The organism is Kluyvera sp. CHPC 1.251, from assembly GCF_036759945.1.
GTDB classification, from domain to species: Bacteria; Pseudomonadota; Gammaproteobacteria; order Enterobacterales; family Enterobacteriaceae; genus Kluyvera; species Kluyvera sichuanensis.
This window is the reverse complement of record NZ_JAPKIC010000002.1, coordinates 1-57,671: the sequence shown is the minus strand read 5'-3', so window position 1 is coordinate 57,671 and position 57,671 is coordinate 1. Positions and strand designations below refer to the sequence as shown.

53 protein-coding genes (1 of these 53 running past the window's edge) are annotated in these 57,671 nt (G+C 54.6%); 33 read left to right on the top strand and 20 right to left on the bottom strand.

The window, feature by feature from the left end; all coding sequences use genetic code 11:
• The 4 genes from V6940_RS04690 to nagB form a co-directional block, all read right to left on the bottom strand.
• Positions 1-533 carry the 5' portion of an HAD-IIA family hydrolase gene (locus tag V6940_RS04690; protein ID WP_106924677.1) on the bottom strand. It extends 220 nt beyond the left edge of the window, so 533 of the gene's 753 nt are visible here — the first part of the coding sequence; its start codon is at positions 531-533; the stop codon falls past the left edge of the window.
• A gap of 68 nt (positions 534-601) precedes the next feature.
• Positions 602-1,822 (bottom strand): DNA-binding transcriptional regulator NagC, encoded by a 1,221-nt coding sequence (gene nagC, locus V6940_RS04685; protein ID WP_185669360.1) that lies wholly within the window; start codon positions 1,820-1,822, stop codon positions 602-604.
• Between the two features lie 8 nt (positions 1,823-1,830).
• Entirely contained in the window at positions 1,831-2,979 is a 1,149-nt protein-coding gene (gene nagA, locus V6940_RS04680; protein WP_333495029.1) for an N-acetylglucosamine-6-phosphate deacetylase, read from the bottom strand.
• Positions 2,980-3,036: 57 nt separating this feature from the next.
• A complete protein-coding gene (gene nagB, locus V6940_RS04675) occupies positions 3,037-3,837 on the bottom strand; it encodes a glucosamine-6-phosphate deaminase (RefSeq protein WP_185669358.1) in 801 nt (266 codons plus the stop codon).
• A 341-nt stretch (positions 3,838-4,178) separates the two neighbouring features.
• Here nagB and nagE point away from each other — a divergent pair, with 341 nt between their 5' ends.
• The 4 genes from nagE (at position 4,179) to chiQ (ending at position 10,243) form a co-directional block, all read left to right on the top strand.
• On the top strand, positions 4,179-6,128 hold the full coding sequence (gene nagE, locus V6940_RS04670; protein WP_333495028.1) for a PTS N-acetyl glucosamine transporter subunit IIABC: 1,950 nt from the start codon (positions 4,179-4,181) through the stop codon (positions 6,126-6,128).
• Positions 6,129-6,314: 186 nt separating this feature from the next.
• The gene (gene glnS, locus V6940_RS04665) at positions 6,315-7,973 is read left to right on the top strand and encodes a glutamine--tRNA ligase (RefSeq protein WP_185669356.1); all 1,659 of its coding nucleotides are present in this window, start codon (positions 6,315-6,317) and stop codon (positions 7,971-7,973) included.
• 466 nt (positions 7,974-8,439) lie between these two features.
• Positions 8,440-9,858 carry a chitoporin ChiP gene (gene chiP / locus V6940_RS04660; protein ID WP_333495027.1) on the top strand — a complete coding sequence of 473 codons (1,419 nt, stop codon included), beginning with the start codon at positions 8,440-8,442 and terminating at the stop codon, positions 9,856-9,858.
• A gap of 49 nt (positions 9,859-9,907) precedes the next feature.
• Positions 9,908-10,243, top strand: a complete 336-nt coding sequence (chiQ, locus tag V6940_RS04655) for a ChiQ/YbfN family lipoprotein (RefSeq protein WP_220438455.1) — start codon at positions 9,908-9,910, stop codon at positions 10,241-10,243.
• A 116-nt stretch (positions 10,244-10,359) separates the two neighbouring features.
• Here the strand turns inward: chiQ and fur are convergent, their stop codons facing one another.
• The 4 genes from fur to ybfF all read right to left on the bottom strand — a co-directional run bounded on the left by fur (position 10,360) and on the right by ybfF (position 12,972).
• The gene (gene fur, locus V6940_RS04650; protein WP_035892692.1) at positions 10,360-10,812 is read right to left on the bottom strand and encodes a ferric iron uptake transcriptional regulator; all 453 of its coding nucleotides are present in this window, start codon (positions 10,810-10,812) and stop codon (positions 10,360-10,362) included.
• Between the two features lie 291 nt (positions 10,813-11,103).
• Positions 11,104-11,634 carry a flavodoxin FldA gene (gene fldA, locus V6940_RS04645; RefSeq protein WP_333495026.1) on the bottom strand — a complete coding sequence of 177 codons (531 nt, stop codon included), beginning with the start codon at positions 11,632-11,634 and terminating at the stop codon, positions 11,104-11,106.
• A gap of 150 nt (positions 11,635-11,784) precedes the next feature.
• A complete protein-coding gene (ybfE, locus tag V6940_RS04640; protein ID WP_185669352.1) occupies positions 11,785-12,078 on the bottom strand; it encodes a LexA regulated protein in 294 nt (97 codons plus the stop codon).
• Positions 12,079-12,207: 129 nt separating this feature from the next.
• The gene (ybfF, locus tag V6940_RS04635) at positions 12,208-12,972 is read right to left on the bottom strand and encodes an esterase (RefSeq protein ID WP_333495025.1); all 765 of its coding nucleotides are present in this window, start codon (positions 12,970-12,972) and stop codon (positions 12,208-12,210) included.
• A gap of 182 nt (positions 12,973-13,154) precedes the next feature.
• Here ybfF and seqA point away from each other — a divergent pair, with 182 nt between their 5' ends.
• Together seqA and pgm are read left to right on the top strand one after the other, a co-directional pair.
• Positions 13,155-13,727, top strand: a complete 573-nt coding sequence (seqA, locus tag V6940_RS04630) for a replication initiation negative regulator SeqA (RefSeq protein WP_333495024.1) — start codon at positions 13,155-13,157, stop codon at positions 13,725-13,727.
• A gap of 38 nt (positions 13,728-13,765) precedes the next feature.
• A complete protein-coding gene (gene pgm, locus V6940_RS04625) occupies positions 13,766-15,406 on the top strand; it encodes a phosphoglucomutase (alpha-D-glucose-1,6-bisphosphate-dependent) (protein WP_333495023.1) in 1,641 nt (546 codons plus the stop codon).
• Positions 15,407-15,564: 158 nt separating this feature from the next.
• Here the strand turns inward: pgm and potE are convergent, their stop codons facing one another.
• The 9 genes from potE to kdpF all read right to left on the bottom strand — a co-directional run bounded on the left by potE (position 15,565) and on the right by kdpF (position 27,486).
• Entirely contained in the window at positions 15,565-16,881 is a 1,317-nt protein-coding gene (potE, locus tag V6940_RS04620) for a putrescine-ornithine antiporter (RefSeq protein WP_185669348.1), read from the bottom strand.
• A complete protein-coding gene (speF, locus tag V6940_RS04615) occupies positions 16,878-19,073 on the bottom strand; it encodes an ornithine decarboxylase SpeF (protein ID WP_220438452.1) in 2,196 nt (731 codons plus the stop codon). Before speF ends, potE begins: the two co-directional genes overlap by 4 nt.
• A 242-nt stretch (positions 19,074-19,315) precedes the next feature.
• The gene (gene speFL / locus V6940_RS04610; RefSeq protein WP_106875989.1) at positions 19,316-19,420 is read right to left on the bottom strand and encodes a leader peptide SpeFL; all 105 of its coding nucleotides are present in this window, start codon (positions 19,418-19,420) and stop codon (positions 19,316-19,318) included.
• Positions 19,421-19,698: 278 nt separating this feature from the next.
• Positions 19,699-20,376, bottom strand: a complete 678-nt coding sequence (gene kdpE, locus V6940_RS04605) for a two-component system response regulator KdpE (RefSeq protein ID WP_185669346.1) — start codon at positions 20,374-20,376, stop codon at positions 19,699-19,701.
• Positions 20,373-23,060: a two-component system sensor histidine kinase KdpD gene (gene kdpD, locus V6940_RS04600; RefSeq protein WP_333495315.1), complete on the bottom strand. Its 2,688-nt coding sequence runs from the start codon at positions 23,058-23,060 to the stop codon at positions 20,373-20,375. Before kdpD ends, kdpE begins: the two co-directional genes overlap by 4 nt.
• Positions 23,061-23,062: 2 nt before the next feature.
• Positions 23,063-23,638 (bottom strand): potassium-transporting ATPase subunit KdpC, encoded by a 576-nt coding sequence (kdpC, locus tag V6940_RS04595; protein WP_333495022.1) that lies wholly within the window; start codon positions 23,636-23,638, stop codon positions 23,063-23,065.
• Between the two features lie 10 nt (positions 23,639-23,648).
• The gene (gene kdpB, locus V6940_RS04590; RefSeq protein WP_333495021.1) at positions 23,649-25,697 is read right to left on the bottom strand and encodes a potassium-transporting ATPase subunit KdpB; all 2,049 of its coding nucleotides are present in this window, start codon (positions 25,695-25,697) and stop codon (positions 23,649-23,651) included.
• A 20-nt stretch (positions 25,698-25,717) separates the two neighbouring features.
• Positions 25,718-27,397, bottom strand: a complete 1,680-nt coding sequence (gene kdpA / locus V6940_RS04585) for a potassium-transporting ATPase subunit KdpA (RefSeq protein WP_333495020.1) — start codon at positions 27,395-27,397, stop codon at positions 25,718-25,720.
• On the bottom strand, positions 27,397-27,486 hold the full coding sequence (gene kdpF / locus V6940_RS04580; RefSeq protein WP_035892707.1) for a K(+)-transporting ATPase subunit F: 90 nt from the start codon (positions 27,484-27,486) through the stop codon (positions 27,397-27,399). Before kdpF ends, kdpA begins: the two co-directional genes overlap by 1 nt.
• 306 nt (positions 27,487-27,792) lie before the next feature.
• Here kdpF and V6940_RS04575 point away from each other — a divergent pair, with 306 nt between their 5' ends.
• Together V6940_RS04575 and phrB are read left to right on the top strand one after the other, a co-directional pair.
• A complete protein-coding gene (locus tag V6940_RS04575; protein ID WP_035892708.1) occupies positions 27,793-27,999 on the top strand; it encodes a YbfA family protein in 207 nt (68 codons plus the stop codon).
• 228 nt (positions 28,000-28,227) lie between these two features.
• On the top strand, positions 28,228-29,649 hold the full coding sequence (gene phrB, locus V6940_RS04570) for a deoxyribodipyrimidine photo-lyase (RefSeq protein WP_333495019.1): 1,422 nt from the start codon (positions 28,228-28,230) through the stop codon (positions 29,647-29,649).
• 60 nt (positions 29,650-29,709) lie between these two features.
• Here the strand turns inward: phrB and dtpD are convergent, their stop codons facing one another.
• On the bottom strand, positions 29,710-31,191 hold the full coding sequence (gene dtpD / locus V6940_RS04565; protein ID WP_185669341.1) for a dipeptide permease DtpD: 1,482 nt from the start codon (positions 31,189-31,191) through the stop codon (positions 29,710-29,712).
• Positions 31,192-31,472: 281 nt separating this feature from the next.
• Between dtpD and V6940_RS04560 the strand changes: the two genes are divergently transcribed.
• The 6 genes from V6940_RS04560 (at position 31,473) to nei (ending at position 35,888) form a co-directional block, all read left to right on the top strand.
• Positions 31,473-32,216 (top strand): type 2 GTP cyclohydrolase I, encoded by a 744-nt coding sequence (locus V6940_RS04560; RefSeq protein WP_333495018.1) that lies wholly within the window; start codon positions 31,473-31,475, stop codon positions 32,214-32,216.
• Positions 32,217-32,231: 15 nt separating this feature from the next.
• Entirely contained in the window at positions 32,232-32,888 is a 657-nt protein-coding gene (gene pxpB, locus V6940_RS04555) for a 5-oxoprolinase subunit PxpB (protein WP_333495017.1), read from the top strand.
• On the top strand, positions 32,882-33,814 hold the full coding sequence (gene pxpC / locus V6940_RS04550; protein ID WP_333495016.1) for a 5-oxoprolinase subunit PxpC: 933 nt from the start codon (positions 32,882-32,884) through the stop codon (positions 33,812-33,814). The genes pxpB and pxpC overlap by 7 nt, the downstream gene beginning before the upstream one ends.
• Positions 33,804-34,538 carry a 5-oxoprolinase subunit PxpA gene (pxpA, locus tag V6940_RS04545; protein WP_333495015.1) on the top strand — a complete coding sequence of 245 codons (735 nt, stop codon included), beginning with the start codon at positions 33,804-33,806 and terminating at the stop codon, positions 34,536-34,538. Before pxpC ends, pxpA begins: the two co-directional genes overlap by 11 nt.
• A gap of 257 nt (positions 34,539-34,795) precedes the next feature.
• A complete protein-coding gene (locus tag V6940_RS04540; protein ID WP_333495014.1) occupies positions 34,796-34,951 on the top strand; it encodes a Hok/Gef family protein in 156 nt (51 codons plus the stop codon).
• A gap of 145 nt (positions 34,952-35,096) precedes the next feature.
• Positions 35,097-35,888, top strand: coding sequence for an endonuclease VIII (gene nei / locus V6940_RS04535; RefSeq protein WP_333495013.1), 792 nt, complete (start codon positions 35,097-35,099; stop codon positions 35,886-35,888).
• A 122-nt stretch (positions 35,889-36,010) separates the two neighbouring features.
• Here nei and V6940_RS04530 read toward each other — a convergent pair whose 3' ends face one another.
• Both V6940_RS04530 and V6940_RS22750 read right to left on the bottom strand, forming a co-directional pair.
• Positions 36,011-37,294, bottom strand: coding sequence for a citrate synthase (locus V6940_RS04530; RefSeq protein WP_185669336.1), 1,284 nt, complete (start codon positions 37,292-37,294; stop codon positions 36,011-36,013).
• A 204-nt stretch (positions 37,295-37,498) separates the two neighbouring features.
• Complete coding sequence (locus tag V6940_RS22750; RefSeq protein ID WP_438268729.1) at positions 37,499-37,606, bottom strand: hypothetical protein; 108 nt, start codon at positions 37,604-37,606, stop codon at positions 37,499-37,501.
• 324 nt (positions 37,607-37,930) lie between these two features.
• Between V6940_RS22750 and sdhC the strand changes: the two genes are divergently transcribed.
• The 19 genes from sdhC to cpoB all read left to right on the top strand — a co-directional run bounded on the left by sdhC (position 37,931) and on the right by cpoB (position 57,451).
• Positions 37,931-38,335, top strand: coding sequence for a succinate dehydrogenase cytochrome b556 subunit (gene sdhC, locus V6940_RS04525; RefSeq protein ID WP_185669335.1), 405 nt, complete (start codon positions 37,931-37,933; stop codon positions 38,333-38,335).
• Positions 38,329-38,676: a succinate dehydrogenase membrane anchor subunit gene (gene sdhD / locus V6940_RS04520; RefSeq protein WP_333495012.1), complete on the top strand. Its 348-nt coding sequence runs from the start codon at positions 38,329-38,331 to the stop codon at positions 38,674-38,676. The genes sdhC and sdhD overlap by 7 nt, the downstream gene beginning before the upstream one ends.
• The gene (gene sdhA / locus V6940_RS04515) at positions 38,676-40,442 is read left to right on the top strand and encodes a succinate dehydrogenase flavoprotein subunit (protein WP_185669333.1); all 1,767 of its coding nucleotides are present in this window, start codon (positions 38,676-38,678) and stop codon (positions 40,440-40,442) included. Before sdhD ends, sdhA begins: the two co-directional genes overlap by 1 nt.
• Before the next feature lie 15 nt (positions 40,443-40,457).
• Positions 40,458-41,174: a succinate dehydrogenase iron-sulfur subunit SdhB gene (gene sdhB / locus V6940_RS04510; protein WP_035892722.1), complete on the top strand. Its 717-nt coding sequence runs from the start codon at positions 40,458-40,460 to the stop codon at positions 41,172-41,174.
• A 266-nt stretch (positions 41,175-41,440) separates the two neighbouring features.
• Positions 41,441-44,242, top strand: coding sequence for a 2-oxoglutarate dehydrogenase E1 component (gene sucA / locus V6940_RS04505; protein ID WP_333495011.1), 2,802 nt, complete (start codon positions 41,441-41,443; stop codon positions 44,240-44,242).
• A 13-nt stretch (positions 44,243-44,255) separates the two neighbouring features.
• Positions 44,256-45,476 carry a 2-oxoglutarate dehydrogenase complex dihydrolipoyllysine-residue succinyltransferase gene (odhB, locus tag V6940_RS04500; RefSeq protein WP_333495010.1) on the top strand — a complete coding sequence of 407 codons (1,221 nt, stop codon included), beginning with the start codon at positions 44,256-44,258 and terminating at the stop codon, positions 45,474-45,476.
• Positions 45,477-45,569: 93 nt separating this feature from the next.
• Positions 45,570-46,736, top strand: a complete 1,167-nt coding sequence (sucC, locus tag V6940_RS04495; protein ID WP_003022927.1) for an ADP-forming succinate--CoA ligase subunit beta — start codon at positions 45,570-45,572, stop codon at positions 46,734-46,736.
• On the top strand, positions 46,736-47,605 hold the full coding sequence (gene sucD / locus V6940_RS04490; protein WP_166514885.1) for a succinate--CoA ligase subunit alpha: 870 nt from the start codon (positions 46,736-46,738) through the stop codon (positions 47,603-47,605). The genes sucC and sucD overlap by 1 nt, the downstream gene beginning before the upstream one ends.
• Positions 47,606-48,469: 864 nt before the next feature.
• Positions 48,470-50,032 (top strand): cytochrome ubiquinol oxidase subunit I, encoded by a 1,563-nt coding sequence (gene cydA, locus V6940_RS04485; RefSeq protein ID WP_185669367.1) that lies wholly within the window; start codon positions 48,470-48,472, stop codon positions 50,030-50,032.
• A 15-nt stretch (positions 50,033-50,047) separates the two neighbouring features.
• A complete protein-coding gene (gene cydB / locus V6940_RS04480) occupies positions 50,048-51,187 on the top strand; it encodes a cytochrome d ubiquinol oxidase subunit II (RefSeq protein ID WP_185669330.1) in 1,140 nt (379 codons plus the stop codon).
• Between the two features lie 14 nt (positions 51,188-51,201).
• Positions 51,202-51,315: a cytochrome bd-I oxidase subunit CydX gene (gene cydX, locus V6940_RS04475; RefSeq protein ID WP_003858598.1), complete on the top strand. Its 114-nt coding sequence runs from the start codon at positions 51,202-51,204 to the stop codon at positions 51,313-51,315.
• Positions 51,315-51,611, top strand: coding sequence for a cyd operon protein YbgE (gene ybgE / locus V6940_RS04470; RefSeq protein ID WP_035892729.1), 297 nt, complete (start codon positions 51,315-51,317; stop codon positions 51,609-51,611). Before cydX ends, ybgE begins: the two co-directional genes overlap by 1 nt.
• 145 nt (positions 51,612-51,756) lie before the next feature.
• Positions 51,757-52,161, top strand: a complete 405-nt coding sequence (gene ybgC / locus V6940_RS04465; protein WP_333495009.1) for a tol-pal system-associated acyl-CoA thioesterase — start codon at positions 51,757-51,759, stop codon at positions 52,159-52,161.
• A complete protein-coding gene (gene tolQ, locus V6940_RS04460; protein WP_115074598.1) occupies positions 52,158-52,850 on the top strand; it encodes a Tol-Pal system protein TolQ in 693 nt (230 codons plus the stop codon). Before ybgC ends, tolQ begins: the two co-directional genes overlap by 4 nt.
• Positions 52,851-52,853: 3 nt before the next feature.
• On the top strand, positions 52,854-53,282 hold the full coding sequence (tolR, locus tag V6940_RS04455) for a colicin uptake protein TolR (protein WP_234503530.1): 429 nt from the start codon (positions 52,854-52,856) through the stop codon (positions 53,280-53,282).
• A 97-nt stretch (positions 53,283-53,379) separates the two neighbouring features.
• Entirely contained in the window at positions 53,380-54,657 is a 1,278-nt protein-coding gene (gene tolA / locus V6940_RS04450; protein WP_333495008.1) for a cell envelope integrity protein TolA, read from the top strand.
• A 132-nt stretch (positions 54,658-54,789) separates the two neighbouring features.
• Positions 54,790-56,082 carry a Tol-Pal system beta propeller repeat protein TolB gene (gene tolB, locus V6940_RS04445; RefSeq protein ID WP_185669366.1) on the top strand — a complete coding sequence of 431 codons (1,293 nt, stop codon included), beginning with the start codon at positions 54,790-54,792 and terminating at the stop codon, positions 56,080-56,082.
• A 34-nt stretch (positions 56,083-56,116) separates the two neighbouring features.
• Positions 56,117-56,638, top strand: a complete 522-nt coding sequence (gene pal, locus V6940_RS04440; RefSeq protein WP_185669327.1) for a peptidoglycan-associated lipoprotein Pal — start codon at positions 56,117-56,119, stop codon at positions 56,636-56,638.
• A gap of 9 nt (positions 56,639-56,647) precedes the next feature.
• Positions 56,648-57,451: a cell division protein CpoB gene (gene cpoB / locus V6940_RS04435; RefSeq protein WP_333495007.1), complete on the top strand. Its 804-nt coding sequence runs from the start codon at positions 56,648-56,650 to the stop codon at positions 57,449-57,451.
• Positions 57,452-57,671: the final 220 nt, after the last annotated feature.

Here is a 57,671-nt window from a genome sequence, read left to right as displayed (position 1 = left end):
CTTGGCTTGCCAACGACAAACGGCTTACGGCCCGAGATTTTTTCGATGCCGGCGCACAGTGCGCCACAGGCTGGGTAATAGCCGCGGCCGTGCGTGTCCGGGTTGGTCGCGATAAAGCGAGCGCCATTGGCTACGAAGAATGCCGCCTTGTGCATCATTTCCCAGTTGAAGGAGCGCGTTTCACCCACAATAACGAAGTCTGGGTTAACGTCGGTAATGGTGAACCCGGCTTTATAGAGCTCGTGGATCAATGCGCCTTCGCCGACAACGTACGCTTTTTTTCCTTCCTGGCGACGCAGAAAATCGGCAGTTGCCATGGCGGAGGTATAAAACACGCTATCAGGTACGTCGATACCAGCGGTGGCGAAGCGGTTCGCCAAATCCTGACCCGTCTGTGAAGGGTAGTTGGTCAGACAGAGGAACGGCATACCTTTATCCAGCACGCGGGCGACGAATTCTGCCGCGCCCGGCACGGCAACGTTGTCGTGCATCAGCACGCCGTCAATATCACAGATTACATTCTGAATGGTCATGGACTACCTGGCGTTTGTTTTTAAAGAGGCGTAATTATACACGTTATCCCCGGTATTGCCTCTTAGGTCTAACCTTCCAACAAATGTTGCAGCAGGATACCGTTGAGCATCGCGCGCTTAACCAGCGCAAAAGCGCCGATCGCGGAGCGGTGATCGAGGGTTGAGCGCACCACCGGCAGGTTTTTGCGAAAAGCCTTTAGAACCTGAGTGTTGATACAGCCTTCAATCGCGGGCAGCAGCACGCGGTCAGCCTCGATGATCTCACCGGCAATCACCACTTTCTGCGGGTTAAACAGGTTAATGGCGATAGCGATGGTTTTACCGAGATGACGGCCCACGTGTTCAATCACCTCGGTGGCCAGCGCGTCGCCTTTATTGGCGGCTTTGCAGATGGTTTTGATGTGGCAATCGTCCAGTGTCACACGGCTCTGATAGCCCTGTTCCAGCAGATGTCGTACGCGCTGCTCAATGGCGGCATTGGCGGCGACGGTTTCCAGACAGCCAAAGTTACCGCAGTGGCAACGTTCGCCGAGCGGGTCGACCTGAATATGACCAATTTCCCCGACGTTGCCGTTACGGCCGATAAAAATACGCCCGTTAGAGATGATTCCCGCGCCGGTACCGCGGTGTACGCGCACCAGAATGGAGTCTTCACAATCCTGACTTGCACCAAAGTAGTGCTCCGCTAGCGCCAGGCTGCGGATATCGTGGCCGACGAAGCAGGTCACGTTAAAGCGTTTTTCCAGTGCTTCAACCAAACGCCAGTTTTCCACTGGGATGTGCGGCATGTAGCGGATGACGCCGCTCTCCGGATCAACCAGACCAGGCAGAATCACTGAAATGGCGATCAGTTCACGGATTTTACGCTGGCACGATTCAATAAAGGTGCCGATGGTGTTCAGCAGAGCGTGTTCCAGCGTCTCCTGGGTGCGTTCCGGCAGCGGATAATGCTCTTCAGCAACCGCTTTACTGCTCAGATCGTACAGCGTGAGGGTGGTGTCGTGACGGCCCAGACGAACGCCGATGGCGTGGAAATGGCGGGTTTCGGTGACAATCGAGATAGCGCGGCGGCCCCCGGTGGAGGCCTGCTGATCGACTTCTTTGATCAATCCGCGCTCAATGAGCTGACGCGTGATTTTGGTCACGCTGGCGGGAGCAAGCTGGCTCTGCTCGGCAATCTGAATACGTGAGATTGGCCCATGCTGGTCAATCAGGCGGTATACGGCCGCGCTGTTAAGCTGTTTTACGAGGTCAACATTACCAATTTGAGCTTGTCCGCCTGGTGTCATACTTTCTCTTACTCAGTAACGACCTCGTTGCCATTAACGATGGTCTTGATGATTTTATAATCGTGCGTGAATGCGGTCAGGTTGGCGACCTTGCCAGGCGCGATGCTACCAAAATGTTTTTCAACGCCAATCGCGCGGGCAGGGTAGAGCGTTGCCATGCGCAGCACTTCGTCCAGCGCAATATTGGCATGCTCAACCAGGTTGCGAACGCCCTCGATCATCGTAAGCGATGATCCGCTCAGTGTGCCGTTTTCATCAACACAGAGTCCATTGCGGTAGTATATTGTTTTACCAGCAAAAATGAACTGATCAATATTGGCACCCGCCGGAGCGGTGGCATCGGTCACCAGGCACAGCTTATCGCCTTTCAGGCGTTTGGCGTTACGGATATTGATGTAATCCACGTGCAGGCCATCAGCAATAATGCCGCAGTAAATTTCGTTCGCATCCAGGATAGCGCCGGTCAGGCCGGGTTCACGGCCCGACATATAAGGCATGGCGTTAAACAGGTGCGTCGCGAAGGTGATACCCGCACGGAAACCTACGCGTGCTTCTTGCGCCGTGGCGTTTGAGTGGCCCGCAGAAACCACGATGCCGGCATTCGCCAGCGCGGTGATAACTTCCGGAGCGACCATTTCTGGTGCCAGGGTCACTTTGGTGATCACGTCGGCGTTATCGCAGAGGAACTTCACCAGTTCAGCGTCGGGTTTACGCACGAAGCTTGGGTTGTGAGTGCCTTTTTTCACCAGATTCAGCCACGGACCTTCAAGGTGCAGACCCAGCGCCTGGTTAGGATGCTTCGCCAGGTATTCACGCATCACCCGTACGCCCTGTTTCATCAGGTCGTCGCTGGTGGTGATAAGCGTTGGCAGATAGTTGGTGCAGCCCGATTTCTCGTTGGCTTTCTGCATGATCTCCAGCGTTTCAACGGTGACGGCTTCCGCAGTATCGTTAAACTGCACGCCGCCGCAGCCGTTGAGCTGAACGTCGATAAAACCAGGGGCGAGAATGGCGCCATTAACGGAACGCTGTTCGACGTTCGCTGGTACATCGGCCAGTGGGCAAATACGTTCAATAAGGCCATTGGCGACGATAATCGCATGGTCATCCAGAATTTCGTGGCCGGTATAAATTCGGCCATGGGTTAATGCATACATTACGACCCCCGGTGTTCTAAAATTTTGTCCCGCGGCAGGCCACGGGACGGCAAGACATTACAGACCTTTAATATTTTCAGCTTCTAATTCATTGAAATATTTCAGGGTCTTGACCTTCAACTCCATGGTGGAAGGTTCATCGCAGACGATCAGTGATTTCGGATGCAGTTGCAGACAGGTGATGGTCCACATGTGGTTGACGTTGCCTTCAACCGCTTGCTGCAGCGCCAGCGCTTTCGTCGCGCCCTGCACCAGAATCATCACTTCTTCCGCATCCAGCAGCGTGCCGACGCCAACGGTCAGCGCGTATTTTGGTACCAGCGCAACGTCGCCGTCAAAGAAACGGGAGTTAGCAACGCGGGTTTCATGCGTCAACGTTTTGATACGGGTGCGGGAAGACAGTGAAGATGCCGGTTCGTTGAACGCGATGTGACCATCGTTGCCCACGCCACCCATAAACAGGTGAATTTTGCCGTAAGAGCGAATTTTTTCTTCATAACGGCGGCATTCTGCGTCAACATCCGGCGCGTTGCCGTTCAGCAGGTTGATGTTTTCTTCTGGGATATCAATGTGGTCGAAGAAATTGCGGTGCATGAAGCTGTAGTAGCTTTCCGGATGCTCTTTTGGCAGCCCAACGTATTCGTCCATGTTGAAGGTGACGACGTGCTTAAAGCTCACCTGGCCCGCTTTATGCATTTCAACTAAAACTTTATAGGTCGCCAGCGGGGTACCGCCGGTTGGCAGGCCGAGGACAAACGGACGGTCCGCGGTAGGTTTAAAAGCATTGATGCGGTTAACGATGTGGCGGGCAGCCCATTTGCCGACTTGTTCAGCGTTAACGAGAGGAATCAGTCTCATTCTTCACCTCAAAATGTAAAATATAAGAAGTTGGCGGATGGCATCTCCGTGCACTCTTTAAGCGTAACCTGTTTGCATCGTCAGGGAGCAATCCGTTTTGATTTTTTGAATGATAAAATAAGTTTTCATGGTTAGCCAGTGAAAGGGAGTGGTGAGAACAATATTTGGTGACTATAGTCACAAAAAACACGTGTTTAATTTGCGATACGAATTAAACTTCCACACACTCATAAGCCTTAGAGTTGTGATTGCAGTTTACAAGACATCGCAGTGTCATGCTTTTTTGCACAATAAAAAAATGGCTTAAATGAGCCGTATCGGGGTCTCGTAGGGGGAATAAGATGAATATTTTAGGTTTTTTCCAGCGGTTAGGTAGGGCGTTACAGCTCCCTATCGCCGTGTTGCCAGTGGCGGCGCTGTTGCTGCGATTTGGTCAGCCAGATTTACTGAACGTGCCTTTCATCGCGCAAGCGGGTGGGTCCATTTTTGATAACCTGGCGCTGATTTTCGCCATCGGTGTGGCATCCAGCTGGTCTAAAGACAGCGCGGGTGCGGCAGCACTGGCGGGCGCAGTCGGTTATTTCGTTCTCACTAAAGCAATGGTCACCATCAACCCAGCCATTAACATGGGTGTCCTGGCGGGTATCATTACCGGTCTGGTCGGCGGTGCCGTTTATAACCGTTGGGCGGGTATCAAACTGCCTGACTTCCTGAGCTTCTTCGGCGGCAAACGATTTGTGCCAATCGCCACTGGCTTCTTCTGTCTGGTGCTGGCAGCCATCTTTGGCTACGTCTGGCCACCAGTGCAGAACGCCATCCATGCAGGTGGTGAGTGGATCGTAGGCGCTGGCGCGCTGGGCTCCGGTATCTTTGGTTTCATCAACCGTCTGCTGATCCCAACCGGTCTGCATCAGGTGCTGAACACCATCGCCTGGTTCCAGATTGGTGAGTTCACCAACGCGGCCGGTGCGGTCTTCCACGGTGACATCAACCGCTTCTACGCGGGTGACGGCACTGCGGGTATGTTCATGTCCGGCTTCTTCCCAATCATGATGTTTGGTCTGCCGGGTGCGGCGCTGGCGATGTACTTCGCAGCACCGAAAGCGCGTCGTCCAATGGTTGGCGGTATGCTGCTGTCCGTTGCGATCACCGCGTTCCTGACCGGTGTTACCGAGCCGCTGGAATTCCTGTTCATGTTCCTGGCTCCGTTACTGTACCTCCTGCACGCGATTCTGACCGGTGTGAGCCTGTTTATCGCGACGCTGCTGGGTATCCACGCTGGCTTCTCCTTCTCCGCAGGTGCTATCGACTACGTGTTGATGTACAGCCTGCCGGCAGCAAGTAAGAACGTCTGGATGCTGGTGGTAATGGGTCTGGTCTTCTTCGTTATCTACTTCGTCCTGTTCAGTGTGGTTATCCGCATGTTCAACCTGAAAACACCGGGTCGTGAAGATAAAGACGACAACGTGGTGACGGAAGAAGCGAACAGCAACACCGAAGAAGGTCTGAATCAGCTGGCAACTAACTACATTGCAGCGGTTGGCGGTACTGACAACCTGAAAGCGATTGATGCCTGTATTACCCGTCTGCGTCTGACCGTAGGCGACTCCGCGAAGGTAAGCGACGCGATGTGTAAACGTCTGGGCGCTTCCGGTGTGGTGAAACTGAACAAACAAACCATCCAGGTTATCGTGGGTGCGAAAGCCGAATCTATCGGTGACGCGATGAAGAAAGTGGTTGCGCGTGGCCCGGTTGCTGCAGCAGCAGCGGAAAGCGCAGCACCAGCAGCACCAGCGGCGGCAAAACCGCAGGCTGTGGCTAACGCCGCGACCGTAGAAACCCTGGTTTCTCCGATTACCGGTGATGTGGTTGCGCTGGAGCAGGTTCCTGATGAAGCCTTCGCCAGCAAAGCGGTCGGTGACGGCGTGGCGGTAAAACCAACGGATAAAACCGTGGTTTCCCCAGCAGCGGGCACCATCGTGAAAATCTTCAACACCAATCACGCGTTCTGCCTGGAAACTGACAAAGGCGCGGAAATCGTTGTCCACATGGGTATCGATACCGTCGCGCTGGAAGGTAAAGGCTTCAAACGTCTGGTTGAAGAGGGTGCAGAAGTGAAGGCGGGTGAGCCAATCCTGGAAATGGATCTGGACTTCCTGAACGCTAATGCGCGCTCCATGATTAGCCCGGTTGTTTGCAGCAACAGCGATGATTTCGGTGGTCTGGTCATTAAAGCCGAAGGTCATGTCGTTGCCGGTCAAACGCCACTGTATGAGATTAAAGGTAAGTAACTGCTCCTGAGTAAAGTGAGTTAAGTGCCTTAAGCGGCGGGGGAGTTCCTCCGCCGCTTTTTTTTGCCGTAAATTCCCCCATATTCGTTATTCCATCGCTTTTTTTGTGCAACTAATAGTTGTCTAGAAGCGCGGCTTATAAGATCATGTGCCGTTATACGTTGTTTACGCTTTGAGGAATCTACGATGAGTGAGGCTGAAGCCCGCCCGACTAACTTTATTCGTCAGATCATTGATGAAGATCTGGCTACCGGTAAGCACAACACGGTGCATACTCGTTTTCCGCCGGAGCCGAATGGCTATCTGCACATCGGCCACGCGAAATCTATCTGCCTGAACTTCGGCATTGCGCAAGATTATCAGGGCCAGTGCAACCTGCGTTTCGATGACACTAACCCAGTCAAAGAAGACATCGAATACGTTGAGTCCATCAAAAACGACGTCGAATGGTTAGGTTTTCACTGGTCTGGCAACGTTCGCTACTCCTCTGATTACTTCGATCAGCTGCATGCCTATGCGGTAGAACTGATCAACAAAGGTCTGGCTTACGTCGATGAACTGACGCCTGAGCAGATCCGCGAATACCGCGGCTCGCTGACCGCGCCGGGCAAAAACAGCCCGTACCGCGATCGCAGCGTAGAAGAGAACCTGGCGCTGTTCGAAAAAATGCGTACCGGTGGTTTTGCCGAAGGTACTGCCTGCCTGCGCGCGAAAATCGATATGGCGTCACCGTTTATCGTCATGCGCGATCCGGTGCTGTACCGCATCAAATTTGCCGATCACCATCAGACCGGCACCAAGTGGTGCATCTACCCGATGTACGACTTCACCCACTGCATCAGCGATGCGCTGGAAGGCATTACGCACTCCCTGTGTACGCTGGAGTTCCAGGACAACCGTCGTCTGTACGACTGGGTGCTGGATAACATCACGATTCCGGTTCACCCGCGCCAGTACGAATTCTCGCGCCTGAATCTGGAATACACCGTGATGTCTAAGCGTAAGCTGAATCAGCTGGTGATGGAAAAGCACGTAGAAGGCTGGGATGACCCGCGTATGCCAACCATCTCCGGTCTGCGCCGTCGTGGTTACACCGCCGCGTCTATCCGTGAGTTCTGTAAGCGCATCGGCGTGACCAAGCAGGACAACACCATTGAGATGGCTTCCCTGGAATCCTGCATTCGTGAAGATCTCAACGAAAATGCTCCACGCGCGATGGCGGTTATCGACCCGGTTAAACTGGTTATCGAAAACTACCCGCAGGGTGAAAGCGAGCTGGTGACGATGCCTAACCATCCGAGCAAACCGGAAATGGGCAGCCGCGAAGTGCCGTTTAGCGCAGAGATCTGGATCGACCGTGCGGACTTCCGTGAAGAAGCCAACAAGCAGTACAAGCGTCTGGTGATGGGTAAAGAAGTTCGTCTGCGTAACGCCTACGTGGTGAAAGCAGAGCGCGTGGAGAAAGATGCAGAAGGCAATATCACCACTATCTTCTGCACCTACGACGCGGATACCCTGAGCAAAGATCCGGCCGATGGTCGTAAAGTGAAGGGCGTAATTCACTGGGTGAGCGCGGCACATGCGCTGCCGGTTGAAATTCGTCTGTATGACCGTCTCTTCAGCGTGCCGAATCCAGGCGCTGCAGAAGACTTCCTGTCGGTGATGAACCCAGAGTCACTGGTTATCAAGCAGGGTTACGCTGAGCCGTCTCTACAGGCCGCTGAGGCTGGTAAAGCGTTCCAGTTCGAGCGTGAGGGCTACTTCTGCCTCGACAGCCGTTATACCACCGCTGAGAAGCTGGTCTTTAACCGCACTGTCGGTCTGCGTGATACCTGGGTAGGTTAATTCCTTTCCCTGATAAAAACGCCGCGCTTGCGGCGTTTTTTTTCGCCTGCCGCGAGAGGTTCTCTTTCACTGAATGGTAATGTTACTTTCGGATGAAAAAATACGACCTCTTATAGTTTCGCGAAGCGAATTAATGCAATTATTCTACCTCTAAGTATCCCCACGCTTTTAATCCCGCTTGTTACAGATATCTAATGTAAACGGTCTCATTCACATTTTTCTCAGGCCCGACAAGGCTTGGCGCGGAGATGTTGCAGTAACGCACTCTGTTACAAACAGAAACCAAATATGTGCGCTTTGTCATAATCCTGCACTCTCGTTGCGGAAAAGGATTGATAATTCGCGTCGCGAAAAATAGTCTGTAGCTGTAGTGAAACACAATTTCTTAGCAGTACCTTTTTATCAGTTTTATTTTTTTGCCTTCTGCTTTGCAGCGGCATTTTTAAAAGTCAAAGAGGATATAACTATGCGTACGTTTAGTGGCAAACGTAGTACGCTGGCGCTGGCTATCGCCGGTGTGACAGCAATGTCAGGCTTTATGATGACTCCGGAAGCAAAGGCAGAAGGCTTCATCGACGATTCTACAATGACCGGTGGCATCTATTACTGGCAGCGTGAGCGTGACCGTAAAGATGTAAATGACAACGGTAAATATAAAACCAACCTTTCCCACTCCACCTGGAACGCCAACCTCGACTTCCAGTCTGGCTACGCGGCTGACATGTTCGGTATTGATATTGCGGCGTTTACCGCGATTGAAATGGCAGAGAATAACGGTAGTGCTCACCCGAACGAAATTGCTTTCTCCGCTAGCAATAAAGCATACGATGAAGATTGGTCTGGCGATAAAAGCGGTATCAGCCTTTATAAAGCGGCAGCTAAATTTAAATATGGTCCTACCTGGGCACGTGCTGGTTATATCCAACCAACCGGCCAAACGCTGCTGGCTCCGCACTGGAGTTTTATGCCAGGCACCTATCAGGGTGCTGAAGCCGGCGCTAGCTTCGACTACGGTGATGCTGGAGCGCTGAGCTTCTCATACATGTGGACCGATCAGTACAAGGCTCCTTGGCACCTGGAAATGGATAATTTTTACCAGGGCGACCGTAAAAAGAAAGTGGATTATTTACACTCTCTGGGCCTGAAGTATGACTTCAAAAACGATCTGGTGCTTGAAGCTGCCTTTGGCCAAGCTCAGGGATATATGGACCAGTATTTCGCTAAGGCATCCTATAAATTTGATGTCGTGGGTAATCCATTAACCACCAGCTATCAGTTCTATGGTGCGCATGACAAAGTCAGCGACCAAAAAAATCTGACAACGAAAGATGATGTTGCGCTGGCTAACGACCTTTACGATGGAATGGCATGGTTACAGGCATTAACCTTCGGCTACAAAGTCGGTCAGGTTGATTTACGCCTGGAAGGCACTTGGGTGCGTGCAGAAGGTAACCAGGGTTACTTCCTGCAGCGTATGACTCCTACCTATGCATCGTCTAACGGTCGTCTGGATATCTGGTGGGATAACCGTTCTGACTTCAACGCTAACGGCGAAAAAGCGGTATTCTTCGGCGCCATGTACGACTTAAGTAATTGGGACCTGCCGGGTTGGTCCGTCGGGGCATCATATGTCTACGGCTGGGATGCTAAACCAAGCTCCGCTGATATCTACGATCAAAGCCAGCGTCTGAAAGAATCCTCGTACAGCCTTGATGCAGCCTATGTTGTACAGGATGGCCGTGCGAAGGGAACGATGTTCAAACTGCACTTCACCCAGTATGACAATCACTCCAATCTTAATATGGGCGATGCAGGTTACAACAACATGTTCCAGGATGAGCGTGACGTGAAATTCATGGTTATCGCACCGTTCACTATTTTCTGATGCTAACGCGGCAGGGGGAGACCTCTGCCGCTGTTAAGAGGCTCATCGTATGAAAAAACTGATTATTGTTGCGCTGATGGCCGCTGGGTTAACCGCCTGTGCGCAATCACCTGCACCGAAGGAAGATAGTAAGCTGAAGGATGCCTACAGCGCCTGTATTAACACCGCAGAAGGCAACCCGGATAAAATTCAGGCCTGCCAGAGCGTGCTGAACGTGCTGAAGCAAGAGAAAGCGCACGAGCAGTTTGCAAACCAGGAAAGCGTGCGCGTCATTGATTACCAGAAATGTATTAACGCCAGAAAAATGGGCAATGACGAAGCGGTAGCGAAGAACTGCGATAAGATTTGGCAGGAAATTCGCAGTAACAACGCGCCACAGAAATAAGCTTATGCTGACAATGAAAAAACCGCTGCTTGCAGCGGTTTTTTTTATGGTTATCGTAAAGGCAGAGCATAAAAAAACCAGCGCTTAGGCTGGTTTTCGAGGTGCACACAATACGTTTATTTTGCTACCGCGTCATGCGCGTGTTCATCTTCACGGCAGTCGCCTTCAGCGCAGTGACCGTAAAGATAAAGACTGTGGTTCGTTAAGCGGATACCGTGCTTCGACGCGATTTCACGCTGACGAGCTTCAATGGAATCATCACTGAACTCGATCACTTTGCCGCAGTCGAGGCAGATCAGGTGATCGTGGTGATGCTGTTGAGTCAGTTCAAAAACGGATTTACCGCCTTCAAAATTGTGACGGGTCACGATACCGGCGTCATCAAACTGGTTCAGTACGCGGTAAACCGTGGCTAAACCAATCTCTTCACCCATGTCGATCAGGCGTTTGTATAAGTCTTCCGCGCTGACATGGTGGTTATCCGGTTCCTGAAGGACTTCCAGAATCTTTAACCGTGGAAGTGTGACTTTCAGGCCAGCCTTCTTTAATGCGGTGTTATTGTCAGTCATGCGGAATCTGTCCTGTTGCTAAACGATTAACTTCCATCAGCGAAAGTATCACAGAGAATGCACCCGAATTAATGCGTCTCATTATAGAATGACCCTATTGAAATGAAAACAGCAAGAGCCGGGTAAACTAAGCTTTCAAAAACGAGGCTTCACCGACAAACTGGCGATGAGACCGCGCTAAATCAGAAGATATTGTACAGGTATGCGCTCAAAAGTTAAAAAATTGTAGCTATTATTTTAATTGCTTTTACCTATTAATGCGGCGCGATTTATCATCGTGCCGCAGTATAATCAGGCGTTTTTGATATCTTCCAGGTGCAGTTCTTCTGCAACCTGCTTAACCCATTTCTCAACGCGCTCGGCGGTCAGTTCCGGCTGACGGTCTTCATCGATAGCCAGACCCACAAAGTGGTCGTCATCCGCCAGACCTTTAGACGCTTCGAAATGGTAGCCCGCGGTTGGCCAGTGACCTACGATGGCAGCGCCACGTGGTTCAATGATGTCGCGAATGGTGCCCAGTGCGTCACAGAAGTATTCCGCGTAGTCTTCCTGGTCGCCGCAGCCAAACAGCGCAACCAGCTTACCGTTGAAGTCCACTTCTTCCAGCGTAGGGAAGAAATCGTCCCAATCGCACTGCGCTTCACCGTAGTACCAGGTTGGGATACCCAGCAGCAGAATATCGAATGCTTCCAGATCTTCCTTGCTGCTCTTGGCAATGTCGTGAACGTCAGCGACATCTTTACCAAGCTGTTTTTGAATCATTTTTGCGATATTTTCGGTGTTCCCGGTATCGCTACCGAAAAAGATGCCAACGATTGCCATGAGTAAAATAACCTCTTGAAACTTAATGATATGGTGGTGGCTTATTGCCCACAGATAAGGGCAATCATAGCAGAACAGAGAGGTGCGCGGAAACCGCTATCGTGCCGGACTGCACACTCTGCTACATGAAAGCGTATTTTGGGGGATTTTTCAGACTTTCCCCTGTCCGTGCAGTTGGGCCAGCTGGCTCATCAGAATCTCTTCAATGAGTTCACTGCGGCTCATATCACGGGCAGTCGCCAGCTCGTTGAGTGCATCAACGGCTTCGTTATTCAGCTTCAGCTCCACGCGCTTCAGACCGCGCACTTTATCGCGTTTTAACTGATTACGCTTATTAATGCGCAGCTGTTCGTCACGCGAAAGCGGATTGGTTTTTGGTCTTCCCGGCCGACGCTCATTTGCGAACAAATCTAAGGTCGTACGGTCCGTTTGTTCTTTTGCCATGGTTCTGAGTGACTTCGGGGAAACAAGCTACCGGGCGGTGCCCGGTGCAGACAGCGCGCAATCATACATCAGTGGGACCCGCACGCCAACGACCACGGCCATTCTGGCGCGCGGTCGATGCATTTTTAATCACTCAGCGAGATAACGGCGAATGGCTCGCAGCACCGCTTCCGGTTTTTCGGCGTGAACCCAGTGGCCCGCGCCGGCGATAACGTGCGCTTTTGCCTGCGGGAATTGGGCCAGCAGCGCATCGCGATAGGCTTCGGTCACATAGGGCGAATTGCCGCCGGGAATGAACAGGGCAGGGTGCTTCCAGGCAGGAATCGTCTCCCAGCCAACGATATGCGGGTATTGTTCCCACAGCACCGGTACGTTAAAGCGCCAGGCGCCATCGACAAAGGATTTCAGCAGGAACTGAATCACGCCTTCTTCTTTAAGGTACTCGCGCATCACCGTCGCGGCCTGCTGGCGGGTGGCCACGCCGGCGTTGGTTACCGCATTAATAGCAGCAAAAATCTCATCGTGACGGCGGACCTGGTAATCGACCGGGGCAATATCGATCGCCACCAGTCGGTCGATGCGCTCAGGGGCCAGCGCGGTGAGCGCCATCACCGCTTTACCGCCCATGGAATGGCCGATAACCGTCGCTTTTTCAATGCCGTTGGCATCGAGCGTGTCGAGCAGATCCTGAGCCATAGCGGGGTAGGTCATCTCATCGGCGCGCGGTGAAAGGCCGTGGTTACGCATGTCTACCTGGAGGATATCGTGGTCGGTGACCAGGTCGCGGGCCAGGATGCCCAGGTTATCCAGGCTGCCGAACAGGCCGTGGACGAGAACGATGGGAGAATTATTGTGCAGGTTTTGTGCAGTTTGCGCTCGGACATTCAATTTCATAGCAAAGTTCTTTTTTTCGCATTGTCGGGTTAGGGTATCATGTTGGACATTCTAACGCTCAGGGGCAAGAGAGGAACTCATCCGAATTTTGCTGTCTTCCTGGTTTGGCGCTACCCGCTGTTGGGTTTTGACTTTATAATCCCAATGAATTGTATTCAGAAAAATTATCGCACCGGATTAAGATGAAAACGATCGAAGTTGATGACGAGCTCTATCGCTATATTGCGGCTCACACTCTGCACATTGGCGAGAGCGCGTCCGACATTTTACGGCGTATGCTGAAATTTTCCGCCGCTTCCCAGCCTGCAGCGACTGCTGCTGCGCCGGTCGTCAAAGCAGAACCGGCTCCCGCTCCGGCCCCGGCTGCTGCCCCCGTTGCTGACGTGAAAACGGTAAAAACCGCCAAAGATAAAGTCCGTGCTATGCGTGAACTGCTGCTCTCTGACGAGTACGCAGAGCAGAAGAAAGCGGTCAACCGCTTCATGCTGGTACTGACCACGCTGTACGCGCTGGACAACAAGGCGTTTGCCGAAGCTACCGAATCCCTTCACGGTCGTACCCGCGTCTATTTTGCAGCTGATGAGCAGACGCTGCTCAAAAACGGCAACCAGACAAAACCAAAACAGGTTCCGGATACGCCATACTGGGTCATTACCAATACCAATACAGGCCGTAAATGCAGCATGGTCGAACACATCATGCAATCAATGCAATTCCCGGCGGAATTGATTGAGAAGGTTTGCGGTACTATCTAATACTGACAATCTAACCCTTGCATAAGAAGGACCAGGCAATGGCAAACCATACCCGTGCAGGACAACCTGCACAGCAGAGTGATTTGATCAACGTCGCCCAACTGACGGCCCAGTACTACGTGCTGCAGCCTGACGTGAGCAACCCGGAACATGCGGTGAAGTTCGGTACGTCCGGTCACCGTGGGAGCGCGGGTCGTCACAGCTTCAACGAAAAGCATATTCTGGCCATTGCTCAGGCGATCGCGGAAGAGCGCGCGAAAAATGGAATTACGGGCCCATGCTATGTCGGGAAGGATACTCACGCGCTTTCTGAGCCAGCGTTTATCTCCGTTCTCGAAGTGCTGGCAGCAAACGGGGTGGATGTCATTGTTCAGGAAGACAATGGCTTTACGCCAACGCCGGCGGTATCCAACGCTATCCTGGTACACAACAAGAAAGGCGGCAAGCTGGCTGATGGGATCGTGATTACGCCATCCCACAACCCACCGGAAGACGGCGGCATCAAGTACAACCCACCAAACGGTGGTCCGGCTGATACCAACGTCACCAAAGTGGTTGAAGACCGCGCGAATGCGCTGCTGGCAGCTGATCTAGCGGGCGTGAAGCGTATTGCTTACGACGCTGCGCTGGCTTCCGGTCACGTGAAAGAAGTCGATCTGGTTCAGCCGTTCATTGAAGGGCTGGCGGACATCGTCGATATGGAGGCTATCCAGAAAGCCGGCCTGACCCTGGGCGTTGACCCACTGGGCGGTTCCGGTATCGAATACTGGAAGCGTATCGCGAAGCACTACAACCTGAACCTGACCATCGTTAACGATCACGTTGACCAGACTTTCCGCTTTATGCACCTCGATAAAGATGGCGCGATCCGTATGGACTGCTCCTCCGAGTGTGCCATGGCGGGCCTGCTGGCGCTGCGTGATAAATTCGACCTGGCGTTTGCTAACGACCCGGACTACGACCGTCACGGTATCGTCACCCCGGCTGGCCTGATGAACCCGAACCACTATCTGGCGGTGGCCATCAACTACCTGTTCCAGCATCGTCCGCAGTGGGGCAAAGAGGTTGCCGTCGGTAAAACCCTGGTCTCTTCCGCGATGATTGACCGCGTAGTGAACGACCTCGGTCGTAAACTGGTTGAAGTGCCGGTTGGTTTTAAATGGTTCGTTGACGGTCTGTTCGATGGCAGCTTCGGCTTCGGCGGCGAAGAGAGCGCGGGCGCTTCCTTCCTGCGTTTCGACGGCACGCCGTGGTCTACCGATAAAGATGGGATCATCATGTGCCTGCTGGCGGCGGAAATCACCGCTGTCACCGGTAAGAACCCGCAGGAGCATTACAACGAGCTGGCTGCCCGTTTCGGTGCGCCAAGCTACAACCGTCTGCAGGCTAGCGCCACTTCCGCACAGAAAGCGGCGCTGTCTAAGCTCTCTCCAGAGATGGTGAGTGCGAGCACGCTGGCGGGTGACCCGATTACCGCTCGTCTGACGGCAGCACCGGGTAACGGCGCTTCTATCGGCGGTCTGAAGGTGATGACCGACAACGGCTGGTTCGCGGCGCGTCCATCCGGTACCGAAGATGCGTACAAAATTTACTGCGAAAGCTTCCTCGGTGCTGAACACCGTAAGCAGATTGAGAAAGAAGCGGTAGAGATTGTCAGCGAAGTGCTGAAAAACGCCTGAGTGATGGGGTGAGAAAAAGGGAGCCAAATGGCTCCCTTTTTTTATGAGTTCTGTGCCGTCCCGGGGTCGGCATATATGCCTCGCCCAGGACACACACAATGACTGTGTTTGTTGTAGGCCGGATGAGCGAAGCGCTATCCGGCAGCATCAGCACCGCGTTAACTGTGCTTATTCTTCAATTCAAACCGTGGTGATACCAGACCGTACAGCGTCCAGCCGAGGAACGTCACGATGGAACCGTACAGCATCGCTTCTTCGCCGGAAGAGTAGAGCGCATAGAAGCTGTACATCGCGCCAATAAAGGCCACGAAGTTGGCGACGCGCGCTTTGTTCACCGGCACGTTAGCCATCCGCTGGATGATGACCAGCGCAGCCATCGACAGGATGTACGGAATAATGTTGGTCACCACTGCCAGGTTAACCAGCACGTTGAACTGATTGTTCAGCGACGGGCTAATGGTCATCAGCGACAGCCCGGACTGAATAACCACGATAACCAGCATCCCTTGAACCGGCGCATCGGCACTGCTGACGCGGGAGAAAATTTTCGGGAAGTAGCCTTCGTCCGCCGAGGATTTGAACACCTGGGCGATGGTGAACTGCCAGCCGAGCAGTGAACCGCAGCAGGACATCACCATCAGCGCCATGATCACTTTCCCAACTTCCGGGGTGAACATCTGCGCGAAGGCCAGACCGAACGGCGCGGTGGAGTTGGCCAGATCCATGTTTGGCACGATACCGGCAATCACGTTGGTGGAGATGATGTAAATCACCGCCGCCCCTAACGTCCCGCCGAGCACGGCGATCGGCACGTTACGTTCCGGATTTTCCACCACTTCGGCGTTGGCACAGGCGGATTCCAGACCGAGGAACGCCCACAGCGTCATCGCAATAGAAGAGCCCACGGCGCTAAAGAACGGCACGTGGTGCGGGTTCCAGGATTCGACGTACATCGTTGGGCTGAACCAGTACCAGCCGATAATGCACAGACCAACCACCGGGATAATAACGCCCCATACGGTGATGCTGCTGATCTGCCCGGTAATACGCGCACCACCGAAGTTAGCTACGGTACAGATCCACAGTACGCCGATGGTGGCGAGCCCGATCTGCACCGGGCTCAGCGCGGCACCGAATAGCTCGGTGCCGTAACCCACTGCCGAAATCGCGATAGCGACGTTGGCAATCAACAGCGAAACCCCGTAGGTATAGTTGGCCATAAAGTTGCCCGACTTACCAAAGGCATACTCCGCATAGCCGCCCATGCCGCCGGATTTCTTACTGAACATCCCGCATTTTGCAAAGGCCCAGGCCAGCGCCATCGAACCGACGGCGGTGACCAGCCAGGAGATAATGGAGATGGTGCCGACTTCAGCGAGTTTGGTGGGCAGCATGATAATACCGGAGCCCATCATGTTCACCATCGTCAGGATGGTGAGCTGAACAACACCCATCTTATTGTTGGCTTTGCTCATAATTTCTCCCCTTTCAGCAGGGCAGGCTGCGGCTGCTGAGTCTCAATCACGTTGCACCACACTTCTTTGCGGCCGTCGTGTTCCTGGATATAAACCCCCTGCAGCTCTGGCGCGAAGCCCGGCAGCAGGTTGATGCCTTCTTCCAGCGCTTTGAAGTAGCGCAGAACGGAGTCACCCCAGATTTCCCCAGGCACGACGCACAGCACGCCTGGAGGATACGGCAGAGCACCTTCGGCGGCGATTTTGCCTTCCGCCATCGACAGCGGCACCAGTTCAACCTGACCACGAAGGTAGGCGTAGTTGGCGTCCTGAGGGTTCATGCTGACGCGTGGGAAGTGTGATTTACGGAACATCTCTTTTTGCAGCTGTTTCACGTTGTGGCGTGCATACAGATCGTGCATTTCCTGACACAGCTGGCGCAGGGTATAACCGGCATAGCGGTCTTTATGCTGGCCGTAGAGCGATGGCAGAACCTCTTGCAGCGGCGCATCGGCTTCCAGCAGCGTTTCGAAACGTACCAGTAGAGCCACAAGCTGTTGCAACTTGGCCATATCTTCCGCTGGCGTCAGCAGGAACAGGATGGAGTTGAGGTCGCATTTTTCCGGTACTACGCCGTGTTCACGCAGGTAGTTAGCCAGAATGGTTGCCGGTACGCCAAAGGTGTCATATTCACCTTCACCGTTAATGCCCGGTGTGGTCAGCAGCAGTTTGCATGGATCGACAAAGTACTGATGTTCGGCATAGCCTTCAAAACCGTGCCAGCGCTCGCCTGGGACAAAGTGGAAGAAACGCAGATCGTTAGCGATGCTCTCGGTCGGCCAGGACTGCCATGGTTTACCGTCAATCTCGGCAGGCACGAACGGGCGAATGTGGTGGCAGTTATCAAGGATCAGCTTACGCGCTTCGATACCGTTGGAGACGCAGTCCATCCACATGTTGCGGCCTGCCTGACCTTCATGCATGCGGGCGTTCACGTCCAGCGCGGCAAACAGCGGGTAGAACGGGCTGGTGGAGGCGTGCATCATAAAGGCGTTATTAAGACGCTTATGCGGAACATAGCGCTGCTGGCCTTTGATATGGCTATCTTTTTTGTGAATCTGCGAAGTCTGAGAGAAGCCAGCCTGCTGTTTATGCACCGACTGGGTGACCAGAATCCCTGGATCGTTTTCGTTGAGTTCAAGCAGCAGCGGCGAGCAGTCGGCCATCATCGGAATAAACTGTTCGTAGCCGACCCACGCGGAGTCGAACAGAATGTAGTCGCAAAGATGACCAATTTTATCCACCACCTGACGGGCGTTATAAATCGTACCGTCGTAGGTGCCGAGCTGGATGACGGCCAGGCGGAACGGGCGCTGATTGCGCGCGCGGTTTGGTGCGACTTCGGCAATCAGTTCACGTAGATAGCTCTCTTCAAAGCAGTGGGCGTCGATACCACCGATAAAGCCGTACGGGTTACGTGCGGTTTCCAGATAAATTGGCGTGGCCCCCGCCTGTAACAGCGCGCCGTGGTGGTTGGATTTGTGGTTGTTACGGTCAAACAGCACCAGGTCGCCTGGGGTGAGCAGGGCATTCAGCACCACTTTGTTAGAAGAAGAGGTACCGTTCAGGACGAAGTAAGTTTTATCAGCGTTAAACACTTTGGCCGCGTGCTGTTGCGCGATGCACGGCGCACCTTCGTGGATCAGCAGGTCACCCATTGCCACGTCGGCGTTACAAAGGTCAGAGCGGAACAGGGTTTCGCCAAAGTATTCAACAAACTGGTTGCCGGAAGGGTGACGACGGAAGAATTCGCCCCCCTGATGCCCCGGACAGTCAAACGCGCTGTTACCCTGCGCGACGTAATCGACCAGCGCGCTAAAGAACGGTGGGCGCAGATTCACTTCATACTTGTGTGCCGCCGACTCCAGCTGGCGACCATAGAAGTCGTTGCGGGTTTCGTCATGCTCAAATACCCCTTGAATACGTGAGAGATATTCTGCAGGAACAATTTGGTCTTTATTAATAGCAATAAATACTGGCAGATTATATCCCGTAGCGTCTATTTCATCGAGTTTACCACACTCAACGTCTTCAATAGATAATACGGCAGCAGCAACATCAATAAAGTGAGTATCGCAGGTATTGATAATACTACGCTGGGTAGTAAAACAGTCCGGGCAAGTACGACTTACGGCAATTTTTAATTCAGACATTTTTCATCTCTTTATTTTAGGTAATAGCAGTCCCTCAATTTCCCGAATGAGAAATTGATTTCGCCGGAAAAAAAGCAAAACGATCTCGCTGACAATAACGTCAGGGCGTGAGCTTTTTTGGAATGTGGCAAACCCAGCCGGTCCGGTGGCCGGAAGCTTTAGGTTTGTCAGAGCGAGCGCTGGCTACAGGCGTAAGCCCGTATTAGCAGGGAATAACTGCGAGGCGCCCGAAGTCGGGAGACTTATCGGGCGTTAAAGAAGTGAAAATCGAAACTATTGCGATGGGCAAACATCATTATATGTGTTGTCCGTCGAATATGAGGCATCAATCGGTTATTGTTTTCCATTTCGTATACCTTCGATGAATATCTTAAAGCGGAGTCATTTTATCCCTGAATGGTCTTAAAACTGTGAGGATGATCAACATAACAAGATCAATAGTGAAATTATCCATTATTGGTAGGGGTGATGCCAGGATTAAATGCTGTATTGTTTCAATGTTGTAAATAAACTGTTTAATATTTAGTTTAAATAACGATGGTGACGCCGCGGTAATATTTCGCGGCTTAGGGTTAATGTATTTTTAGAGTAATAATTAAATAAAGCAAAAATCATGAATAAGTATTCATAACATAAACCGATAGCCAATTCCGGTTTCGGTTAATAAATGCTGTGGGCGCGCGGGGTCTATTTCCAGCTTCTGGCGCAGGTGCCCCATATAAATGCGCAAATAGTGACTATGCTCCACGGCATTTGGCCCCCAGACCTGATTGAGCAACTGGCGTTGGGTGAGTACCTTTCCCGCATTGTTGAGCAGCACCGCCAGCAGACGGAACTCAATAGGAGTGAGGTGAATTTCTTCACCGCCGCGAGTGATGCGACGTGCGGCAAGGTCGACGGTGGTATCCGAGAAAGTGACGATCGGGTCGTTTGGCTGGCTGCCGGCATGGCGTCGCAGCGCGACGCGCAGACGAGCCTGAAGTTCGCCGATACCAAAAGGTTTGCTGAGATAGTCATCTGCGCCCGCGTCGAGCGCGGCAATTTTATCGCTCTCTTCGCTGCGTGCCGACAGCACAATAATCGGTACCGGGCTCCACTGACGAATGTCGCGGATAAAATCCAGCCCGTCACCGTCGGGCAGGCCGAGGTCGAGAATGATCAGGTCAGGCTTGCGCGTTGCGGCCTCTAGCAGGCCTCGCTGGAGAGTAGGGGCATCAAAAACGCGCAGTTCATCCGCTTCCAGCGCGGTGCGCAGAAAACGGCGGATCGCTTGTTCATCTTCAACAATTAAAACGCTGGTCACAGGCCGTCGTGTCCCTCATCAAGTTCAGGTGGTTTTTCTAACGGAAGTGTAACACGAAAACAGGCGCCGCCTTCCGGGCGGTTGCTGGCGGAGAGCGTCCCGCCATGAATATCGACAATCGCCTGGCAGATAGCCAGCCCCAGGCCGACACCGGGGATCGCGGACTCTTTATGCCCACGGGTAAACTTGGCAAAAATATGCTCTTCCTGCCCACCGGGAATGCCCGGGCCGCTGTCCCAGACGTCGAGCAGCAGATGGTCATCTTTGGTGACGGCGGCGATACCTATCCCGGCGTCGTGACCAGCATACTTCACGGCATTTTCCAGCAGGTTAATCAGCACGCGTTCAAACAGTGGGCCGTCGATGTGGACCAGCATCAGCGGGTCGGGCAGGGAGAGGGCGATATGCCGACCGTTAAGGCTTGGTTCCAGCATACGCAGCGCGCTACCAACCACTTCCTCGAGCGTCAGCCACTCTTTATTCAGATTAAAGCCGCCTGACTGCAGGCGCGCCATATCCAGCAAGTTATTGACCAGTCGCGTGGTATTGAGCACGTGTTGGCGAATTTCGTTGGCCTGTGGGGCGTACGGAGAGCCGCTGCTGGCAAGGTCGAGCGTCAGGATTTCCGCCTGGCCAAACAAGACGGTCAGCGGCGTACGCAGATCGTGAGAAAGCGCTGCCAGCAGGGAGTTGCGCAGGCTTTCACGGGCGCTGATAAGTCGCGATTGTTCCTCACTTTCGGTCAACGCCAGGCGTTCCAGTGCGCTGGCGACCAGTAGGGTGAAGGTTTCCAGCAGCCGCTGCTGCTCGGGGATCATCAACTGGCGCAGGTTATTGGGTTCGACCACGATAAGCCCGTGGGTTTTATCGGCGCTGCGCAGCGGCAGGATCAGGTACGGTACGCCGGGGAGGGTATCGGTTCCCGCACCGGCCGGTAGCCCTTTATCAAAGCTCCAGTGAGCGATGGCGTCATCCCACGGCGTCATACCGTCCTGATGGGTCAGCGACGTTAGTTTTCCTTGTTCATCCGGCATCAATACCTGGCTACGCGCGTGGAAAGTGGTGCGAATATACTGCTCGCAGGTGTGGGCGATATCGTGGGCGTTGCGGCCCACGGCAAGCGCTTTGGACATCTCATAAAGATGGCGCGTGCGTTGTTCACGATAGCGCGCCACCCGCGCCTGATAGCGCACGCCGGCGGTGAGATTACCGATAACCAACCCCACGGTGAGCATCACGCCAAAGGTGAGCAGATACTGCACGTCAGAGACGGCGAGCGTCCCACGCGGTGCAATGAAAAAGAGATCGAAGCTGACCACGTTAATTACCGTGGCCAGCACAGACGGCCAGCGGCCGTAAAACAGCGCGACGATCACCACGCCCAGCAGATAAAGCATGACGAGGTTGGCGGCCTCAAAGGCCATCAGAAATTGATCGGCAATCAGCGTAATACCGGCGCACAGACCCAGCGCCACCAGGCAGCCGCGAATCTGCACCCGCCACTTATCCATAAATGGACGCTGATCGCGCGCCCGCTCCGGCAGGGGAAGGGGCGATTCATCAACGCCGACGACCAGCAGATCCAGCTCTGGCGCGTGGCGGGAGATACGTTCGCCAAAGCGCTCGCCTCGCCACCAGTGGCGTTTTTTCTGGCGACCAATCACGATTTTGCCGAGGTTGTGCTCGCGCGCGTAGCGGATCACCGCCGCCTCTTCCGATGGCTCAGAAAGCGTGGCCGTTTCGGCACCCAACTCCTGCGCCAGGCGCAAGGCGTTGAGAATGGCCCGGCGCTGCGGCTCTGGCAGGCGGTGTAGGGTAGGGGTTTCGACATAGACGGCATGCCAGGCGCTGCCAAGGCGGGCCGCCAGTCGGGCGGCAGAGCGCACCAGCTTTTCGCTGCCGCTGTGGTGGCCGATGCACAACAAAATGGCATCGCGGGTGTGCCAGACTTTTTCTTGCCCCTGACCATCGCGCCAGGCGCGCATCTGATCGTCCACGCGATCGGCGGTGCGGCGCAGCGCCAGCTCGCGCAGGGCAATCAGGTTACCTTTGCGGAAAAAGTTCTCGATGGCGCGTTCGGCCTGCCCGGCAAGATAGACCTTACCTTCGTTCAGGCGCTGGCGCAGATCGTCCGGGGGAAGGTCGACCAGCACCACCTCATCGGCGGCATCGAAAAAAGGGTCGGGTACCGTTTCGCGCACCTGAATGCCGGTTACGCCGCTGACGATATCGTTGAGGCTTTCCAGGTGCTGGACGTTAACGGTGGTGAAAACATCGATGCCCGCCTCCAGCAGTTCATCAATGTCCTGCCAGCGCTTCGGGTGGCGTGAGCCGGGCGCATTACTGTGCGCCAGCTCATCCATTAACACCAGCGCCGGACGGCGCGCGAGAGCGGCATCGAGGTCGAATTCATAAACGTAGCGCCCACGATAGGCGCTTCGCTTTGGTGGCAGGAGGGTAAGACCGCTGAGCATCGCGGCGGTCTCCTTGCGCCCGTGTGTTTCCACTACGCCCGCCAGAATATCCAGCCCTTGCGATCGCAGACGCTGCGCCTCAGCCAGCATCGCCCAGGTTTTCCCCACGCCGGCACAGGCACCGAAGAAAATCTTCAGCTTGCCGCGGTGGGCTTCGGTGGCTTGTTCCAGCAGGCGATCCGGATTGGGGCGCAGCGGCTCGTCGGTCATCATCAGTTATCCTTGTGGGCATCCAGCGCCATATTCAGCTTAGTAATATTTACCACAGGTTGTCCGAGAAAACCGAGCAGCGGAGAGTTTGTTGCCGCTTCCACCTCTCTACGCAACCACTCTGCCGGGACGTTGCGCGCTTTGGCGATACGCGGCACCTGCCACAGCGCGGCGGCTGGCGTCAGGTTAGGGTCCAGCCCGCTGGCGGAAGCGGTAACCAGTTCCACCGGCACCTCGCGGCTGGCATCCGGGTTAGCGGTGCGCAGCGCGGTGATCCGGTCGGTAAACTGTTTATCCAGTGCCGGATTGCTGCCCGCCAGGTTGCTGCCACCGGATGCCATCGGGTTATCCGGGGAGTCCGACGTTGCCGAAGGACGGCCCTGGAAATAGCGGGGATCGGTAAAGTTCTGCCCGATCAGGTACGATCCGCGAATTTCATGGTTTTCGATAATCAACGACCCTCCCGACTGTGCCGGAAAGAACCACTGCCCCAGCGCGGTAGTCAGCAGAGGGTAGAGCCCCCCGGTGATAAGCGTCAGGAACAGAAAAATCACGATGGCAGGACGTAATGCAGACATGTCTATTTCCTCAGACCAGACCCAGCAGGGTCAGCAGTAAATCGATAACTTTAATGCCGATGAACGGCACAACCAGACCACCCGCACCGTAAATCCACAGGTTGCGGCGCAGCATCGCCGAGGCGGAGAGCGGACGGTAGCTCACCCCTTTCAGCGCCAGCGGTAGCAGGAAGACGATAATCAGGGCGTTGAAAATCACCGCGCTCAGAATCGCCGAGTCTGGCGAGTGCAGGTGCATGATGTTGAGCACGCCCAGCTGTGGCCAGCTTGCCGCGAACGCCGCCGGAATAATGGCGAAGTATTTGGCAACGTCGTTGGCGATACTGAAGGTGGTCAGCGAACCACGGGTCATCAGCATCTGCTTACCGATATGCACCACTTCAATCAGCTTGGTGGGGTTCGAGTCCAGATCCACCATGTTGCCAGCCTCTTTCGCCGCCTGAGTCCCGGAGTTCATCGCCACCGCCACGTCGGCCTGCGCCAGCGCCGGGGCATCGTTGGTGCCGTCGCCGGTCATCGCCACCATGCGACCTTCGGACTGATACTGACGAATCAGCGCCAGTTTGGCCTCCGGCGTGGCTTCGGCCAGGAAGTCATCCACGCCCGCTTCGGCGGCGATGGCGGCCGCGGTGAGACGGTTGTCGCCGGTGATCATCACCGTCTTGATACCCATTTTACGCAGCTGAGCGAAACGCTCTTTAATGCCGCCTTTTACGATATCTTTCAGTGAGATCACGCCAAGCACCCGCGCCCCTTCGGCCACCACCAGTGGGGTGGCACCCAGGCGGGCAACGCTCTCCACTTTCTGCTCCACGTCCTGCGGGAAGCTGCCGCCGTTGCTTTCAATATGGCGGCGGATCGCATCGACGGAGCCTTTACGAATCAGGCGGTTGTCGATGTTGATCCCGCTCATGCGGCTTTGGGCGGTAAAGGGTACGAAGGTGGCATGCAGCGTTTGCAGATCTCGTTCGCGCAGATTGAAGCGCTGTTTCGCCAGTACCACGATGCTGCGGCCTTCCGGCGTTTCGTCCGCCAGCGATGAAAGCTGTGCGGCATCGGCCAGCGTTTTTTCGTCCACGCCATCGGCTGGCAGGAACTGGGAAGCCTGACGGTTACCGAGCGTGATGGTGCCGGTTTTATCCAGCAGCAGCACGTCCACGTCGCCCGCTGCTTCGACCGCACGACCGCTGGTGGCGATCACGTTGGCGCCGAGCATACGGCTCATCCCGGCCACGCCGATGGCGGAAAGCAGGCCGCCGATGGTGGTCGGAATCAGGCACACCAGCAGGGCGACCAGCACGGTGACGCTAATTGGCGTACCGCTCCAGGCGGAGAACGGCCAGATGGTGGCGGTAGCCAGCAGGAACACGATAGTCAGCGCGACCAGCAGGATGGTCAGGGCAATCTCGTTAGGTGTTTTACGACGCTGTGCGCCTTCGACCATGGCGATCATCCGGTCAAGGAAGGTTTCGCCAGGGTTGACGCTACAGCGCACGACCAACCAATCGGAGAGGATGCGTGTCCCGCCGGTCACTGACGCAAAGTCACCGCCGGACTCACGAATAACCGGAGCCGATTCACCGGTAATGGCACTTTCATCCACCGACGCGCCACCCTCAATGACTTCACCATCGCAGGGAATGATATCCCCGGCTTCGACCAGCACCACGTCGCCTTTGCGCAGTTCATCTGCCGGGACGTGATCCATCGCGGCACCGTAGCGGGCTTCACGCAGTTTGCGGGCAAACGCCGTTTTCTTCACCCCTTTCAGGCTGTTAGCCTGCGCCTTGCTGCGACCTTCCGCCATTGCTTCGGCAAAGTTGGCGAACAGCACGGTAAACCACAGCCACAGCGCGATAGCGCCGCTGAACCACGCATTACCGGGTAGGGTACCCAGCGCCATGGCAACGGCCAGTCCGCTGGTGAGCACGCTGCCTACCCAGACGATAAACATCACCGGGTTGCGCCACTGAATGGTCGGGCTCAGTTTTTTCACGGCATCGATCAACGCCTGGCGAACCAGAGAGGGTTCGAACAGGGCCAGTTGTTTGCGACTCATAACCAATAGCTCCGCATCACTCAAAACAGGGAAAGATGTTCCGCAACAGGGCCAATCGCCAGCGCGGGAATAAAGGTCAGGGCGCCAACCAGCAGCACGGTCCCCATCAGCAGGCCGATAAACAGTGCATCGTGGGTCGCCAGGGTGCCTGAGGTGGCGGGCTGAATTTTTTTGCTCACCAGCGAACCGGCAATCGCCAGCACTGGCACAATTACCCCGAAGCGACCGAAGAACATGCACGCTGCCAGCAGACAGTTCCAGAACGGCGTGTTGGCGCTAAGACCGGCAAAGGCGCTACCGTTGTTGTTTGCCGCCGACGACACGGCGTACAGCACTTCGCTAAAGCCGTGCGAACCGGGGTTCGCCATCGCGCTGCGGCCTGCATCGGTCATCATCGCCAGTGCCGTACCAAGCAACACCAGCGTTGGGGTAACCAGAATCGCCAGTGCGGTCATCTTCATTTCCGGCACGTCGATTTTTTTACCGAGGTATTCCGGGGTGCGGCCAATCATCAGCCCGGCGATAAATACCGCCAGCAGGACGAAAAGCAGCATGCCGTAGAGGCCCGAACCCACGCCGCCGAAGACCACTTCACCAATCTGCATCAGCCACAGCGGGATCATGCCGCCCAGCGCGGTAAAGGAGTCGTGCATCGCGTTGACCGCACCGCAGGAGGCGGCGGTGGTCACCACGGCATACAGGCTGCTGGCAAGAATGCCAAAGCGGCTCTCTTTACCTTCCATATTGATACTGCTGTCGGCACCGAAGGCCAGCAGGTGCGGGTTACCGCGAGTTTCAGCCCACATCACCACCGCGACGCAGATGATGAAAATAAGCGTCATAGCCCACAGGATGGCGCGGCCCTGACGGTTATCACCCACCGCTTCACCAAAGGCGAAACACAGTGCGGCAGGGATGAGGAAAATCGCCAGCATCTGCACAAAGTTGGTCAACGCCGTCGGGTTCTCAAAAGGATGTGAGGAGTTGGCGTTAAAGAAGCCGCCGCCGTTGGTGCCGAGCATTTTAATGGCTTCCTGAGACGCTACTGGCCCCATTGGCAGCAGCTGATGCGCGCCCTCAATGGTGGTAAATGGCTGGTAGGACAGGAAGTTTTGCAATGCCCCTTGCTGGATGAAGAACAGTGCCAGCAGCAGGGAAATCGGCAGCAGCAGCCACAGCGTGATGCGGGTGATATCGACCCAGGCGTTGCCCAGCGTGTTCACGCTATGGCGGGCAAAAGCGCGCACCAGCGCAAACAGCACGGCAATCCCGGTGGCGGCAGAGAGGAAGTTCTGCACCGTCAGGCCCGCCATCTGGCTGAAGTAGCTCAGAGTGGTTTCACCGCTATAGGACTGCCAGTTGGTGTTGCTGACAAAGCTAACGGCGGTATTGAGCGCCAGATGCCATGACAGCCCCGGAAGGTTTTGTGGATTCAGCGGCAGCACGCCCTGCAGCATCAGCATAGCGAACAGCACCAGCAGCCCGACCAGGTTCAGCAGCAGGATGGCAATGGTATAGCGCCCCCAGCTCATCTCCTGACCGGAAATGCCCATGACGCGCCAGAGCCCGCTTTCACAGCGGGCGAGCCCCGGTAGCGGCGTGTTGTTAATCATCCCAGCCAGCACTTTGCCAAGTGGGCGGGCGAGAACAAACAGCACCAGCAGGAAGCTGGCAACGAGTAAAAATCCTTGAGCAGCCATTACAGCGCCTCCGCCTTGAAAAGGGCATAAACCAGATACGCCAGTAACAGGAACACCAGCACCGTGCCAGCTATTACGCCTGTAGTCACAATCCACCTCCGGATGGTTCAGTTGATGCGCTAAGCGTAGGTTTTTGGGTGCAAAGATTTCGCAAAAATAGAATGGCGGGGTGTAAAAAAAGTATAAAAATGACCGTAATCCACAATTTAACTAATGGTTAGTATTAATTTAACAATCATGTAACTAAGTTACGGCGTGAATGTAAATAAACACTAAATGCACAAAAATTAGTGGTCGGATGAGTAGTAAAATTACACAAATAACGGTACTCTTTTAGTCAGATTACTGAGCTTCATTTTCCGGCGTGCGTTGCCGGCCAACTTAGGGGAGAGAATATGGACCTGTATAGAAAATATCCTGCACACATCGTATTGTTACGTCGTACTTTCGCCGTGGTGGCGGGGATCGTCGCATTACCGGTGATGCTGTTCTGGAAAGACCGTGCCCGCTTCTACAGCTACCTGCACCGCGTATGGTCGAAGACCAGCGATAAGCCGGTATGGATGGCACAGGCTGAAGAGGCCGCCTGCGATTTCTATTGATAGTGTCGCGGTAATGAATCAACGAGACCGCTCCTGCAAAGGGGCGGTTTTTGTGTTTTTGTAGGCCTGATAAGCGTCGCGCCATCAGGCAGTTGAGCGCACATTGACGGATGGCAACGTAAACGCCTTATCCGGCCTACCGGTTATAGCGCCATCAGGCAGTCGGGCCGCGCGTTGCCGAATAATTGTGTAATATGAATGTATTAGGTAAATACATTTAGGATACATATGCCCACCCATCTGATCTGGTTTCGCGCCGATCTCCGACTGCACGACAATTTTGCCCTTGCCGCCGCCTGCCGCGATCCCAATGCGCAGGTGCTGGCATTGTTTATCGCCACCCCCGAACAGTGGGCTACGCACAGTATGGCGCCACGCCAGTCCGCCTATATTGCCGCGCAGCTGAATGCGCTTCGCCAGGCGCTGGCAGAGAAAAACATCCCGCTGATATTCCACGAGGTGGCCGACTTTGCCGCCAGCATCGAGGTCGTCAAAACGGTTTGCCAGCAGCACGATGTCACGCAGCTTTTTTATAACTACCAGTACGAATTCAACGAGCGTCAGCGCGACGCCGCCGTAGAGCGAGCGCTGACCGACACGGTGTGTCAGGGCTTTGATGACAGCGTGATCCTGCCGCCCGGTGCAGTGATGACCGGTAATCACGAAATGTATAAAGTGTTTACGCCGTATAAAAATGCCTGGCTGCGGCGCTTAAAAGAGCACATGCCCGAATGCGTCCGCGCCCCCGAGGCGCGTCCTGCTCCGGCGGTGGCCGATGCGGCAACACTCCATTTTCACTATCCCCAACAGTCGTTTGACCCGGCGCTGTTCCCGCCCGATGAAAAGGCGGCGATTAGCCAGCTGCGTCGTTTTTGTCAGGAAGGCGCGGGTGAATACGAGGCTCAGCGTGATTTCCCATCAATCGAAGGCACCAGCCGCCTGTCGGCCTGCCTGGCCGTTGGTGTGCTTTCACCTCGCCAGTGCCTGTACCGGCTGCTGGCAGAACAGCCCGAAGCGCTGAACGGCGGCGCGGGTAGCGTCTGGCTAAATGAGCTTATCTGGCGCGAGTTTTATCGCCACCTGATGACCTACTTCCCTCGGCTTTGCAAACATCGCCCATTTATCGACTGGACCGATCGCGTGCGCTGGCGCGAGCCGTCAGACGCGCTTATCGCCTGGCAGAAGGGGCGTACCGGCTACCCGATTGTTGATGCGGCAATGCGGCAGCTTAATGCAACTGGCTGGATGCATAATCGGTTGCGGATGATTGTTGCCAGCTTCCTGGTCAAAGATTTGTTGATCGACTGGCGGCAGGGTGAACGCTACTTTATGTCGCAGCTGGTGGACGGCTGTCTGGCGGCTAACAATGGCGGCTGGCAGTGGGCGGCCTCAACCGGAACTGATGCGGCGCCCTATTTTCGTATCTTCAACCCCACGACGCAGGGCGAGCGTTTTGATAAGCGTGGGGCGTTTATTCGCGAGTGGTTACCGGAGTTAGCCGAGGTGCCGGATAAGGCGATTCACCAGCCGTGGGCGTGGGCAGAAAAGCAGGGCGTTGAGATTCACTATCCGCGACCGATTGTCGATCACGCTGAGGCGAGGGTGGCGACTCTTGCTGCCTATGAAGCGGCGAAAAAGAACGAGGTGTGATACGCGGGAGGAAATCCCGGAGTCGGCGCTGGCGCGCCTCGTCCGGGCTACAGGATGTGGTTACGCTTCTGCTGCCAGGCGGCGGGAGCGGACTTTCATTGAGTGATACAGCCAGATAACCAGCACCACGGCGACGCAGGCCAGCGCGCCCCAGGTGATTTCGCTGAACACATCAATGTAGGCGTTGATGGAGTAATCCACCGCGCCTGCAGAGTCGAACGAACCTTGAGAGGTCTGGTCGGCAATAATCCCCGCCACGTAGTTTGCCACCGCACCGGAGAGCAGCATATAGATGCCGGTCAGCACGCCGGTAACGCCAGGGATCTGGATGCGGGTGATCTGCGACATCGCCACCGGGTCGATAAACAGCTCGGCAAAGCCCATCACCGACAGCCCCAGCAGCATCAACGGCATAGAAGAGTGACCGTAGCTTGCGGACAGACGTGCGCTCAGGGTCAGTATGCAGAAGCCAGCGCTCATCAGGCCAAGCCCCAGCGCGTATTTGCCCCACAGGCGCAGATCGCGGTTGTTGGTCACTTTCTCTTTAATCAGCCAGGCCAGCACAATCCCGCACAGCATCACGGCAAAGGCGTTCACCGACTGGAACATCGCGGTCGGCACTTCATAGCCCAGCACGTTACGGTTAACGAAACGGTCGATATAGAGGCTGATGGAGCTGCCGCCCTGCTGAGCAAACGCCCAGAACAGCAGGCTGAAGAAGGTCAGCACGACAATCAGACGCAGGTCTTTACGCTGCTCGGCGGTTTCTGCACGACGATAAATTTTTGCCAGCACCACCAGGCCGATGATAGACGCGACAATCAGCGCATAGACCGACCACTCTTTCCAGAACAGTACGGTGATAAACAGCGGTGCAACAACCAGCAGAACCAGCAGCCAGCCCCAGTTCGGCAGCAGGAATTTTTTCGCGCACAGCACTTCTTTGTTCACACCGGCGGTGTGGGCAAAGTGGCGACGGCCGCTAATAAAGATAACCAGACCGGCGAGCATGCCTACCGCGGCAAGGGTGAAGCCCATTGCCCAGCTATACTGTTCCTGGGCGAAACCGCAGGCGATAGGGGCGACGATGGAGCCAACGTTACCTGCCGCGTAAAGCAGTGAGAAGCCACCATCGCGACGTGGGTCGGTAGGTTCATAGAGCTCGCCCAGCAGGCAGCTGATGTTCGATTTAAATAGCCCGTAGCCGCAGACGATAATCGCCAGCGACAGGTACAGGAACATCGGTGCCACTTCGCTGGCTCCGAGCACCATATGGCCGATAACCATCAGCAGGGCGCCCAGCATAACCGCCATGCGGTTGCCGAGGACTTTATCCGCCAGGTAGCCGCCGAGGATTGGCGTCACATAAACTAATGAACAGTAAGCGCTAAACAGCTCGTAAGCGTGGGTGTCGTTGTATTTCAGTTGATTGGTGAGATACAGGATCAGCAGCGCGCGCATGCCATAGAAACTAAAGTATTCCCAAATTTGCAGCGCTACGACGTAGTAAATTGCCTTTGGCTGCGATTGTGATTTATTCATTGCACATTTGACCTCGAAACCCGGCAACATCACGCTACGCAAGGCTTTGTTTCATTTATGTAATAATACGAAGAGAATCGTATTATCTTTGTAATATGCGGTATGGTTGCATAAATATACATGATTTCGGTCACACAAAAACAGACAAATCGTGTTACTTAAGCATTTATTGCGCGTAGTTAAGCGGTATCAGGTGAAAGTTAACGAATTGTGTATCGACGTAACGCGTCGGTGACGCTATTTTATCCTGTAGTAAGGCATCAATATTGAAGAGAGCGATGATGAAAAATACCGAATTAGAACAACTGATTAATGAAAAACTCAACAGCGCCGCCTTCAGCGATTACGCCCCTAACGGCCTGCAGGTCGAAGGGCGTGAAACAGTACAGAAGATTGTGACTGGCGTGACCGCCAGCCAGGCGCTGATTGACGAAGCCGTGCGCCAGCAGGCGGATGCGGTGATTGTGCACCACGGTTACTTCTGGAAAGGGGAGTCGCCGGTCATCCGCGGCATGAAGCGCAATCGTCTGAAAGCGCTGCTGGAGAACGATATCAACCTGTACGGCTGGCACCTGCCGCTGGATGCGCATCCGGAGCTGGGGAACAACGTACAGCTGGCGCAGTTGCTCGGTATTAACGTGATGGGTGAGATCGAACCGTTAGTGCCGTGGGGCGAGCTCTCCATGCCGGTATCGGGACTGGAGCTGGCCTCATGGATTGAAGCTCGACTGGGGCGTAAACCGCTGTGGAGTGGGGATACCGGGCCGGATAAAGTCTCACGCGTAGCCTGGTGTACCGGCGGCGGCCAGGGCTTTATCGACAGCGCGGCGCGCTTTGGCGTCGATGCGTTTATTACCGGTGAGGTTTCAGAGCAGACCATTCATTCCGCCCGTGAGCAAGGGCTACACTTTTATGCAGCGGGCCACCACGCCACGGAGCGCGGCGGTATTCGCGGGTTGAGCGAGTGGCTCACCGAAACGACCGATCTGGATGTGACCTTTGTGGACATCCCCAATCCGGCCTGATGATGAGGGAATAAAGTGCAGCGAGCGCGTTGTTATCTGTTAGGTGAAACGGCTGTCGTACTGGAGCTGGAGCCGCCGGTGACGCTGGCGGCGCAAAAGCGGGTATGGCGTTTAGCCCAGCGAGTGGCGACGTTACCGGATGTGGTAGACGTCATTCCTGGTATGAATAATATCACGGTGACATTAGGTGATCCGCAGACCCTGGCGCTGGATGCCATTGAACGACTCCAGCGCTGGTGGGAAGAGAGTGAAGCTCTGGATCCTGATTCCCGTGCGATCGATATTCCCGTTATTTATGGCGGTGAACAGGGGCCGGATCTTACCGAGGTCGCCCGCCTGAGCGGCTTTACCCCGAAGCAGGTGGTGGAGCTGCATGCGTCGGTGGACTACGTGGTGTGGTTCCTCGGCTTTCAGCCGGGCTTTCCCTACCTTGGCGGGCTGCCAGCTTCGCTGGCCATGCCGCGCCGTGCGGAGCCGCGTTTGAAGGTGCCCGCCGGGTCGGTGGGCATTGGCGGCCAGCAAACCGGTATTTACCCGCTGTCTACGCCGGGGGGCTGGCAGTTGATTGGCCGCACGTCGCTGCCGCTGTTCTCGCCCAATCGTGAAGAACCGATATTACTGCGCCCCGGGGACACGGTGCGCTTCGTGCCGCAAAAGGAGGGCGTATGCTGAAGGTGATTCGTGCAGGCATGTATACCTCGGTGCAGGACGCGGGGCGCGATGGGCTACGCCAGTTCGGCGTGAGCCGCTGCGGGGCATTGGATAAACCGGCGCTGATGACCGCCAACCTGCTGGTGGGCAACGATGCCAACGCCGCCGCGCTGGAGATAACCCTCGGCATGGCGACGTTTACCTTTGCCCGCGACGGCTGGTTTGCGCTAACGGGCGCAGGCTGCGAAGCAACGCTGGACGGTGAGGCGGTATGGAGCGGCTGGCGACATTGGGCTAAAGCCGGTCAGACGCTCACGCTCAAGCGTCCGCAGCACGGTATTCGCAGCTATCTGGCGCTGGCGGGGGGTATTGATGTCCCCGCCGTGATGGGCTCGCGCAGTACCGATCTTAACGTTGGCATAGGCGGCTTTGAAGGCCGTCGTCTGCAGGATGGCGATGTGCTGCCGCTGGGAAAACCCGTGCGCACGTTCCGCGAGCCGCGCGGTGTTAAGCCGCTTATCGCCAGCAATCGCATTCGTGCCTTGCCGGGACCGGAGTATCACGAATTTGATACAACGTCGCAGGAGACCTTCTGGCGCTCGCCGTGGCACTTAAGCCCGCAGAGCAACCGGATGGGTTACCGCCTGAAAGGGCAACCGCTGGTGCGTGATAACGCCCGTGAGCTGGTGTCCCATGGCCTGGTGCCCGGTGTGGTGCAGGTGCCGCATAACGGTCAGCCTATCGTGCTGATGAACGATGCCCAGACGACAGGTGGTTATCCGCGCATTGCCTGCATTATCGAAGCGGATATGTTCCAGCTGGCGCAAATTCCCCTCGGGCAGCCCATTCACTTTATTCGCTGTACGCTGGAAGAGGCGCTCAAGGCGCGTCACGACCAACAGCGCTATCTGGAACAGCTCACCTGGCGGCTTAACGATGATGATTGATCTCAACGCCGACCTCGGTGAAGGCGCGGCCAGCGATGCTGAACTGCTGACGCTGGTCTCCTCGGCCAACATCGCTTGCGGTTTTCACGCAGGCGATGCCGGGATGATGCTGACCTGCGTGCGAGCGGCGCTGCAAAATGGCGTCGCCCTGGGGGCACATCCGAGCTTCCCCGACCGGGAGAATTTTGGCCGTACCGCAATGCAGTTGCCGCCGGAAACGGTCTACGCCCAGACGCTGTACCAAATTGGCGCCCTGTCGGCGATAGTTGAGGCTGAAGGCGGTGTACTGCGCCACGTGAAGCCACACGGCATGCTCTATAACCAGGCTGCCAGGGATCCAGCTCTAGCGGATGCTATCGCTAAAGCGGTGTTCGCGGTTAATCCGGCGCTGGTGCTGGTCGGTCTGGCGGGAAGCGAACTGATTCGCGCCGGAGCGCGCTACGGACTCGCCACCCGCCAGGAAGTCTTTGCCGATCGGGGCTATCAGCCTGACGGTGCTCTGGTACCGCGCAACCAGCCGGGCGCACTGATTAGTGATGAAGAGCAGGCGCTGGCACAAACGCTGGAGATGGTGCTGCGCGGGCGTGTGAAAACCGTAGACGGTCAGTGGGCCAACGTCACGGCGGAAACGGTTTGCCTGCACGGTGACGGTGCGCATGCCCTGGCGTTCGCTCGCCGACTGCGGCGCGAATTTGCCGCGCAGGGGATTCAGGTAAGGGCGTGATGTTGTTGAGCGAGTGTCGACGAGTCAGCCGGTAATTCGGAATTCATCAAGGCTGAAACCGACGGGAATTGCAGTACACTTTCGGCGGGTGCTTGAGGCTATTTGTCTCAGGCATTAGCCGAAAGGCAGATAGAGAAAAGCCCCAGATAACCTTCAACGTCTTGCAGGACGTTAAACATTAATCTGAGGCCATTTACTATGAAGCAGCGTCATAAAGATAGTCTCTTACCGACCTTCGGGTCAAGGAGTAGCAGGCTATGAAGCAGCAAAAGGCGATGGTTATCGCCCTGATTGTTATCTGTATCACCGCCATTCTGGCGGTGCTGGTCACAAGGGAAGATCTCTGCGAGGTACGGCTCCGAACCGGCCACGCGGAGCTCGCTGTCTTCACAGCTTACGAATCTGTTAGGTAAGAGTGCCGGCGGGGAGTCATCCCCGCCACTTTGCGGTGTTGTTGCTATCCTCATGCACCCGTTCTTTTTATTCGACGTGCCGTGTGCGAGCCAAACGTATTATTGATAATATTGTTGCCTTGACGATCGAAAGGGAGCAATCACTATGCCTGAAGGTCCAGAGATCCGCCGGGCGGCGGACAGCCTGGAAAAGGCTATTCAGGGCAAACCGTTGACTGAGGTCTGGTTTGCATACCCCGAATTATCCGCTTATGCACCCACCCTGATCGGCCAGCATGTCACCCACGTTGAAACTCGCGGTAAAGCCCTGCTGACCCATTTCTCCGCTGGCCTGACTCTCTACAGCCACAATCAGCTCTACGGCGTGTGGCGAGTGGTTAACGCCGGGGAGATGCCTGACACCACGCGGGTGCTGCGGGTTAAATTACAAACGGCGGATAAAGCGATTCTGCTCTACAGCGCTTCCGATATTGAGATGTTGACGCCAGAGCAGGTGAAAACGCACCCGTTTTTACTGCGCGTCGGGCCTGATGTGCTTGATATGACCTTAACGCCGGAGGCGGTAAAAGCGCGGCTGCTATCGGCAAAATTCCGCAACCGCCAGTTCTCCGGCCTGTTGTTGGATCAGGCGTTTCTTGCGGGGCTGGGGAACTATCTGCGGGTTGAGATCCTTTGGCAGGTTGGCTTAACCGGCAACCATAAAGCGTCTCAGCTCAGTGAACAGCAGCTCGAGGCGCTGTCGCATGCGCTGCTCGATATTCCTCGACTCTCCTACAACACCCGAGGCCAGGTGGATGATAACAAGCACCACGGCGCGCTGTTTCGCTTCAAGGTGTTTCATCGCGATGGCGAGACGTGCGAGCGCTGCGGCGGGGTGATTGAGAAGACGATGCTCTCCTCAAGACCGTTTTATTGGTGCCCGGGGTGTCAGCGTTAGGTTGTGAAAACGACCAATATGCTCGACTGTAGCCCGGTCGAGCGCAGCGACCCCGGGAAAATCACCACACCACAGCCATAAAAAAAGCGCCCGCAGGCGCTTTTTGACTCTAAAACTCTCGATTATTTCTTGAGGTCTGATTTGAAATCACGCTGCTCGTAGCCGGTGTACAGCTGACGAGGACGCGCAATCTTCATGCCGTCGGTGTGCATTTCGTTCCAGTGAGCAATCCAGCCAATAGTACGCGCCATCGCGAAGATAACGGTAAACATGGACGATGGAATACCCATCGCTTTCAGGATGATGCCGGAATAGAAATCGACGTTCGGGTACAGTTTCTTCTCGATGAAGTACGGGTCGTTCAGCGCAATGTGCTCAAGCTCCATTGCCACTTCCAGCAGGTCATCTTTGGTACCCAGCTCTTTCAGCACTTCGTGACAGGTTTCACGCATCACGGTGGCACGCGGGTCGTAGTTTTTGTACACGCGGTGGCCGAAGCCCATCAGGCGGAAAGAGTCGTTCTTATCTTTCGCACGACGCACGAACTCAGGGATGTGCTCAACGGAGCTGATCTCTTCCAGCATCTTCAGTGCTGCTTCGTTGGCGCCGCCGTGTGCTGGCCCCCACAGTGAAGCGATACCGGCAGCGATACAGGCGAACGGGTTCGCACCAGAAGAACCTGCGGTACGGACGGTAGAGGTGGACGCGTTCTGCTCGTGGTCAGCGTGCAGGATCAGAATACGATCCATTGCGCGTTCCAGAACCGGGTTCACTTCGTAATCTTCGCAAGGGGTCGCAAACATCATACGCAGGAAGTTACCGGCGTAGGAGAGGTCGTTACGTGGATAGACGAACGGCTGGCCGATGGAATATTTGTAGCACATCGCGGCCATGGTCGGCATTTTCGACAGCAGGCGGAATGCGGCAATCTCGCGGTGACGTGGATTATTCACATCCAGAGAGTCGTGATAGAACGCTGCCAGTGCGCCGGTAATTCCGCACATCACCGCCATTGGGTGAGAGTCGCGACGGAACGCATGGAATAAACGGGTGATCTGCTCGTGGATCATGGTGTGGCGAGTCACGGTAGTGGTGAACTCGTCAAACTCAGCCTGAGACGGTTTTTCACCGTACAGCAGGATGTAGCACACTTCGAGATAGTTAGATTCTGTGGCTAACTGATCGATAGGGAAGCCGCGGTGCAGCAAGATCCCTTCGTCGCCATCAATAAAAGTAATCTTAGACTCGCAAGATGCGGTAGAGGTAAAACCAGGGTCAAAGGTAAAAATGCCTTTCGAACCCAGACTACGGATATCAAGAACATCCTGACCGAGCGTGCCTTTTAGCACATCCAGTTCAATAGCAGTATCACCCGATAGAGTGATTTTTGCCTTCGTATCAGCCATTTACGGTCTCCTTAGCGCCTTTTTGCTTAAGACTGCTGGATGCCGGATTTGCAATTCAAAACATAGTTCGACGTTGCCAGTTTGTTATTTGGCTCACGGCTCTGCTGTAAAGATAACGCGAGGGTACAGAGCAAGGGCGCTTGACGGTGCACGTCTAATCTACAGTGAAACAACAGCAAATCAGGGTCTTAGCAATCCGATGATTCAAACCTGTACAACACTAATAACTGTCCTGATAAGTTCGGTCAATACCGTCACACTGTTACATAACTTATTATCAGGTGAAAGAGTGACCCCATAACTTTTGAGCATTATATGCTTTTACAGGTGATGGTTGTAACAATAATGTTTAATATTTGTCAAATCACGTGATTAATTTTTAAAAAATTGTTTTAATCGTGAGCATGATCACTGTTCTGCATAAAACCGGACAAACTATATGTAGGTTAATTGTAATGATTTTGTGAACGGCCTATACTGCCGCCAGGTCTCCGGAATACCCTGCAATCCCGAGCCACCCAGCGTTTTAACGTGTCGATTTAGCATCTGTGAGCAGATTTAACCATGACGCGAAGTTATAGAAAGGACGCTGCTTGACCCGCCTGCGGACCGGAGGAAGGAAATAATAAGAACAGCATGTGGGCGTTATTCATGATAAGAAATGTGAAAAAACAAAGACCTGTCAATCTGGATTTGACAACAATCCGGTTCCCTATAACAGCGATAGCGTCCATTCTCCATCGCGTATCCGGTGTGATTACGTTTGTGGCGGTCGGTATTCTGCTATGGTTGCTGGGCACCAGTCTCTCCTCCCCGGAAGGCTTCCAGACCGCTTCCTCCATCATGAGCAGCTTCTTCGTTAAATTCATTATGTGGGGCATCCTCACTGCGCTGGCGTACCACGCGGTTGTGGGCATTCGTCACGTGTTAATGGATTTCGGTTATATCGAAGAAACCCTCGAAGCCGGTCAGCGCTCTGCGAAAATCTCTTTTGTTATTACTGTCGTGCTTTCAATTCTTGCAGGAGTCCTCGTATGGTAAGCAACGCCTCAGCATTAGGACGCAACGGCGTACATGACTTCATCCTCGTCCGCGCCACCGCTATTGTCCTGACTCTGTACATCATCTACATGGTGGGCTTTTTTGCGACGCACGGTGAAGTGACCTGGGAAATCTGGAGCGGTTTCTTTGCCTCTGCGTTCACCAAAGTGTTCACCCTGCTGGCTCTGTTCTCAATCTTGATTCATGCCTGGATCGGCATGTGGCAGGTGTTGACCGACTACGTTAAACCACTGGCTCTGCGCCTGACGCTGCAACTGGTTATTGTTGTGGCCCTGTTGGTTTACGTTATCTATGGATTTGTTGCGGTGTGGGGTGTGTGATGAAACTGCCAGTCAGAGAATTTGATGCTGTTGTGATTGGTGCCGGTGGCGCAGGTATGCGCGCGGCGCTGCAAATTTCCCAAAGCGGCCAGACCTGTGCGCTGCTGTCTAAAGTGTTCCCGACCCGTTCCCATACCGTATCTGCGCAGGGTGGTATCACCGTTGCGCTCGGTAATACCCATGAAGATAACTGGGAATGGCATATGTACGACACCGTAAAAGGGTCGGACTACATCGGTGACCAGGACGCCATTGAATACATGTGTAAGACCGGCCCGGAAGCGATTCTGGAGCTGGATCATATGGGTCTGCCGTTCTCCCGTCTGGAGAATGGGACCATCTATCAACGTCCGTTTGGCGGCCAGTCGAAAAACTTCGGCGGCGAGCAGGCGGCACGTACCGCAGCGGCAGCTGACCGTACCGGTCACGCCCTGCTGCACACGCTTTATCAACAGAATTTGAAAAACCACACCACTATTTTCTCCGAGTGGTATGCACTGGACCTGGTGAAAAATGCCGATGGCGCCGTGGTGGGTTGTACCGCGCTGTGTATCGAAACGGGTGAAGTGGTTTACTTCAAAGCACGTGCAACCGTGCTGGCAACCGGCGGGGCAGGGCGTATCTATCAGTCCACCACTAACGCCCACATCAATACCGGTGACGGTGTTGGTATGGCTATCCGTGCCGGTGTTCCGGTGCAGGATATGGAAATGTGGCAGTTCCACCCAACCGGTATCGCCGGCGCGGGCGTTCTGGTGACAGAAGGCTGCCGTGGTGAAGGTGGTTACCTGCTGAATAAACACGGTGAGCGCTTCATGGAGCGTTATGCGCCAAACGCGAAAGACCTGGCGGGTCGTGATGTGGTGGCGCGTTCCATCATGATCGAAATCCGTGAAGGTCGCGGCTGTGACGGCCCATGGGGTCCACACGCCAAGCTGAAGCTGGATCACCTGGGTAAAGAAGTACTGGAATCCCGTCTGCCGGGCATCCTGGAACTGTCTCGTACCTTCGCACACGTTGACCCGGTTAAAGAGCCAATCCCGGTTATCCCAACTTGCCACTACATGATGGGCGGTATTCCGACCAAAGTGAGCGGCCAGGCACTGACCGTGAATGAGCAGGGCGAAGATGTGGTCATTCCTGGTCTGTTCGCGGTAGGCGAAATTGCCTGCGTATCCGTTCACGGTGCGAACCGTCTGGGCGGCAACTCGCTGCTTGACCTGGTGGTCTTCGGTCGTGCGGTTGGCCTGCATCTGCAGGAATCCATCGCTGAGCAGGGCGAACTCCGCGACGCTACCGAAGAAGAGATTGACGCTTCTCTGGAACGTCTGAATCGCTGGAACGGTAACCGTGACGGTGAAGACCCGGTCGAAATTCGCAAAGCGCTGCAGGAATGTATGCAGCATAACTTCTCGGTATTCCGTGAAGGTGACGCGATGGCTAAAGGTCTTGAGCAGCTGAAAGCGATTCGCGAGCGTCTGAAAAATGCCCGTCTGGATGACACCTCAAGCGAATTCAACACCCAGCGCGTTGAGTGTCTGGAGCTGGATAACCTGATGGAAACGGCTTACGCCACTGCGGTGTCAGCAAACTTCCGTACCGAAAGCCGTGGCGCGCATAGCCGCTTTGACTTCCCGGATCGTGATGATGAAAACTGGCTGTGCCATTCCCTGTATCTGCCAGAGTCGGAATCCATGACGCGTCGTAGCGTCAATATGGAACCGAAACTGCGTCCGGCATTCCCGCCGAAGATTCGTACTTATTAATGCGGAGACAGGATTATGAAACTCGAGTTTTCAGTTTATCGTTATAACCCGGACGTTGACGATGCTCCGCGCATGCAGGATTACACCCTGGAAGCGGAAGAAGGTCGCGACATGATGCTGCTGGATGCATTGATGCAGCTGAAAGAAAAAGATCCAAGCCTGTCTTTCCGCCGCTCCTGCCGTGAAGGGGTGTGTGGCTCTGACGGCCTGAACATGAATGGGAAAAATGGTCTGGCGTGTATCACGCCGATCTCCGCGCTGAATCAGCCGGGCAAGAAAATTGTTATCCGTCCACTGCCTGGTCTGCCGGTTATCCGCGATTTGGTGGTAGACATGGGGCAATTCTACGCACAGTATGAGAAGATTAAGCCTTACTTGTTGAATAATGGGCAAAATCCTCCGGCTCGCGAGCATCTGCAGATGCCAGAGCAGCGTGAGAAGCTCGATGGTCTGTACGAGTGTATTCTCTGCGCATGCTGTTCGACCTCTTGCCCGTCGTTCTGGTGGAACCCGGACAAGTTTATCGGCCCGGCTGGCCTGCTGGCAGCGTATCGCTTCTTAATTGATAGCCGCGATACCGAAACCGACAGCCGCCTGGAAGGGTTAAGTGACGCTTTCAGCGTATTCCGCTGCCATAGCATCATGAACTGCGTCAGTGTATGTCCTAAAGGGCTGAACCCGACGCGCGCCATCGGCCATATTAAGTCGATGCTGCTGCAACGTAGTGCGTAAGTAGTCAGAGGGGAGCGCGGTTCCCCTCACCCTAACCCTCTCCCAAAGGGAGAGGGGATAAAATGCAGGAAACCTTTAAAAACTGCCAAATCTGCTTTCTCTCATGAGAAAGGGTGAGCGCAAAGCGCTTAAGACAGTTTCTAAAGGTTCCTTCGCGGGCCAGTGCAAATACAAGAGCTCGCAAGTGAACCCTGGGACGTGTGCTATATCGGCGTACGTCGTAGTTATCCACGGCGAAATAAGCATAAGATGCTTAAGGGATCACGATGCAGAACGGCGCAATGAAAGCCTGGCTGGACTCTTCTTACCTCTCTGGCGCGAACCAGAGTTGGATAGAACAGCTCTATGAAGACTTCTTAACCGATCCTGACTCTGTCGACGCTCACTGGCGTTCAATGTTCCAGCAGTTACCTGGTACCGGAGTCAAACCGGATCAATTTCATTCCAAAACACGTGATTATTTCCGTCGTCTGGCGAAGGATGCCTCACGTTACTCTTCTTCGATTTCCGACCCTGACACGAATGCGAAGCAGGTTAAAGTCCTGCAGCTTATCAACGCTTATCGCTTCCGTGGTCACCAGAACGCGATCCTCGATCCGCTGGGACTGTGGCAGCAGGATAAAGTGGCTGATTTAGATCCCGCTTTCCACGATCTGACTGAGGCCGACTTCCAGGAGAGCTTTAACGTAGGTTCTTTCGCCATCGGCAAAGACACGATGAAGCTCGGCGATCTGATTGATGCTCTCAAACAGACCTACTGCGGCCACATCGGCGCGGAATACATGCATATCACGAACACCGAAGAGAAGCGTTGGATCCAACAGCGTTTTGAAGCGGGGCATGCCACCTTTACTGCAGAAGAGAAAAAACGCTTCCTGAGCGAACTGACTGCGGCAGAAGGTCTGGAACGCTACCTGGGCGCGAAATTCCCAGGCGCAAAACGCTTCTCGCTGGAAGGCGGCGATGCGTTGGTACCGATGCTCAAAGAGATGATCCGCCATGCGGGCAAGAGCGGTACCCGTGAAGTGGTGCTGGGTATGGCGCACCGCGGTCGTCTGAACGTACTGATCAACGTACTGGGTAAACAGTCCCAGGAGCTGTTCGACGAGTTCTCCGGCAAGCATAAAGAACACCTCGGCACCGGTGACGTGAAGTACCACATGGGCTTCTCCTCCGACATCGAAACCGAAGGCGGCCTGGTACACCTGGCGCTGGCGTTTAACCCGTCACACCTCGAAATCGTAAGCCCAGTGGTTATCGGTTCCGTTCGTGCGCGTCTGGACCGTCTGGACGAGCCAAGCAGCAATAAAGTGCTGCCGATTACCATCCACGGCGACGCCGCGGTAACCGGTCAGGGTGTGGTTCAGGAAACCCTGAACATGTCCAAAGCACGTGGTTACGAAGTGGGCGGTACCGTTCGCATCGTGATTAACAACCAGGTGGGCTTCACCACGTCTAACCCGCTGGATGCGCGTTCAACGCCATACTGTACCGATATCGGTAAGATGGTGATGGCGCCAATCTTCCACGTGAATGCGGATGACCCGGAAGCTGTGGCTTTCGTTACCCGTCTGGCGCTGGACTTCCGTAACACCTTTAAACGCGATGTGTTCATCGACCTGGTGTGCTACCGCCGTCACGGCCACAACGAAGCCGACGAGCCAAGTGCAACCCAGCCGCTGATGTACCAGAAAATCAAAAAGCATCCGACCCCGCGTAAAATCTATGCTGACAAGCTGGAAGCGGACAACGTCGCGACGCTGGAAGATGCCACCGAGATGGTTAACTTGTATCGCGACGCGCTGGACGCGGGCGAATGCGTGGTGAAAGAGTGGCGTCCAATGAATCTGCACTCCTTTACCTGGTCGCCATACCTTAACCACGAGTGGGACGAAAGCTACCCGAACAAGGTTGAGATGAAGCGCCTGCAGGAGCTGGCTAACCGTATCAGTACCGTACCAGATGCCATCGAAATGCAATCTCGTGTAGCGAAAATCTACGGTGACCGTCAGGCGATGGCGGCGGGCGAGAAGCTGTTCGATTGGGGCGGCGCGGAAAACCTGGCGTACGCCACGCTGGTCGATGAAGGCATTCCAGTCCGTCTGTCCGGTGAAGATGCCGGTCGCGGCACCTTCTTCCACCGTCACGCGGTTATCCATAACCAGTCTAACGGTTCCACCTACACCCCGCTGCAGCACGTGCATAACGGGCAGGGCGTATTTAAGGTGTGGGACTCAGTACTGTCTGAAGAAGCGGTCCTGGCATTCGAATACGGTTACGCGACGGCTGAGCCGCGCACGCTGACCATCTGGGAAGCGCAGTTCGGCGACTTCGCCAACGGTGCTCAGGTCGTTATCGACCAGTTCATCTCCTCCGGCGAGCAGAAATGGGGCCGTATGTGCGGTCTGGTTATGCTGCTGCCACACGGTTATGAAGGTCAGGGTCCGGAGCACTCCTCCGCGCGTCTGGAACGTTATCTCCAGCTTTGCGCACAGCAGAACATGCAGGTTTGCGTACCGTCCACCCCGGCACAGGTTTATCACATGCTGCGTCGTCAGGCGCTGCGCGGGATGCGCCGTCCGCTGGTGGTCATGTCGCCGAAGTCTCTGCTGCGTCACCCGCTGGCGGTCTCTACGCTGGACGAACTGGCGAACGGCACCTTTATGCCTGCCATCGGCGAGATTGACGAACTGGATCCGCAAGGCGTGAAACGCGTAGTGCTGTGTTCTGGTAAGGTTTACTACGACCTGCTGGAACAGCGTCGCAAGAACGACCAGAAAGATGTCGCTATCGTGCGTATCGAACAGCTGTATCCGTTCCCGCACCAGGCGGTACAAGAAGTGCTGAAAGCTTATGCTCACGTGCATGATTTTGTCTGGTGCCAGGAAGAGCCGCTCAACCAGGGCGCATGGTACTGCAGCCAGCATCATTTCCGTGATGTGATTCCATTTGGGGCTGGTCTGCGTTACGCAGGTCGCCCAGCCTCCGCCTCGCCGGCGGTAGGGTATATGTCCGTTCACCAGAAGCAGCAACAAGATCTGGTCAATGACGCGCTGAACGTCGATTAATTAAGGATACAAAATGAGTAGCGTAGATATTCTGGTCCCTGACCTGCCTGAATCCGTAGCAGATGCGACCGTAGCCACCTGGCATAAAAAACCTGGCGATGCGGTAGTTCGTGATGAAGTGCTGGTAGAAATCGAAACTGACAAAGTGGTACTGGAAGTACCGGCGTCGGCGGATGGCATTCTGGATGCCGTTCTGGAAGATGAAGGTACTACCGTCACCTCCCGTCAAATCCTGGGTCGCCTGCGTGAAGGCAACAGCGGTGGTAAAGAAACCAGCGCGAAATCTGAAAGCAAAGAGTCTACCCCGGCTCAGCGCCAACAGGCTTCACTGGAAGAGCAGAACAACGATGCGCTGAGCCCGGCGATCCGTCGCCTGCTGGCTGAGCACAACCTCGATGCCAGCGCGATTAAAGGCACCGGTGTGGGCGGTCGTCTGACCCGTGAAGACGTTGAAAAACATCTGGCAAAAGCACCAGCGAAAGCTGCTGCTGCACCGGCTGCGGCTGCCGCAGCGCCGGTTGCACCGCTGGCTGGTCGCTCCGAGAAACGTGTTCCTATGACCCGTCTGCGTAAGCGCGTAGCCGAGCGTCTGCTGGAAGCGAAAAACTCTACCGCGATGCTGACGACCTTCAACGAAGTCAACATGAAACCAATCATGGACCTGCGTAAGCAGTACGGTGACGCGTTTGAAAAACGTCACGGTATTCGTCTGGGCTTCATGTCCTTCTACGTGAAGGCCGTAGTTGAAGCGCTGAAACGCTACCCAGAAGTGAACGCGTCTATCGATGGTGAAGACGTGGTTTACCACAACTACTTCGATGTGAGCATGGCGGTTTCTACGCCGCGTGGCCTGGTGACCCCGGTACTGCGTGACGTTGATGCACTCGGCATGGCTGACATTGAGAAGAACATTAAAGAGCTGGCGCTGAAAGGCCGCGACGGCAAACTGACTGTCGAAGATCTGACCGGTGGTAACTTCACGATTACCAACGGCGGCGTCTTCGGTTCCCTGATGTCTACCCCGATTATCAACCCGCCTCAGAGCGCGATTCTGGGTATGCACGCCATTAAAGACCGTCCTATGGCGGTTGATGGCAAAGTGGAAATTCTGCCGATGATGTACCTGGCACTGTCCTATGACCACCGTCTGATCGATGGGCGCGAGTCTGTAGGCTTCCTGGTGGCAATTAAAGAGCTGTTAGAAGATCCAACCCGTCTTCTGCTGGACGTGTAGTAAAGAGCAGCCCGAGCGTTGTTTCGCTCGGGCTATCTGAACGAAAAAATCCAGACAACAACTCAACAACATTTTATAGGATGGATAGAACACATGAACTTACATGAATATCAGGCAAAACAACTCTTTGCCCGCTATGGCTTACCGGCTCCGGTGGGTTATGCCTGTACTACTCCGCGTGAAGCAGAAGAAGCCGCTTCAAAAATCGGCGCTGGCCCGTGGGTAGTGAAATGTCAGGTTCACGCTGGTGGCCGCGGTAAAGCGGGCGGTGTGAAGGTCGTAAACTCTAAAGAAGACATTCGCGCTTTTGCAGAGCATTGGCTGGGCAAACGCCTGGTAACCTACCAGACGGATGCACACGGCCAGCCGGTTAACCAGATTCTGGTTGAAGCCGCGACCGACATCGGTAAAGAACTGTACCTGGGCGCGGTTGTTGACCGTAGCTCCCGCCGCGTGGTCTTCATGGCCTCTACCGAAGGCGGCGTAGAAATTGAAAAAGTAGCGGAAGAAACCCCGCACCTGATCCACAAAGTTGCGCTGGATCCGCTGGCAGGCCCAATGCCTTACCAGGGTCGTGAACTGGCGTTCAAACTGGGTCTGGAAGGTAAACAGGTTCAGCAGTTCACCAAGATCTTCATGGGTCTGGCTACCATTTTCCTGGAGCGCGACCTGGCGCTTATCGAAATTAACCCGCTGGTTGTGACCAAGCAGGGTGACCTGATCTGCCTCGACGGCAAACTGGGCGCTGACGGCAACGCACTGTTCCGCCAGGCTGACCTGCGCGAAATGCGCGACCAGTCTCAGGAAGACCCGCGTGAAGCGCAGGCTGCACAGTGGGAACTGAACTACGTTGCGCTTGATGGCAACATCGGTTGCATGGTTAACGGTGCGGGCCTGGCAATGGGCACCATGGACATCGTTAAACTGCACGGCGGCGAACCAGCGAACTTCCTGGACGTTGGCGGCGGCGCAACCAAAGAGCGCGTGACCGAAGCGTTCAAAATCATCCTCTCTGATGACAATGTTAAAGCCGTTCTGGTTAACATCTTCGGCGGTATCGTACGTTGCGACCTGATCGCTGACGGTATCATCGGCGCGGTAGCAGAAGTGGGCGTTAACGTCCCGGTTGTTGTTCGTCTGGAAGGCAACAACGCCGAACTCGGCGCGAAGAAACTGGCTGACAGCGGCCTGAATATTATTGCAGCGAAAAGTCTGACGGACGCAGCACAGCAGGTTGTTGCCGCAGTGGAGGGGAAATAATGTCCATTTTAATCGATAAAAACACCAAGGTTATCTGCCAGGGCTTTACCGGTAGCCAGGGTTCTTTCCACTCTGAACAAGCGATTGCTTACGGTACGCAGATGGTTGGCGGCGTAACCCCAGGCAAAGGCGGCACCACTCACCTGGGTCTGCCAGTGTTCAACACCGTGCGTGAAGCGGTAGAAGCGACGGGCGCAACCGCCACCGTTATCTATGTTCCAGCACCGTTCTGCAAAGACTCCATCCTGGAAGCTATCGATGCAGGCATCAAACTGATTATCACCATCACCGAAGGTATCCCTACGCTGGATATGCTGACCGTGAAGGTGAAGCTGGATGAAGCCGGCGTGCGCATGATTGGCCCGAACTGCCCAGGCGTTATCACCCCAGGCGAATGCAAAATCGGCATCATGCCGGGTCACATTCATAAGCCAGGTAAAGTGGGTATCGTCTCCCGTTCCGGCACCCTGACTTATGAAGCGGTTAAGCAGACCACTGACTACGGTTTTGGCCAGTCCACCTGTGTGGGCATCGGCGGTGACCCTATCCCAGGCTCTAACTTCATCGACATCCTGAAGCTGTTCCAGGAAGACCCACAGACTGAAGCGATCGTGATGATCGGTGAAATCGGTGGTAGCGCGGAAGAAGAAGCGGCGGCTTATATCAAAGAACACGTGACCAAGCCGGTTGTTGGCTACATCGCAGGTGTTACCGCGCCGAAAGGCAAGCGTATGGGCCACGCAGGCGCCATCATTGCCGGTGGTAAAGGTACCGCTGATGAGAAATTTGCTGCCCTGGAAGCCGCTGGCGTGAAGACCGTTCGCAGCCTGGCTGACATCGGTGAAGCGCTGAAGTCCGTCATTAAGTAATCCTCTCTGCTCCCTCACTGAATTCCCGCTGCATACAGGGAAAGAGGGAGCCTTATATGTCTTGTTTCGACATGGTTGGCCGCCCCTGGGTGGCCTTTTTTTTGCTTTTTCCCTCCTCTAAGATTGTTGCGCCGTTGTACACGCGGGTTAATTTTATCTGCGTCAGCTGCGGGCGCCTGTTTTTTGCGCAAACAATAGCGAAACACAATCGTTTGTCAGTCGGGTGGAAACTGCGCCGATATCCGTAAATGTTAATTTATTAATATTTAAAGTAAATGAAATGTTATTTACACCATAATGCAATGTGCGGTGTGGAAAAAAATGAGGGACGGTCTACTTTAAACTATACGGGGGAATTGTGCTTATTCGCACCTGGCAAGGTTAAATTCAATTACCTCTCATTCCAATTTAACTTCATTTGATAACCATCAAAGTCAAATTAAAAACACATTGTTAACATTTCATTCATCATAATATTCAATTAAAAACATAATTAACAATCTCACGTTAAGTTGATTTAAATCAATATGTAATCACTGGCTATCAGCGGCTAAAACGGCTAAATTGTCGTGGATCAAACTGGCTGGATATTGCTTGATTCGCTATAAATTGATCACCGTCGAAAAACGTAAAACTTCTCCAATAAAAACCTGTTTATTGTAAGGGTTTTACAGCGTAATATATTTTAGGGATCAATTGAGTTTTTTATTAACACGTTTGTAACTTTCGCTTATTGCTGTTTCCGGTGCTCACCAAGGGGCGGCTGTAGGGAAGGGGACAAATCAATTTGTATTGGGGCATGTGTTTGAATCCCGGTCTACGGGTTCATTCTCGGAGTCTTCATGCGATGAGCAAGGAGTCATGATGTTAGATATAGTCGAACTGTCGCGCTTACAGTTTGCCTTGACCGCGATGTACCACTTCCTGTTTGTTCCGCTAACGCTCGGTATGGCGTTCCTGCTGGCAATCATGGAAACGGTCTACGTCCTTTCCGGCAAACAGATTTATAAAGATATGACCAAGTTCTGGGGCAAGTTGTTTGGTATCAACTTTGCGCTGGGTGTGGCTACCGGTCTGACCATGGAGTTCCAGTTCGGGACTAACTGGTCGTACTATTCCCACTACGTGGGCGATATCTTCGGTGCGCCGCTGGCCATCGAAGGTCTGATGGCCTTCTTCCTCGAATCTACCTTTGTAGGTCTGTTCTTCTTCGGTTGGGATCGTCTGGGTAAAGTCCAGCACATGGCGGTGACCTGGCTGGTAGCCCTGGGCTCCAACCTATCTGCACTGTGGATCCTCGTGGCGAACGGCTGGATGCAGAACCCGATTGCCTCTGATTTCAACTTCGAAACCATGCGTATGGAAATGGTCAGCTTCTCCGAGCTGGTCCTGAACCCCGTCGCACAGGTGAAATTCGTCCATACCGTGGCATCTGGCTACGTCTGCGGCGCGATGTTCGTTCTCGGCATCAGCTCCTACTACATGCTGCGCGGCCGTGACTTCGCCTTCGCTAAGCGTTCCTTCGCGATTGCAGCCAGCTTCGGCATGGCGGCTATCCTCTCCGTTATCGTTCTGGGTGATGAGTCCGGTTACGAAATGGGTGACGTACAGAAAACCAAACTGGCTGCTATTGAAGCCGAGTGGGAAACGCAGCCCGCACCGGCCGCCTTTACCCTGTTTGGTATTCCTGACCAGGATGCGCAGGAAAACCACTTCGCCATTCAAATCCCTTACGCGCTGGGTATCATCGCGACCCGTTCTGTTGATAAGCAGGTTACCGGTCTGAAAGATCTGATGGTGCAACACGAAGAGCGTATCCGTAACGGTATGAAGGCGTATGCACTGCTTGAGCAGCTGCGTAGCGGTTCTACCGACCAGGCCATTCGCGATGAGTTCAACCACGTGAAGAAAGACCTGGGTTACGGCCTGCTGCTGAAGCGCTATACGCCAAACGTGTCTGATGCGACCGAAGCACAGATCCAGATGGCAACCAAAGATTCTATCCCACGCGTTGCGCCGCTGTACTTTGCGTTCCGTATCATGGTGGGCTGCGGCATCCTGATGCTGCTGATTATTGCGACCTCCTTCTGGACGGTCATTCGTAACAAGATTGGCGAGAAAAAATGGCTGCTGCGCACCGCGCTGTACGCGATTCCGCTGCCGTGGATTGCTATCGAATCCGGTTGGTTTGTGGCGGAATATGGCCGTCAACCGTGGGCAATTGGTGAGGTGCTGCCGACGGCAGTGGCTAACTCCAGTCTGACCGCTGGCGACCTGATCTTCTCGATGGTGCTGATTTGCGGCCTGTACACCCTGTTCCTCGTGGCGGAGCTGTACCTGATGTTCAAATTCGCTCGCCGTGGACCTAGCAGCCTGAAAACCGGTCGTTACCACTATGAGCAGCCTACCGCTCAGCCGGCACGCTAAGACAGGAGTCGTCAAATGATCGATTATGAAGTATTGCGTTTTATCTGGTGGCTACTGATTGGCATTCTGCTGATTGGTTTTGCCGTCGCTGATGGCTTCGACATGGGGGTGGGCATGCTCACCCGCTTCCTCGGTCGTAACGACACCGAGCGTCGAATCATGATTAACTCCATCGCTCCGCACTGGGACGGTAACCAGGTGTGGCTCATCACCGCTGGTGGCGCGCTGTTCGCCGCGTGGCCGATGGTGTATGCCGCTGCCTTCTCCGGCTTCTACGTGGCGATGATTCTGGTGCTGGCGTCCTTGTTCTTCCGTCCGGTCGGTTTTGACTACCGTTCTAAGATTGAAGATACCCGCTGGCGCAACATGTGGGACTGGGGCATCTTCATCGGTAGCTTCGTGCCGCCGCTGGTGATTGGCGTCGCGTTTGGTAACCTGCTGCAGGGCGTACCGTTCCACGTCGATGAATACATGCGTCTGTACTACACCGGTAACTTCTTCCAGCTGCTGAACCCGTTTGGTCTGCTGGCGGGTATTGTTAGCGTCGCGATGATCCTGACCCAGGGCGCGACCTACCTGCAGATGCGTACCGTGGGCGAACTGCACCTGCGCACCCGCAACGTCTCTATGGTGACGGCGCTGGTGACCCTGGTGTGCTTCGCACTGGCAGGTGTCTGGGTTTACTACGGCATCGATGGCTATGTGGTGAAATCGGTTCTGGATCACTCCGGCCCGTCTAACCCACTGACCAAAGAAGTCGCGCGTGAAGCCGGTGCGTGGATGGTGAACTTCAACAACATGCCAGCGCTGTGGGCAATTCCTGCTCTGGGCGTGGTGCTGCCGCTGCTGACTATCCTGACCACCAAGGCGGATAAAGGCGCGTGGGCGTTCCTGTTCTCCTCACTGACGCTGGCGTGCATCATTCTGACCGCTGGTATTGCCATGTTCCCGTTCATTATGCCTTCAAGCACAATGATGAACGCGAGCCTGACCATGTGGGATGCGACATCTAGCCAGATGACGCTGAACCTGATGACCTATGTCGCCGCTGTCTTCGTACCGATTATTCTGGCCTACACCACCTGGTGTTACTGGAAAATGTTCGGTCGCATCACCAAAGAAGACATCGAACGTAACACCCACTCTCTGTACTAAGTAAGGAGCTGAATATGTGGTATTTCGCATGGATTTTGGGAACGCTTCTTGCTTGTGCATTCGGCGTTATCACCGCGCTGGCGTTAGAGCACGTCGAAGCAACCAAAGCGGGTGAAGAAAAGCACTGATGAAAAATGTTATCGCAATGTTATATGCGATAATGGATAAGCGCCCCTTGCGGGCGCTTTCCCTTGTTATGGCCCTGCTGCTGGCAGGCTGCATCTTCTGGGATCCGACGCGTTTTGCGGCGAAGACCAGCGAACTGGAAATCTGGCACGGTTTCCTGTTGATGTGGTCAGTGTGTGCGGGGGTGATCCACGGCGTAGGCTTCCGTCTGCGTACGGTTCACTGGCAAGGGATTTTTTGTCCGCTTATCGCCGATCTGGTGCTGCTGGCTGGTTTGATTTTCTTCTTCTATCGTTGAAAATTATCGCCTGATGATAATGGGCTTGCACAAGCCCATAAAAATTTACTCTCCGTTTACTTCCCCCCATTCCAAACCATCTTTCCCGCGCGTATAGTAGCGAAGTTCAAAAACCCAAAAATTTTTTGCATTACTGGGATGTAAAGTGAATACAACGCTGTTTCGATGGCCGGTTCGGGTCTATTACGAAGATACCGACGCCGGTGGTGTGGTTTACCACGCTAGCTATGTCGCTTTCTATGAAAGAGCACGCACAGAGATGCTGCGTCACCATCACTTCAGTCAGCAGGTTCTGCTGGCGGAGAGGGTGGCCTTTGTTGTGCGTAAAATGACGCTGGAGTATTTTGCGGCTGCCCGACTCGACGATATGCTCGAAGTCCAGACAGAAATTACATCAATGCGTGGTACCTCTATGGTGTTCACGCAGCGAATAATCAACGCTGAGAATAAGGTGCTGAACGAAGCAGAAGTCCTGATTGTCTGTGTTGATCCACTCATCATGAAGCCTCGTGCGCTTCCCAAGTCTATTGTCGCGGAGTTTAAGCAGTGACTGACATGAACATCCTTGATTTGTTCCTGAAGGCTAGCCTTCTGGTTAAACTTATCATGTTGATTTTGATTGGTTTTTCAATCGCCTCCTGGGCCATCATCATCCAGAGAACGCGCATTCTCAACGCGGCAACCCGCGAAGCTGAAGCGTTTGAAGATAAATTCTGGTCCGGCATCGAGCTGTCTCGCCTGTATCAGGAGAGCCAGGGGCGTCGCGAAAACCTCGCGGGATCGGAGCAGATCTTCTACAGCGGCTTTAAAGAGTTCGCGCGTTTGCATCGTGCCAATAGCCATGCGCCGGAAGCGATTGTGGAAGGGGCCTCGCGTGCGATGCGTATCTCCATGAACCGCGAACTGGAAACGCTGGAAACGCACATTCCGTTCCTCGGCACCGTGGGTTCCATCAGTCCTTATATCGGCCTGTTTGGTACCGTATGGGGGATCATGCATGCCTTTATCGCGCTGGGCGCGGTGAAACAGGCTACGCTGCAGATGGTTGCACCAGGGATCGCGGAAGCGCTGATCGCCACCGCTATCGGTCTGTTTGCGGCAATTCCAGCGGTTATGGCGTACAACCGCCTGAACCAACGCGTGAACAAACTGGAACTGAACTACGACAACTTTATGGAAGAGTTCACCGCCATTCTGCACCGTCAGGCTTTTACCGTCAGCGAGAGCAACAAGGGGTAAGCCATGGCCAGAGCACGTGGACGCGGGCGTCGCGAACTGAAGTCCGAAATTAACATCGTTCCGCTGCTGGATGTGTTGTTGGTGCTGCTGCTGATCTTTATGGCGACAGCGCCGATCATTACGCAGAGCGTGGAAGTGGATCTTCCTGATGCAACCGAATCGCAGGCGGTAAGCAGTAACGATGAACCGCCGGTTATCGTTGAAGTGTCCGGTGTCGGACAATACAGCGTGAACGTCGGTCAGGAGAAGATGCCGCAGCTGCCGCCTGAACAGGTTGTTGCAGAAGCGCAGCGCCGCTTAGAGGCGAATCCGAAAACGGTCTTCTTAATTGGGGGCGCGAAAGACGTGCCTTACGATGAAATAATTAAAGCGCTTAACCTGTTACACAGCGCCGGGGTGAAATCGGTCGGGTTAATGACTCAGCCAATTTAACCTGCGATATGCCGCGCAAACGCGCAGGGTGACAGGCCGCTTCCGGCCTGTTGCGCGCGTTGTTAAGTAACGGGTGAACAGTTTTTGGGAACCGAGAGTGTCAAAGGCAACCGAACAAAACGACAAGCTTAAACGAGCGATAATTATTTCAGCAGTGCTGCACGTCATTCTGTTTGCGGCGCTGATCTGGAGCTCGTTCGATGAGCATATAGAGGCTTCTGCGGGCGGTGGCGGCGGTTCGTCCATCGACGCCGTTATGGTCGATCCCGGCGCGGTCGTTGAGAACTATAATCGTCAACAGCAGCAGCAATCCAGCTCGAAACGTGCGCAAGAGCAACGTGAAAAGCAGGCTCAGCAGCAGGCTGAAGAATTACGTGAAAAACAGGCTGCCGAACAGGAACGTTTAAAAGCGCTGGAAAAAGAGCGTTTGCAGGCTCAGGAAGCGGCCAAAGAAGCACAGCAGCAGCAGAAGCAGGCTGAGGAAGCGGCGGCAAAAGCCGCAGCAGATGCCAAAGCGAAGGCAGATGCCCAGGCGAAAGCCGCGGCTGATGCGGCAGTGAAAGCCGCCGCTGATGCCAAAGCAAAAGCCGATGCCCAGGCTAAAGTCGCGGCGGAAGCAGCGAAGAAAGCCGCTGCCGATGCACAGAAAAAAGCAGAAGCGGAAGCGGCGAAAGCCGCAGCTGACGCTAAAAAGGTAGCCGAAGCTGCCGCCGCGAAAGCGGCTGCGGATGCCGAGAAGAAAGCGGCAGCCGAAGCAGCGAAGAAAGCTGCAGCTGAAAAAGCCGCGGAAGAAAAAGCCGCCGCTGCCGCCGAGAAGGCTGCTGCTGCCGCTGAAAAAGCCGCTGCCGATAAGGCCGCCGCTGCTAAAGCGGCTGCAGATAAGAAAGCTGCCGCTGCTGAAAAAGCGGCTGCGGACAAAAAAGCTGCAGCTGACAAAGCGGCAGCCGCGAAGAAAGCCGCCGCTGAGAAAGCAGCTGCTTCTTCCGGCGTAGACGACCTGCTGGGTGACCTCAGCTCCGGTAAGAATGCACCGAAAACCGGCGGCGGAGCGAAAGGTAACAATGCTTCTGCAGCGGGGAGTGGTAATACTAAAAATAATGGCGCGTCAGGCGCGGATATCAGCAACTACGCCGGGCAGATTAAAACTGCCATTGAGAGCAAGTTCTACGACGCATCGTCCTATGCAGGAAAAACCTGTACGTTGCGCATAAAACTCGCTTCAGACGGCCTGTTGCTGGACATTCAGTCTGAGGGTGGCGATCCCGCACTTTGTCAGGCCGCACTTGCTGCAGCCCGTCAGGCGAAGATTCCAAAACCGCCGAGCCAGGCAGTATATGAAGTGTTTAAAAATGCACCGCTGGACTTCAAGCCGTAAGCATAATTTTCCCCGCTCCGGCGGGGGAAAACTATCTTCGGACGCCGGTGGGTTTTGGTAGTTTTGTGTATTTTAGTTTGTTAACATTCTGCTAAATTATCGTGGGCTTTTCGCCTGGATAAGGGAGAAATGATGAAGCAGGCATTACGAGTAGCGTTTGGTTTTCTGATGCTGTGGGCAGCCGTGCTGCACGCAGAAGTACGTATCGAGATCACCCAGGGGGTGGACTCGGCACGCCCAATTGGTGTCGTTCCTTTCCAGTGGGCGGGGCCAGGTGCTGCGCCTGAAGATATTGGCGGCATTGTGGGTGCCGACCTGCGTAACAGCGGGAAATTCAACCCATTAGATCGTTCTCGTCTGCCGCAGCAGCCGGGCAGCGCTCAGGAAGTTCAGCCAGCCGCATGGTCTGCGCTGGGCATTGATGCCGTTGTTGTAGGGCAGGTGAGCCCTAACGCTGATGGCAGCTATAATGTCTCTTATCAGCTGGTGGATACCGGGGGTGCCCCTGGTTCCGTGCTGGCGCAGAACACCTACAAAGTTAACAAGCAGTGGCTGCGTTATGCCGGTCACACTGCCAGTGACGAAGTGTTCGAGAAGCTGACGGGCATCAAAGGCGCGTTCCGTACCCGTATTGCTTACGTTGTTCAGACCAACGGCGGCCAGTTCCCGTATGAGCTGCGCGTTTCTGACTACGACGGCTACAACCAGTTCGTGGTTCACCGTTCTCCGCAGCCGCTGATGTCTCCAGCATGGTCTCCGGACGGTTCTAAAGTGGCTTACGTGACCTTCGAAAGCGGTCGCTCAGCGCTGGTGGTGCAGACCCTGGCTAACGGCGCAGTGCGTCAGATTGCCTCGTTCCCGCAGCACAACGGTGCGCCAGCGTTCTCGCCTGATGGCTCTAAACTGGCATTCGCACTGTCGAAAACCGGTAGCCTGAACCTGTACGTGATGGACCTGGGCTCTGGCCAGATTCGTCAAGTGACCAACGGTCGCAGCAACAACACCGAACCAACCTGGTTCCCGGACAGCCAGAACCTGGCCTTCACGTCTGACCAGGCCGGTCGTCCGCAGGTGTATAAAGTTAACGTCAACGGCGGTGCTCCGCAGCGTATTACCTGGGAAGGTTCACAGAACCAGGATGCTGATGTCAGCAGCGACGGCAAGTTTATGGTAATGGTCAGCTCGGCTAACGGCCAGCAGCACATTGCTAAGCAGGATCTGGTAGCGGGTGGCGTACAAGTACTGTCGTCAACGTTCCTGGACGAAACGCCAAGTCTGGCACCTAACGGCACTATGGTTATCTACAGCTCTTCTCAGGGGATGGGATCCGTGCTGAATCTGGTTTCTACAGATGGGCGTTTCAAAGCGCGTCTTCCGGCAACTGATGGACAGGTCAAATTCCCTGCCTGGTCGCCGTATCTGTAATAATAATTAATTGATTACTAAAGGAATCATAGAAATGCAACTGAACAAAGTGCTGAAAGGGCTGATGATCGCTCTGCCTGTTATGGCAATCGCGGCATGTTCTTCTAACAAGAACGCTAGCAATGACCAGAGCGGCGAAGGCATGCTGGGTGCCGGCACTGGTATGGATGCGAACGGTAGCGGCAACATGTCTTCTGAAGAGCAAGCTCGCCTTCAGATGCAGCAGCTGCAGCAGAACAACATCGTTTACTTCGATCTGGACAAGTACGATATCCGTTCTGACTTCGCTGCGATGCTGGATGCTCACGCTAACTTCCTGCGTAGCAACCCATCTTACAAAGTCACCGTAGAAGGTCACGCGGACGAACGTGGTACTCCTGAGTACAACATCTCCCTGGGTGAACGTCGTGCAAACGCTGTTAAAATGTACCTGCAGGGTAAAGGCGTTTCTGCTGACCAGATCTCCATCGTTTCTTACGGTAAAGAAAAACCTGCAGTACTGGGTCACGACGAAGCGGCTTACTCCAAAAACCGTCGTGCCGTACTGGTTTACTAAGAGAATTGCATGAGCAGTAACTTCAGACATCACATGTTGAGTCTGTCGTTACTGGTTGGCATAGCGGCCCCTTGGGCCGCTTTTGCTCAGGCGCCAATCAGTAGTGTCGGCTCAGGCTCGGTCGAAGACCGTGTCACCCAACTCGAGCGTATTTCTAACGCTCACAGTCAGCTTTTAACCCAACTCCAGCAGCAACTCTCCGATAATCAGACTGATATTGACGCTCTCCGCGGACAGATCCAGGAAAGTCAGTACCAGCTGAATCAGGTCGTCGATCGTCAAAAGCAGATTATGCTGCAGATTGACAGCCTGAACGGCGGCGGCAGTGCGGCTCCAGCAACGGGCGACCAGAGCGGTGCAGCGCCTGCAGCGGCGGCTCCAGCAGCATCTGCGGGCGGTAATGCCCCTGCAGCAGCTTCTGGTGTGCCGGTACAGACGGGTGATGCCAATACCGATTACAACGCGGCTATCGCCCTGGTGAAGGATAACGCTCGCCAGGATGATGCCATTGCTGCGTTTCAGAACTTCGTCAAAAAATACCCTGATTCAACCTATCAGCCGAACGCAAATTATTGGCTGGGCCAGTTGAATTACAACAAGGGTAAAAAAGATGATGCGGCGTACTATTTTGCGTCGGTGGTGAAAAACTATCCGAAGTCGCCAAAGGCGGCAGACGCCATGTTTAAGGTCGGGGTCATCATGCAGGACAAGGGTGATACTGCAAAAGCGAAAGCGGTATACCAGCAGGTTGTCAGCAAATACCCAGGCACTGACGGTGCAAAGCAGGCGCAAAAACGTCTTAGTGGGCTGTAATGCGCGAAGTAAGACCAGAAATTGTTTTATTTCTGGTCTTGCCGCATGAAACATAAGCAGTTAAGTGATCTTTGTCGAAATATTTGTTGCGCTGAATTCTGAATTCAGTAATATATGCCGCCGTTGCCAAGGGATATCAAACATCCTGAAAGTGGCGAAAAAAGTGGGTCGTTAGCTCAGTTGGTAGAGCAGTTGACTTTTAATCAATTGGTCGCAGGTT

Excerpts from the sequence above, each read along its gene's own strand:
- nagC (WP_185669360.1), bottom strand. The coding sequence starts at position 1,822 with ATGACACCAGGCGGACAAGCTCAAATTGGTAATGTTGACCTCGTAAAA.
- nagA (WP_333495029.1), bottom strand. The coding sequence starts at position 2,979 with ATGTATGCATTAACCCATGGCCGAATTTATACCGGCCACGAAATTCTG.
- nagB (WP_185669358.1), bottom strand. The coding sequence starts at position 3,837 with ATGAGACTGATTCCTCTCGTTAACGCTGAACAAGTCGGCAAATGGGCT.
- nagE (WP_333495028.1), top strand. The coding sequence starts at position 4,179 with ATGAATATTTTAGGTTTTTTCCAGCGGTTAGGTAGGGCGTTACAGCTC.
- glnS (WP_185669356.1), top strand. The coding sequence starts at position 6,315 with ATGAGTGAGGCTGAAGCCCGCCCGACTAACTTTATTCGTCAGATCATT.
- chiP (WP_333495027.1), top strand. The coding sequence starts at position 8,440 with ATGCGTACGTTTAGTGGCAAACGTAGTACGCTGGCGCTGGCTATCGCC.
- chiQ (WP_220438455.1), top strand. The coding sequence starts at position 9,908 with ATGAAAAAACTGATTATTGTTGCGCTGATGGCCGCTGGGTTAACCGCC.
- fur (WP_035892692.1), bottom strand. The coding sequence starts at position 10,812 with ATGACTGACAATAACACCGCATTAAAGAAGGCTGGCCTGAAAGTCACA.
- fldA (WP_333495026.1), bottom strand. The coding sequence starts at position 11,634 with ATGGCAATCGTTGGCATCTTTTTCGGTAGCGATACCGGGAACACCGAA.
- ybfE (WP_185669352.1), bottom strand. The coding sequence starts at position 12,078 with ATGGCAAAAGAACAAACGGACCGTACGACCTTAGATTTGTTCGCAAAT.
- ybfF (WP_333495025.1), bottom strand. The coding sequence starts at position 12,972 with ATGAAATTGAATGTCCGAGCGCAAACTGCACAAAACCTGCACAATAAT.
- seqA (WP_333495024.1), top strand. The coding sequence starts at position 13,155 with ATGAAAACGATCGAAGTTGATGACGAGCTCTATCGCTATATTGCGGCT.
- pgm (WP_333495023.1), top strand. The coding sequence starts at position 13,766 with ATGGCAAACCATACCCGTGCAGGACAACCTGCACAGCAGAGTGATTTG.
- potE (WP_185669348.1), bottom strand. The coding sequence starts at position 16,881 with ATGAGCAAAGCCAACAATAAGATGGGTGTTGTTCAGCTCACCATCCTG.
- speF (WP_220438452.1), bottom strand. The coding sequence starts at position 19,073 with ATGTCTGAATTAAAAATTGCCGTAAGTCGTACTTGCCCGGACTGTTTT.
- speFL (WP_106875989.1), bottom strand. The coding sequence starts at position 19,420 with ATGGAAAACAATAACCGATTGATGCCTCATATTCGACGGACAACACAT.
- kdpD (WP_333495315.1), bottom strand. The coding sequence starts at position 23,060 with ATGACCGACGAGCCGCTGCGCCCCAATCCGGATCGCCTGCTGGAACAA.
- kdpC (WP_333495022.1), bottom strand. The coding sequence starts at position 23,638 with ATGTCTGCATTACGTCCTGCCATCGTGATTTTTCTGTTCCTGACGCTT.
- kdpB (WP_333495021.1), bottom strand. The coding sequence starts at position 25,697 with ATGAGTCGCAAACAACTGGCCCTGTTCGAACCCTCTCTGGTTCGCCAG.
- kdpA (WP_333495020.1), bottom strand. The coding sequence starts at position 27,397 with ATGGCTGCTCAAGGATTTTTACTCGTTGCCAGCTTCCTGCTGGTGCTG.
- V6940_RS04575 (WP_035892708.1), top strand. The coding sequence starts at position 27,793 with ATGGACCTGTATAGAAAATATCCTGCACACATCGTATTGTTACGTCGT.
- phrB (WP_333495019.1), top strand. The coding sequence starts at position 28,228 with ATGCCCACCCATCTGATCTGGTTTCGCGCCGATCTCCGACTGCACGAC.
- dtpD (WP_185669341.1), bottom strand. The coding sequence starts at position 31,191 with ATGAATAAATCACAATCGCAGCCAAAGGCAATTTACTACGTCGTAGCG.
- V6940_RS04560 (WP_333495018.1), top strand. The coding sequence starts at position 31,473 with ATGAAAAATACCGAATTAGAACAACTGATTAATGAAAAACTCAACAGC.
- pxpC (WP_333495016.1), top strand. The coding sequence starts at position 32,882 with ATGCTGAAGGTGATTCGTGCAGGCATGTATACCTCGGTGCAGGACGCG.
- pxpA (WP_333495015.1), top strand. The coding sequence starts at position 33,804 with ATGATGATTGATCTCAACGCCGACCTCGGTGAAGGCGCGGCCAGCGAT.
- V6940_RS04540 (WP_333495014.1), top strand. The coding sequence starts at position 34,796 with ATGAAGCAGCAAAAGGCGATGGTTATCGCCCTGATTGTTATCTGTATC.
- nei (WP_333495013.1), top strand. The coding sequence starts at position 35,097 with ATGCCTGAAGGTCCAGAGATCCGCCGGGCGGCGGACAGCCTGGAAAAG.
- V6940_RS04530 (WP_185669336.1), bottom strand. The coding sequence starts at position 37,294 with ATGGCTGATACGAAGGCAAAAATCACTCTATCGGGTGATACTGCTATT.
- V6940_RS22750 (WP_438268729.1), bottom strand. The coding sequence starts at position 37,606 with ATGCTCAAAAGTTATGGGGTCACTCTTTCACCTGATAATAAGTTATGT.
- sdhC (WP_185669335.1), top strand. The coding sequence starts at position 37,931 with ATGTGGGCGTTATTCATGATAAGAAATGTGAAAAAACAAAGACCTGTC.
- sdhD (WP_333495012.1), top strand. The coding sequence starts at position 38,329 with ATGGTAAGCAACGCCTCAGCATTAGGACGCAACGGCGTACATGACTTC.
- sdhA (WP_185669333.1), top strand. The coding sequence starts at position 38,676 with ATGAAACTGCCAGTCAGAGAATTTGATGCTGTTGTGATTGGTGCCGGT.
- sdhB (WP_035892722.1), top strand. The coding sequence starts at position 40,458 with ATGAAACTCGAGTTTTCAGTTTATCGTTATAACCCGGACGTTGACGAT.
- sucA (WP_333495011.1), top strand. The coding sequence starts at position 41,441 with ATGCAGAACGGCGCAATGAAAGCCTGGCTGGACTCTTCTTACCTCTCT.
- odhB (WP_333495010.1), top strand. The coding sequence starts at position 44,256 with ATGAGTAGCGTAGATATTCTGGTCCCTGACCTGCCTGAATCCGTAGCA.
- sucC (WP_003022927.1), top strand. The coding sequence starts at position 45,570 with ATGAACTTACATGAATATCAGGCAAAACAACTCTTTGCCCGCTATGGC.
- sucD (WP_166514885.1), top strand. The coding sequence starts at position 46,736 with ATGTCCATTTTAATCGATAAAAACACCAAGGTTATCTGCCAGGGCTTT.
- cydA (WP_185669367.1), top strand. The coding sequence starts at position 48,470 with ATGTTAGATATAGTCGAACTGTCGCGCTTACAGTTTGCCTTGACCGCG.
- cydB (WP_185669330.1), top strand. The coding sequence starts at position 50,048 with ATGATCGATTATGAAGTATTGCGTTTTATCTGGTGGCTACTGATTGGC.
- cydX (WP_003858598.1), top strand. The coding sequence starts at position 51,202 with ATGTGGTATTTCGCATGGATTTTGGGAACGCTTCTTGCTTGTGCATTC.
- ybgE (WP_035892729.1), top strand. The coding sequence starts at position 51,315 with ATGAAAAATGTTATCGCAATGTTATATGCGATAATGGATAAGCGCCCC.
- tolR (WP_234503530.1), top strand. The coding sequence starts at position 52,854 with ATGGCCAGAGCACGTGGACGCGGGCGTCGCGAACTGAAGTCCGAAATT.
- tolB (WP_185669366.1), top strand. The coding sequence starts at position 54,790 with ATGAAGCAGGCATTACGAGTAGCGTTTGGTTTTCTGATGCTGTGGGCA.
- pal (WP_185669327.1), top strand. The coding sequence starts at position 56,117 with ATGCAACTGAACAAAGTGCTGAAAGGGCTGATGATCGCTCTGCCTGTT.
- cpoB (WP_333495007.1), top strand. The coding sequence starts at position 56,648 with ATGAGCAGTAACTTCAGACATCACATGTTGAGTCTGTCGTTACTGGTT.